Source organism: Xenorhabdus sp. SGI246, from assembly GCF_040838225.1.
GTDB lineage: Bacteria > Pseudomonadota > Gammaproteobacteria > Enterobacterales > Enterobacteriaceae > Xenorhabdus > Xenorhabdus indica.
Window position 1 is genome coordinate 57,672 of record NZ_JBFPEZ010000002.1, and the last position, 57,671, is coordinate 115,342.

General features: G+C 44.9%; 44 protein-coding genes and 1 pseudogene (2 of these 45 cut by a window edge). 22 read left to right on the forward strand and 23 right to left on the reverse strand.

Going from position 1 to position 57,671, the window contains the following annotated elements; all coding sequences use genetic code 11:
- Positions 1-616, forward strand: partial view of a trimeric intracellular cation channel family protein gene (locus tag ABLA85_RS00355; protein WP_340620126.1) — the 3' portion only. The gene continues 2 nt to the left of window position 1, outside the view; the window shows 616 of its 618 coding nt (coding positions 3-618); the start codon is cut by the window's left edge — 1 of its three bases falls inside, at position 1; the stop codon is at positions 614-616.
- A gap of 167 nt (positions 617-783) precedes the next feature.
- Here ABLA85_RS00355 and ligB read toward each other — a convergent pair whose 3' ends face one another.
- Positions 784-2,550 (reverse strand): NAD-dependent DNA ligase LigB, encoded by a 1,767-nt coding sequence (gene ligB, locus ABLA85_RS00360; protein WP_367960359.1) that lies wholly within the window; start codon positions 2,548-2,550, stop codon positions 784-786.
- Positions 2,551-2,857: 307 nt separating this feature from the next.
- Here ligB and gmk point away from each other — a divergent pair, with 307 nt between their 5' ends.
- Genes gmk through recG form a run of 5 tightly spaced genes read left to right on the forward strand, consistent with a single transcriptional unit; the run spans position 2,858 to position 8,758 of the window.
- Entirely contained in the window at positions 2,858-3,481 is a 624-nt protein-coding gene (gene gmk, locus ABLA85_RS00365; RefSeq protein ID WP_367960361.1) for a guanylate kinase, read from the forward strand.
- A 54-nt stretch (positions 3,482-3,535) separates the two neighbouring features.
- Positions 3,536-3,811, forward strand: a complete 276-nt coding sequence (gene rpoZ, locus ABLA85_RS00370) for a DNA-directed RNA polymerase subunit omega (RefSeq protein WP_047683454.1) — start codon at positions 3,536-3,538, stop codon at positions 3,809-3,811.
- Between the two features lie 18 nt (positions 3,812-3,829).
- Positions 3,830-5,941, forward strand: coding sequence for a bifunctional GTP diphosphokinase/guanosine-3',5'-bis pyrophosphate 3'-pyrophosphohydrolase (spoT, locus tag ABLA85_RS00375; RefSeq protein WP_367960363.1), 2,112 nt, complete (start codon positions 3,830-3,832; stop codon positions 5,939-5,941).
- 5 nt (positions 5,942-5,946) lie between these two features.
- Positions 5,947-6,654 carry a tRNA (guanosine(18)-2'-O)-methyltransferase TrmH gene (gene trmH, locus ABLA85_RS00380; protein WP_367960365.1) on the forward strand — a complete coding sequence of 236 codons (708 nt, stop codon included), beginning with the start codon at positions 5,947-5,949 and terminating at the stop codon, positions 6,652-6,654.
- A gap of 22 nt (positions 6,655-6,676) precedes the next feature.
- Positions 6,677-8,758: an ATP-dependent DNA helicase RecG gene (gene recG / locus ABLA85_RS00385; protein ID WP_367960367.1), complete on the forward strand. Its 2,082-nt coding sequence runs from the start codon at positions 6,677-6,679 to the stop codon at positions 8,756-8,758.
- 101 nt (positions 8,759-8,859) lie between these two features.
- Here recG and gltS read toward each other — a convergent pair whose 3' ends face one another.
- Entirely contained in the window at positions 8,860-10,071 is a 1,212-nt protein-coding gene (gltS, locus tag ABLA85_RS00390) for a sodium/glutamate symporter (RefSeq protein WP_367960368.1), read from the reverse strand.
- Positions 10,072-10,312: 241 nt separating this feature from the next.
- Between gltS and ABLA85_RS00395 the strand changes: the two genes are divergently transcribed.
- The gene (locus ABLA85_RS00395) at positions 10,313-11,704 is read left to right on the forward strand and encodes an NCS2 family protein (RefSeq protein ID WP_367960370.1); all 1,392 of its coding nucleotides are present in this window, start codon (positions 10,313-10,315) and stop codon (positions 11,702-11,704) included.
- A gap of 201 nt (positions 11,705-11,905) precedes the next feature.
- Positions 11,906-13,717 (forward strand): AsmA family protein, encoded by a 1,812-nt coding sequence (locus ABLA85_RS00400; protein ID WP_367960372.1) that lies wholly within the window; start codon positions 11,906-11,908, stop codon positions 13,715-13,717.
- A 20-nt stretch (positions 13,718-13,737) separates the two neighbouring features.
- Here ABLA85_RS00400 and fabY read toward each other — a convergent pair whose 3' ends face one another.
- From fabY to typA, 4 genes are all read right to left on the reverse strand, one after another.
- Positions 13,738-14,655: a fatty acid biosynthesis protein FabY gene (gene fabY / locus ABLA85_RS00405; protein ID WP_367960597.1), complete on the reverse strand. Its 918-nt coding sequence runs from the start codon at positions 14,653-14,655 to the stop codon at positions 13,738-13,740.
- 175 nt (positions 14,656-14,830) lie between these two features.
- The gene (gene dtd / locus ABLA85_RS00410; RefSeq protein ID WP_047683511.1) at positions 14,831-15,268 is read right to left on the reverse strand and encodes a D-aminoacyl-tRNA deacylase; all 438 of its coding nucleotides are present in this window, start codon (positions 15,266-15,268) and stop codon (positions 14,831-14,833) included.
- A gap of 133 nt (positions 15,269-15,401) precedes the next feature.
- Positions 15,402-16,019, reverse strand: coding sequence for a glucose-1-phosphatase (gene yihX, locus ABLA85_RS00415; protein WP_367960374.1), 618 nt, complete (start codon positions 16,017-16,019; stop codon positions 15,402-15,404).
- Between the two features lie 248 nt (positions 16,020-16,267).
- Positions 16,268-18,091, reverse strand: a complete 1,824-nt coding sequence (gene typA / locus ABLA85_RS00420; protein ID WP_367960376.1) for a ribosome-dependent GTPase TypA — start codon at positions 18,089-18,091, stop codon at positions 16,268-16,270.
- A gap of 502 nt (positions 18,092-18,593) precedes the next feature.
- Between typA and glnA the strand changes: the two genes are divergently transcribed.
- From glnA to glnG, 3 genes are all read left to right on the forward strand, one after another.
- The gene (glnA, locus tag ABLA85_RS00425) at positions 18,594-20,003 is read left to right on the forward strand and encodes a glutamate--ammonia ligase (RefSeq protein ID WP_367960377.1); all 1,410 of its coding nucleotides are present in this window, start codon (positions 18,594-18,596) and stop codon (positions 20,001-20,003) included.
- Between the two features lie 176 nt (positions 20,004-20,179).
- Positions 20,180-21,223: a nitrogen regulation protein NR(II) gene (glnL, locus tag ABLA85_RS00430; protein WP_367960379.1), complete on the forward strand. Its 1,044-nt coding sequence runs from the start codon at positions 20,180-20,182 to the stop codon at positions 21,221-21,223.
- A gap of 8 nt (positions 21,224-21,231) precedes the next feature.
- A complete protein-coding gene (glnG, locus tag ABLA85_RS00435) occupies positions 21,232-22,662 on the forward strand; it encodes a nitrogen regulation protein NR(I) (protein WP_367960381.1) in 1,431 nt (476 codons plus the stop codon).
- Positions 22,663-22,794: 132 nt separating this feature from the next.
- Here the strand turns inward: glnG and hemN are convergent, their stop codons facing one another.
- Both hemN and yihI read right to left on the reverse strand, forming a co-directional pair.
- On the reverse strand, positions 22,795-24,168 hold the full coding sequence (gene hemN / locus ABLA85_RS00440; protein WP_367960384.1) for an oxygen-independent coproporphyrinogen III oxidase: 1,374 nt from the start codon (positions 24,166-24,168) through the stop codon (positions 22,795-22,797).
- Between the two features lie 193 nt (positions 24,169-24,361).
- On the reverse strand, positions 24,362-24,898 hold the full coding sequence (gene yihI, locus ABLA85_RS00445) for a Der GTPase-activating protein YihI (protein WP_367960387.1): 537 nt from the start codon (positions 24,896-24,898) through the stop codon (positions 24,362-24,364).
- Positions 24,899-25,046: 148 nt separating this feature from the next.
- Between yihI and ABLA85_RS00450 the strand changes: the two genes are divergently transcribed.
- Entirely contained in the window at positions 25,047-26,522 is a 1,476-nt protein-coding gene (locus tag ABLA85_RS00450; RefSeq protein WP_367960390.1) for a glycosyltransferase family 39 protein, read from the forward strand.
- A gap of 88 nt (positions 26,523-26,610) precedes the next feature.
- Here ABLA85_RS00450 and ABLA85_RS00455 read toward each other — a convergent pair whose 3' ends face one another.
- Both ABLA85_RS00455 and ABLA85_RS00460 read right to left on the reverse strand, forming a co-directional pair.
- On the reverse strand, positions 26,611-27,948 hold the full coding sequence (locus tag ABLA85_RS00455; RefSeq protein ID WP_367960392.1) for an NCS2 family permease: 1,338 nt from the start codon (positions 27,946-27,948) through the stop codon (positions 26,611-26,613).
- Between the two features lie 162 nt (positions 27,949-28,110).
- Positions 28,111-28,662 carry a TetR/AcrR family transcriptional regulator gene (locus tag ABLA85_RS00460; RefSeq protein WP_367960394.1) on the reverse strand — a complete coding sequence of 184 codons (552 nt, stop codon included), beginning with the start codon at positions 28,660-28,662 and terminating at the stop codon, positions 28,111-28,113.
- A 106-nt stretch (positions 28,663-28,768) separates the two neighbouring features.
- On the opposite strand from ABLA85_RS00460, the gene ABLA85_RS00465 reads away from it, so the two are divergent.
- Positions 28,769-30,265, forward strand: coding sequence for an MFS transporter (locus ABLA85_RS00465; RefSeq protein WP_367960397.1), 1,497 nt, complete (start codon positions 28,769-28,771; stop codon positions 30,263-30,265).
- Between the two features lie 88 nt (positions 30,266-30,353).
- On the opposite strand, the gene ABLA85_RS00470 is transcribed toward ABLA85_RS00465, so the two are convergent.
- The 12 genes and pseudogenes from ABLA85_RS00470 to ABLA85_RS00525 form a co-directional block, all read right to left on the reverse strand.
- Entirely contained in the window at positions 30,354-31,559 is a 1,206-nt protein-coding gene (locus ABLA85_RS00470) for a hypothetical protein (RefSeq protein WP_367960398.1), read from the reverse strand.
- 130 nt (positions 31,560-31,689) lie between these two features.
- Entirely contained in the window at positions 31,690-32,118 is a 429-nt protein-coding gene (locus ABLA85_RS00475; RefSeq protein WP_367960400.1) for a hypothetical protein, read from the reverse strand.
- A gap of 167 nt (positions 32,119-32,285) precedes the next feature.
- The gene (locus ABLA85_RS00480) at positions 32,286-33,059 is read right to left on the reverse strand and encodes an amino acid ABC transporter permease (RefSeq protein ID WP_367960402.1); all 774 of its coding nucleotides are present in this window, start codon (positions 33,057-33,059) and stop codon (positions 32,286-32,288) included.
- A 1-nt stretch (position 33,060) separates the two neighbouring features.
- Positions 33,061-33,798 carry an amino acid ABC transporter permease gene (locus tag ABLA85_RS00485; RefSeq protein ID WP_367960403.1) on the reverse strand — a complete coding sequence of 246 codons (738 nt, stop codon included), beginning with the start codon at positions 33,796-33,798 and terminating at the stop codon, positions 33,061-33,063.
- 79 nt (positions 33,799-33,877) lie between these two features.
- The gene (locus ABLA85_RS00490) at positions 33,878-34,726 is read right to left on the reverse strand and encodes an ABC transporter substrate-binding protein (RefSeq protein WP_367960405.1); all 849 of its coding nucleotides are present in this window, start codon (positions 34,724-34,726) and stop codon (positions 33,878-33,880) included.
- Between the two features lie 176 nt (positions 34,727-34,902).
- The gene (phoU, locus tag ABLA85_RS00495; RefSeq protein WP_340620100.1) at positions 34,903-35,619 is read right to left on the reverse strand and encodes a phosphate signaling complex protein PhoU; all 717 of its coding nucleotides are present in this window, start codon (positions 35,617-35,619) and stop codon (positions 34,903-34,905) included.
- A 27-nt stretch (positions 35,620-35,646) separates the two neighbouring features.
- Positions 35,647-36,423: a phosphate ABC transporter ATP-binding protein PstB gene (gene pstB / locus ABLA85_RS00500; protein WP_367960407.1), complete on the reverse strand. Its 777-nt coding sequence runs from the start codon at positions 36,421-36,423 to the stop codon at positions 35,647-35,649.
- A 35-nt stretch (positions 36,424-36,458) separates the two neighbouring features.
- Positions 36,459-37,319: a phosphate ABC transporter permease PstA gene (pstA, locus tag ABLA85_RS00505; protein ID WP_367960408.1), complete on the reverse strand. Its 861-nt coding sequence runs from the start codon at positions 37,317-37,319 to the stop codon at positions 36,459-36,461.
- 1 nt (position 37,320) lies between these two features.
- On the reverse strand, positions 37,321-38,271 hold the full coding sequence (gene pstC / locus ABLA85_RS00510) for a phosphate ABC transporter permease PstC (RefSeq protein ID WP_367960598.1): 951 nt from the start codon (positions 38,269-38,271) through the stop codon (positions 37,321-37,323).
- 91 nt (positions 38,272-38,362) lie between these two features.
- Positions 38,363-39,421, reverse strand: a complete 1,059-nt coding sequence (pstS, locus tag ABLA85_RS00515; RefSeq protein ID WP_367960409.1) for a phosphate ABC transporter substrate-binding protein PstS — start codon at positions 39,419-39,421, stop codon at positions 38,363-38,365.
- 1,266 nt (positions 39,422-40,687) lie between these two features.
- Positions 40,688-40,798 (reverse strand): annotated as a pseudogene (locus ABLA85_RS00520) (IS1 family transposase); the annotation flags it as partial.
- Positions 40,799-40,821: 23 nt separating this feature from the next.
- Positions 40,822-40,944 (reverse strand): hypothetical protein, encoded by a 123-nt coding sequence (locus tag ABLA85_RS00525; RefSeq protein WP_367960410.1) that lies wholly within the window; start codon positions 40,942-40,944, stop codon positions 40,822-40,824.
- Between the two features lie 321 nt (positions 40,945-41,265).
- Here ABLA85_RS00525 and ABLA85_RS00530 point away from each other — a divergent pair, with 321 nt between their 5' ends.
- From ABLA85_RS00530 to ABLA85_RS00555, 6 genes are all read left to right on the forward strand, one after another.
- On the forward strand, positions 41,266-41,901 hold the full coding sequence (locus ABLA85_RS00530) for a TonB-dependent receptor plug domain-containing protein (RefSeq protein ID WP_367960412.1): 636 nt from the start codon (positions 41,266-41,268) through the stop codon (positions 41,899-41,901).
- Between the two features lie 2 nt (positions 41,902-41,903).
- Positions 41,904-43,073 (forward strand): isochorismate synthase, encoded by a 1,170-nt coding sequence (locus tag ABLA85_RS00535; RefSeq protein WP_367960414.1) that lies wholly within the window; start codon positions 41,904-41,906, stop codon positions 43,071-43,073.
- Positions 43,067-44,689: a (2,3-dihydroxybenzoyl)adenylate synthase gene (locus ABLA85_RS00540; RefSeq protein WP_367960600.1), complete on the forward strand. Its 1,623-nt coding sequence runs from the start codon at positions 43,067-43,069 to the stop codon at positions 44,687-44,689. Before ABLA85_RS00535 ends, ABLA85_RS00540 begins: the two co-directional genes overlap by 7 nt.
- 11 nt (positions 44,690-44,700) lie before the next feature.
- Positions 44,701-45,585 carry an isochorismatase family protein gene (locus tag ABLA85_RS00545; protein ID WP_367960415.1) on the forward strand — a complete coding sequence of 295 codons (885 nt, stop codon included), beginning with the start codon at positions 44,701-44,703 and terminating at the stop codon, positions 45,583-45,585.
- Positions 45,582-46,325 carry a 2,3-dihydro-2,3-dihydroxybenzoate dehydrogenase gene (dhbA, locus tag ABLA85_RS00550; RefSeq protein WP_367960418.1) on the forward strand — a complete coding sequence of 248 codons (744 nt, stop codon included), beginning with the start codon at positions 45,582-45,584 and terminating at the stop codon, positions 46,323-46,325. Before ABLA85_RS00545 ends, dhbA begins: the two co-directional genes overlap by 4 nt.
- Positions 46,326-46,449: 124 nt before the next feature.
- Positions 46,450-46,791 (forward strand): cupin domain-containing protein, encoded by a 342-nt coding sequence (locus tag ABLA85_RS00555; protein WP_367960420.1) that lies wholly within the window; start codon positions 46,450-46,452, stop codon positions 46,789-46,791.
- 135 nt (positions 46,792-46,926) lie between these two features.
- Here the strand turns inward: ABLA85_RS00555 and ABLA85_RS00560 are convergent, their stop codons facing one another.
- A complete protein-coding gene (locus ABLA85_RS00560; protein ID WP_367960422.1) occupies positions 46,927-49,056 on the reverse strand; it encodes a TonB-dependent receptor in 2,130 nt (709 codons plus the stop codon).
- Between the two features lie 227 nt (positions 49,057-49,283).
- Between ABLA85_RS00560 and ABLA85_RS00565 the strand changes: the two genes are divergently transcribed.
- From ABLA85_RS00565 to ABLA85_RS00575, 3 genes are all read left to right on the forward strand, one after another.
- Positions 49,284-52,151: a condensation domain-containing protein gene (locus tag ABLA85_RS00565; RefSeq protein ID WP_367960423.1), complete on the forward strand. Its 2,868-nt coding sequence runs from the start codon at positions 49,284-49,286 to the stop codon at positions 52,149-52,151.
- A 101-nt stretch (positions 52,152-52,252) separates the two neighbouring features.
- Positions 52,253-53,212, forward strand: a complete 960-nt coding sequence (locus ABLA85_RS00570; RefSeq protein ID WP_367960425.1) for an ABC transporter substrate-binding protein — start codon at positions 52,253-52,255, stop codon at positions 53,210-53,212.
- 107 nt (positions 53,213-53,319) lie between these two features.
- Positions 53,320-57,671: the 5' portion of an amino acid adenylation domain-containing protein gene (locus ABLA85_RS00575; protein WP_367960427.1), read on the forward strand. Its footprint extends 148 nt past the window's final position; the window shows 4,352 of its 4,500 coding nt (coding positions 1-4,352); its start codon is at positions 53,320-53,322; the stop codon falls past the right edge of the window.

Consider the following 57,671-nt stretch of genomic DNA (forward strand, 5'->3'; position numbering starts at 1 on the left):
GCTACTCAGTGTCCTTTATATCATTGGTATCACGGCTGAAGCCATGACAGGTGCTTTAGCCGCAGGTCGTCGAAAAATGGATGTGTTCGGCGTAATTATTATTGCCTCTGTAACAGCCATTGGTGGTGGTTCCGTTCGTGATATTATTCTGGGCCACTACCCACTTGGTTGGGTTAAAAACCCAGAATACATTGTGACTGTTGCCTGCGCCGCAGTAGTCACCATTTGGGTTGCCCCAATGATGAAACACCTTCGACGTTTATTTCTTATTCTTGATGCGATTGGTTTAATTGTTTTTTCAATTATTGGCGCACAAATCGCACTGGATATGCACTACAGCCCAGTCATTGCCGCCATTGCCGCTGTTATTACCGGTGTTTTTGGTGGAGTACTGCGCGATATGTTTTGTAACACCATTCCATTAGTGTTCCAAAAAGAGATTTACGCTGGTGTCTCTTTTGCGGCTGCTTGGTTATATATCGCGTTATTACAGACTCCACTGCATCCAAACAGCGTAATTATCATCACCCTTATCGCAGGCCTAACCGCCCGCTTGATTGCTATTCGCTATCGTCTTGGATTACCCATCTTCAATTATGATGGTGCTGACCATTGATATTCATCTGGGCGTTTGGAGCAAATGCTTGCTCCTTCGCTCTTGCATGTTTACCTGCCTACCGTTTTCTTTTCTGCATTTTCCTGTTCTACATTTCCCGACTTCCCTACAAAGAGAACTACGGCAAAAAAACCGCTTCCTGTGAAGGCACTGCATTTAAATCAACGTCATACACCAGCCATTCCATGCACATTAAGATTAATTCCCTGTAAAGTTAATGCTTCAACCAGTTCTTTAACTTCGGGGTATTGTAAAAACTCCTCAATTTTTGTTCTTTGTTTTGCGGTTAAAGTACTGCCGATTCTTATTTCTGATAATTGTACATCCCTGTACTGATTTACTTCATCCATAAATCTATTGGCATAAGGCATCCCTATCGCTTCACGCCATAATGAGACTGGCTGTCGTTGTGCCTGCTGGAATTGGGTGAAAATTAGCTCCGCACGTTTAGAACCAATATTAGGTATTTCAGCAAGTTGCTTCTTATTCAATGCCAACCAGCCTGCCAGATGTGTTACCCGTCCATCCCTTACTAAAGCAGCCCATATACCTTGTCCAACACCCTTCATTTTCAACTTTTTTCCCATCCATGTCAGACGAGCAATAAACTGTTGTTGGCAATCTTGGTTATTCAATACAAAACAACTGAGCGAATGAAACTGCTGCATATTAGGAGGCTGAATATTCTGACGTTCCGCAATGCGCCATACCACTTTATCGAGTTTTGGTATGCCATGCCCCGCCAGTGTTACGGTCACTTTATCTCCCGGATAAACATCCCATTGCTGCCAACGTCTTACTGAACCAATATGAACACGATTGATCTGTCTATCGTCTAATTGCACTTTTTCCAACTCTAGTAAAACAGATATTTTTCCTGTCCGACCTATCTTGAACTGAACCTCTTTTACTGTTGTAACTTGCTGTTGCAAAGGATACTTCCACGCAATCGACCAACTGTTTGAACCAGCCCGCCATTGTCTGCCGGCAGGCTCGGTTTCTTGCCTTAAAACAACACCGTCTGTGGCAAAAGGGAGAGGATGAGTAAAATACATTTTCCACTTTTCCTCCGCATTCTCTGCACTGAAAATTTGATGGCTATATTGCTGTGTAATGGGAAATCCCATTGATGTCAGTTTCTCTAGTTTAACAGCCATATCATCTGGCCCATCCGGCCAGCTCCATATAAATATCCCTATTTGGCTAAGTTCCGGTGAAGGAGTTTTACGCATCATCAACCCCGCTACCTTACTGCGTGCGTTCTGACTACCTGCAATAGATTGACGATGGTTATTCTGTTGCCAAAAGAGCTCTCCTTGTAACACCATATGATCTGGTGCATTTTCTATCTGTTTAGGAATACTGGAAATAAATTCACTTTTATCCAGCCAATCTGTTCCTTCTGCACCATTCCCCCTGCTGATTAATCCGACCAAGAGACCATTTTGATAAACCAACGTAACTGCAACTCCATCAATTTTGGGCTGTACCCAAACGGCTGAGCGTCCTTGTAACCATCGGCGAACTTCCTCTATTCCTTTTAATTTATGCAAGCCTGTATGCTGGATGGGGTGAAACTGCTTTTCGCTAGTTAGATCTACCTTATGTGGCACCACCAGCGAGAATGATTTATCTATCACAAAAGCATTGTCTGATACTGTCTTATTTGATAAAGCAGATACAGCAAGGGTATTGTCTTGTTTTTGCTTCAAACAATCCTGCCAGAACGTTAAGGTTTCCAATAGCTGATCATAAATCTCATCATCTATTTCACTGATTCCCTGCTGACGATAAAGGTGATCCCATTTCGCTATCTGTGGTGTCAAACGTTCTATTTCAAGCTGGAGTTTTTCCTTTGACCAAGCCGGGCAATCTGCTAATGCCATCGGCATTCCAAACAGCAATACCAAAATTATAATCAGAAAATTAAGCATCCTTGCTCCATATATGTCCTTAAACCCGAACAGAGAATAAAAAGAAATTCGGCTTGTGCCAAGATAGAAGAAAGGAGTTTGCGAAGTGTTTCGAAAAATAATGGTGCAATTTCTGCAACCGTTTATTTTTTCTGAAATTGTTTCGCAAAATATTGCTTGAATATCTGTTTGTTAAGAAAAAATTTTGTTGAAATGCCCGTTGACATGTATTGTAACGCTGCATGGATTAGCGTATCCGTGTATACTATGTGGGATTTATCTTCCTGCGCTTGCATTTATTAATACCCCAATCAGTCAAGAAATCAGCATGAGTCAAGGAACGTTATATATTGTTTCTGCCCCAAGTGGAGCAGGTAAATCAAGCCTTATTCAGGCTTTATTAAAAACTCAGCCTTTGTATGACACTCAGGTTTCTGTTTCACATACAACTCGTCCGACACGCCCTGGCGAAAATCATGGTGAACATTATTATTTCATCACAGTCGATGAATTCCAAAATATGATCAACCATGATGAATTCTTGGAGCATGCCTGTGTTTTTGGTAACTATTACGGTACTTCCCGCAAAATTATCGAAGATACTCTCGCTAGTGGTGTTGACGTTTTTCTTGATATTGACTGGCAGGGTGCGCAACAAATCCGTCAGAAAATGCCTGCGTCCCGTAGCATTTTCATTCTTCCTCCGTCAAAGGAAGAATTACTCCGCCGTCTGCGGGGGCGTGGTCAGGACAGCGAAGAAGTCATCGTCAAACGAATGTATCAGGCTGTTGCAGAAATGGAACATCATAGAGAGTATGACTATGTCATTATCAATGATGATTTCAATACAGCCCTGGCCGATTTACAATCGATTATTCGTTCCGAACGTCTGCGATTAGAAAGGCAGACTCAACGACATGATGCGTTAATCAGCAAATTATTGGCAGACTGAACTAAGTTTCAGTATTATGCCCAGTCACTTATTTATCTGTGGAGTAGCACACATATGGCACGCGTAACTGTTCAAGACGCAGTAGAAAAAATTGGTAACCGTTTTGACCTGGTGTTGGTCGCTGCTCGCCGAGCACGCCAACTGCAAGTCGGTGGAAAAGATCCTCTTGTTCCAGAAGAAAACGATAAGATGACTGTTATCGCTCTGCGTGAAATCGAGCAAGGTCTTATCAATAATAAAATTCTTGATGTTCGTGAACGTCAAGAGCAGCAGGAGCAAGAAGCTGCAGAAATCAAAGCTGTTTCTGCTATCGCCGACGGTCGTCGTTAATTTTACGGTAGGTCTGCCTTGTACCTGTTTGAAAGTCTGAACCAGCTTGTACTTAAATATTTGCCTGAAGATCAAATTGATCTATTAAAGCAGGCTTATGTCGTAGCACGGGATGCCCACGAAGGGCAAACCCGCTCCAGTGGTGAGCCATATATCACTCATCCCGTCGCTGTTGCTTGTATTCTGGCTGAAATGCGTCTTGACCATGAAACACTTATGGCCGCACTTCTGCATGACGTCATTGAAGATACACCAGCAACATTTCAGGATATTGAGCAATTATTCGGCACTATCGTCGCCGGATTAGTGGAAGGTGTCTCCAAACTGGACAAGCTGAACTTTCGTGATAAAAAGGAAGCTCAGGCCGAAAACTTCCGCAAGATGATCATGGCAATGGTACAGGATATCCGTGTCATTCTGATCAAACTGGCAGACCGAACTCATAACATGCGAACCCTTGGTTCTCTGCGCCCTGATAAACGGCGGCGCATCGCCAAGGAAACGTTGGAAATCTACAGTCCGTTGGCCCATCGATTGGGGATCCATCACCTGAAAACAGAACTGGAAGAGCTTGGTTTTGAAGCCTTGTATCCTAACCGCTATCGGGTGATTAAAGAGGTTGTTAAAGCTGCTCGTGGCAACCGTAAGGAAATGATACAGAAAATTCTGGCAGAAATTGAAGGTAGATTAACGGATGCGGGCATCCAATGTACCGTCAATGGACGGGAAAAACATCTCTACTCTATCTATCGCAAGATGCACCTGAAAGAACAGCGTTTTCATTCCATTATGGATATTTACGCATTCCGTGTCATCGTCGACAACCTTGATACCTGTTATCGTGTTTTAGGGCAAATGCACAGTCTGTATAAACCCCGTCCCGGTAGGGTGAAAGATTATATTGCCATTCCTAAAGCCAACGGCTATCAATCCTTGCATACCTCTCTAATCGGTCCACACGGAGTACCTGTTGAAGTCCAGATCCGGACAGAAGACATGGATCAAATGGCAGAGATGGGGGTTGCGGCACACTGGGCTTATAAAGAACAAGGGGAATCGGGCACTACAGCGCAAGTCCGAGCCCAACGCTGGATGCAAAGCCTGCTGGAACTCCAGCAGAGTGCTGGTAGCTCTTTTGAATTCATTGAAAGCGTTAAATCTGATCTATTCCCTGATGAGATTTACGTTTTTACTCCTGAAGGGCGTATTGTCGAATTACCGGCAGGTGCAACACCTGTTGACTTTGCTTATGCTGTCCATACAGATATTGGTCACGCTTGTGTCGGGGCTCGAGTTGATCGTCTGCCTTACCCGCTATCTCAGACCCTAAGCAGTGGGCAAACCGTCGAAATCATTACCGCCCCAAGCGCTCGCCCTAATGCAGCATGGCTGAATTTTGTCGTCAGCTCTAAAGCACGCGCTAAAATACGCCAGTTACTGAAAAACCTTAAACGGGATGATTCCGTTAGTCTGGGGCGGCGTCTGCTCAATCATGCACTTGGCAATGGACTGAAAATTAACGATATTCCACAGGAAAATATCGACAGAGAATTGGCAAGAGTGAAACTCGCTTCACTTGATGACCTGCTGGCAGAGATCGGATTAGGTAATGCGATGAGTGTCGTTGTTGCTCATAATCTATTGGGTGCTACAGAAAAAATTCCGAATGGTAATAGCAGTCAATCCCGTAAGCTGCCAATCAAAGGTGCCGATGGCATCCTGATTACCTTTGCTAAGTGTTGTCGACCGATTCCGGGTGATCCGATTATTTCCCATATCAGTCCGGGGAAAGGTTTAGTGATTCATCACGAATCTTGCCGTAATATCCGTGGTTATCAAAAAGAACCGGAAAAATTCATGCCTGTTGAGTGGGATAAAGATGTTAATAGTGATTTCATCGCTGAAATTAAAGTTGATATGTTTAACCATCAGGGAGCACTGGCAAATCTGACAGCAGCTATTAATGATGCAAATTCTAGCATCCAGAGCATGAATACCGAGGAAAAAGATGGCCGCGTTTATTGTGCTTTCATCAGGCTGACAGCCAAAGACCGTATCCAGTTGGCAAATATCATGCGTAAGATACGTGTTATGCCGGATGTACTGCGAGTCAGCCGTAACCGAAACTAGAGGTTATGAATCCTAAACGTTATGCACGTATTTGTCAGATGATGGCAATGCGTCAACCTGACCTGACGATTTGTTTAGAAGAAGTACACAAACCCCATAATGTATCCGCAGTTATTCGCTCTGCGGATGCAGTTGGCATTCATCAAATCCATGCGATTTGGTCTGCTCATCAGTTACGAACTCAGCTCTCCTCTGCGGCAGGTAGTAACAGTTGGGTTCAGGTAGAAACCCACTCATCTATTGAACATGCTATTAGCCAGTTTAAAACCGCCGGAATGCAGATATTAGCCACCAATCTTTCTGATAAAGCGGCTGATTTCCGTCAGATTGATTACACTAAACCTACCTGCATCATTATGGGGCAGGAAAAGAAAGGAATTTCCAAACAGGCTATCGCGTTGGCAGATCATGACATTATCATTCCAATGGCAGGTATGGTTCAGTCACTGAATGTCTCTGTTGCCTCTGCTCTGATCCTGTATGAAGCACAACGGCAACGCCAAATCGCTGGTATGTATCAACGGGAAGAAAGTACTCTCTCTGAAGAGGAGCAACAAAAGTTACTGTTTGAAGGTGGGTATCCTGTTTTAGCGGCGGTCGCACATCGTAAAGGGTTGGAACGACCGTTCATTGATAAACAAGGGCAAATTATCGCAAGTGAATCTTGGTGGGCAACAATGCAAGCAACGACAGCACCACCAACAGGGAAATAAATCACACTGACGGAGAATAGGTATGAAAGGCCGATTACTTGATGCCATCCCATTAACCACTTTACATGGTGTTGGAACCAATCAGGTGACTAAACTTGCCAAGTTGGGATTGGTCAATCTACAGGATTTATTATTGCATTTACCTCTCCGTTATGAAGATCAAACCCGCCTGTATGCCATTAACGATGTATTACCCGGTATTTATGCTACGGTGATGGGTGAAATATTGCGTACCAACGTGACGTTTGGGCGTCGGCGCATAATGACCTGTCAAATCAGCGACGGAACAGGCATATTAACTCTGCGTTTTTTTAATTTCACTGCTGCCATGAAGAACAGTCTGGCAGAAGGCAAACATGTCATTGCTTATGGTGAAATCCGCCGCGGCGCCCAAGGCGCCGAAATTATCCATCCAGAATACAAAATCCAGCAACACGCTGAACGTATTCAATTGCAAAATACATTAACACCTGTCTATCCCACGACAGAGGGAGTACGCCAAACCACACTACGTAAGTTGATCGAACAGGCTCTGGAATTGCTTGATACTTGCGCAATTAATGAATTATTGCCAGATCAGTTTAGTCAGCAGATCATCAGCCTTCCCAATGCCCTGCGTACTCTGCACCGTCCACCTCCAGATATTTCTCTGGCAGATTTGGAAAATGGTAAACATCCAGCACAACGCCGATTAATTCTGGAAGAACTACTGGCACATCATTTAAGTATGCTGGCGGTCAGAGCCGGAGCTCAGCGTTTCCATGCCCAACCGCTCACGGCAGATAATTCGTTAAAACAGCAATTACTGGATCAGCTCCCTTTTTCGCCAACACGGGCACAGGAACGTGTAGTAAGGGAAATAGAGCATGATCTGGAAAAAAATGTCCCGATGATGCGGCTGATACAAGGTGATGTCGGTTCCGGTAAAACGCTGGTGGCAGCACTCGCTGCAATACGAGCGATTGTACACGGTAAACAGGTTGCCTTAATGGCTCCGACTGAACTTCTTGCGGAGCAACATGCCAACACATTTCGCCAGTGGCTTGAGCCACTTGGCATTCAAGTAGGATGGCTTGCGGGTAAGCAAAAAGGCAAGGCGCGCCAAGCGCAACAAGAAGCCATTGCCAGTGGTCAGGTAAGTATGGTCGTCGGTACTCACGCAATGTTTCAGGAGCAAGTTAAATTTGCCGGGCTGGCATTGGTCATTATTGATGAACAACACCGATTCGGTGTTCATCAACGTCTGGCTCTTTGGGAAAAAGGACGTGAACAGGAGTTTCATCCTCATCAATTGATCATGACCGCAACACCTATTCCACGAACATTGGCAATGACCGCTTATGCCGATTTAGATACTTCCATTATTGATGAACTTCCCCCTGGACGGACACCTGTAACCACTGTCGCTATCCCTGATACTCGTCGGAATGAAATTATTCAGCGTATTAAAAGTGCTTGTTTAGATGAAGGCCGTCAGGCTTATTGGGTATGTACCCTGATTGAAGACTCCGACATACTAGAAGCACAAGCTGCTCAAGTTACCAGTGAAGAATTGACCCTGGCGCTACCTGAGCTGAAAATCGGCCTCGTGCATGGGCGGATGAAACCGGCGGAAAAGCAATCTATTATGGAGGCTTTCAAGCGAGGTGAATTACAGTTATTGGTTGCCACCACGGTGATTGAAGTCGGTGTGGATGTCCCTAACGCTAGCCTGATGATCATCGACAATCCTGAACGGCTAGGGCTGGCTCAGTTACATCAGCTCCGTGGCCGCGTCGGGCGTGGATCTGTCGCCTCCCACTGTGTCCTGCTCTATAAAACACCACTGACCAACACAGCCAAAATACGTCTGCAAGTCCTACGGGATAGTAATGATGGTTTTGTCATTGCCCAAAGAGATCTGGAGATTCGGGGACCTGGTGAACTGCTTGGTACACGTCAGACCGGTAACGTCGAATTTAGGATTGCCGATTTATTAAGAGATCAGGGAATGCTCCCCGAAGTGCAACGTATCGCCCATTATATCCATCAACACTATCCTGAACATGCCAAGGCACTGATTGAACGCTGGCTGTCCGACCGTTCGCAATACAGTCATGCTTAATCAATGAGCTATCATGCATATAAGATAATTAAAAAAATGCCGCTGATAATTTCAGCGGCATTTTTAGCCAAGATATCAGGCAAAAGCAAAGGTGAGTTAAGTTAGCCTGCTACAGATGGGAATACCGGTAATAACAGATAAATCTTGATAACGGCTGAGTTAACGATATCAATAAAGAACGCACCTACCATCGGTACAAGCAAAAACGCCACATGAGATGGCCCGAAGCGGTCAGTAATCGCCTGCATATTCGCAATCGCCGTTGGTGTGGCACCCAAACCAAAACCACAGTGACCGGCTGACAATATTGCCGCATCATAATTTTTACCCATTACTCTGTAAGTGACGAAAATAGCATACAGAGCCATAACCACTGTTTGTATAGCAAGTATCACCAACATCGGCAGCGCAAGGGACGCCAGTTGCCACAATTTAAGACTCATCAATGCCATTGCCAGGAAGAGAGACAAACTGACGTTACCTAGCACTGACACTGCCCGGTCAAATACCCGATAAAAACCAAGCAAAGACAAGCCATTACTGAGTATTACTCCGGTAAACAGAACACACACAAAAGTTGGCAAAAAGAGCGTACCTTCCAGAACCTTTTCAAGATAGCTCCCCGCTAATAAACAGATAGATATTAAAGCGATGGTTTCAAGCATCACTAGTGGTGTAATTAAACGGCCGGTATAGGGTTTTTCAAACGCAGTCGGAACTTCAGTATCTTCAGCTTCCAGGCCAGGTGTTTTGTTATTTCTTACCAACAGACGGGCAACCGGTCCACCAATCAGGCCGCCCAGTATTAAACCAAATGTTGCACATGCCATTGCGACTTCAGTGGCATTCTCAAAACCATAACGTTCAGTAAATACCTTACCCCAAGCAGCGCCCGTTCCGTGTCCTCCTGAAAGGGTGATTGAACCAGCCAACAGCCCCATCAATGGATCAAGCCCAAGTATTTTCGCCAATGCAATCCCTACTGTGTTTTGCACCAACAGTAAGCCCACAACGATAACGACAAAGATTGCCAAGGATCTCCCACCTGCTTTCAGGCTGGCAAGGTTAGCGTTTAAGCCTACAGTAGCGAAGAATGCCAACATAAGAGGATCTTTGAGGGATAAATCAAAGCCGACTTCCCAACCCGTGGACTGTTTAACTATCAGCAGAACAAAAGCAACCAGCAAGCCACCTGCGACCGGCTCCGGGATCGTATACTTTTCAAAAAATGAAATTGACTGTACGAGTTTTCTTCCCAATAGCAAAACAAGTGTGGCCGCAACGAGCGTGCCATAAATATCCAAATGATACATTTATGTACCCCATCTATTGTTAAAATTATGTGAATTTAATGCGACGTTATAATCATCCTATAAAAACGCCAAGAGCAGGTAAGGGTTGGATTAGAAAAAAAATTACTGATAAACACAAGATAAAACATTTAAAAATGTGACGAAATAAAGTTATACCTCCTAGGTAAAATCTCACGCAAACGATTGCTTTTATAAGCCAGATCAATAAAATATGTTTTTTGTTGACTCGAAACTCCACACCATGGTTACCTCAACCCACGAACATTCAGCATTAGAAACCCCCGAAAAATCGGGTAGTGAATTAATTTACCGTCTGGAAGATAAGCCACCTCTTCCACATGCTCTGTTTGCCGCCTGTCAGCATCTGCTGGCAATGTTTGTCGCTGTCATCACACCAGCGATATTGATCTGTCAGGCTCTTGGGCTTCCCGAACAAGATACACAACGCATTATCAGCATGTCTTTGTTTGCTTCAGGGTTAGCCTCGCTTATCCAAATCCGTTCCTGGGGGCCAATTGGCTCAGGTTTGCTTTCCATTCAAGGAACCAGTTTTAATTTTGTAGCTCCTCTTATCATGGGTGGCCTGGCCCTGAAAAATGGAGGAGCCGATATTCCAACAATGATGGCTGCCCTGTTTGGTACGTTGATGCTTGCAGCAACCACTGAGATATTTCTTTCCCGCATACTGCATCTGGCCAGAAAAATCATCACACCTCTAGTTTCCGGCATTGTTGTCATGATTATTGGTCTGTCACTGATTCAGGTTGGGTTAACTTCTATTGGCGGCGGTTATAGCGCTATTCAACAAGGTACGTTTGGTGCCCCTGAAAATCTTTTACTGGCAGGCACTGTTCTTGCCATTATCGTGCTGCTGAATCGCCAACATAATCCCTATTTACGGATTGCATCTCTGGTTATTGCCATGACAGTAGGGTATTTAGTCGCTTGGTATATGGAGATGCTACCCCATTCAACCACAACAGAAGACAAACCAATTATCACTGTTCCTTCTCCGCTGTATTACGGGCTCTCTTTTGACTGGAATTTGTTGATCCCGCTTGTCCTGATTTTTATGGTGACGTCACTGGAGACAATTGGTGATATTACAGCAACGTCAGATGTTTCTGAGCAACCTGTCAGCGGCCCGTTGTACATGAGGCGCATTAAGGGGGGTGTATTGGCAAATGGTCTCAATTCGATGGTTTCTGCCGTATTTAATACATTCCCGAATTCCTGCTTTGGTCAGAATAATGGAGTAATCCAACTGACTGGTGTTGCCAGCCGCTATGTCGGTTACATTATTGCTTCCATGCTGATTCTATTAGGGCTGTTCCCGGCAGTAGCAAGTTTTGTACAGCATATTCCTGAACCAGTATTAGGTGGCGCGACTATTGTGATGTTCGGTACGATTGCCGCATCTGGTGTCAGAATTGTTTCCCGTGAACCGTTAAATCGACGTGCCATTATAATCATCGCTTTGTCACTGGCTGTGGGGTTGGGTGTTTCTCAACAACCGTTGATCTTACAATATGCACCTGAATGGGTAAGAAACCTGCTTTCTTCTGGCATTGCCGCTGGCGGGCTTACAGCCATTCTCCTAAATCTGATTTTTCCTCAAGAAAAATCATCGTAATTTTCGCCTGGCTCTTCTTCTCCCGCTCATTATAGCGGGAGTTTTTTGGTGTAATTCTTCGCATATTCTTTTGCAATATTCTTCGCAATTTTCTTGCCAGCATGCCGGAATGCGTGCTTTTTCAGTGTTGACTATTGAGTAGCGATCCGTTTTACGGCATAAAAGAGATTCTTTTCAGGATGAGCGTATTGAGGTGAGATCATGAAGTGGTTAGGGAAATGCGTTGCTACTCTACTGTTATTACTGATTCTGGCAATTATCATTATTTATTTTGTTGCCCAAACACACTGGGGAGCCAAAAAAATAAGCCAGTGGATCAACAAGCAAGGCCATTATCAGGTCAATATTGAAAATATCGACCACAGTTGGCTCCGGCCTATGACCCTGATGCTTAATAATGTGAGTATCAGCGATAAACAGGGGTCTTTCTCGCTCAATGCTAATACGGTGGATCTGGATCTCAAATGGCAATTCCTACCCAAATTCACAGATCTCCATAAGCTGACATTACAACAAGGTAAGTTAGTACTGTCAGGCAATCAGTTTCCCCCGGTTTTGAAAGCCGATATTTTACAACTGAATCAGATAGATATTCAGTTAACAACCCCTCATTCGCAAATTCAGGGGAAAAATATTATCGGCGGCATCACCCCCTGGATACCTGATACCAACTCTCCTTTTGGTTCGGGGCAGTACCAGTTCAGTGCCAGTACAATCAGTATCAATGGGCTCCCGTTTAATAAGGTCGTCATGCAGGGGAGCTACCAGAATAACAGTCTGACCATCAGCTCCTTTGGTTCAGAGTTTCTGAAAGGTTTCATCTCTGGAAACGGACAACAATTACCTGATGGCAGTTGGAACTGGGATAATATCCTGATCAATGACATACGCTGGCAGTCCCCAATGTCACTGGCTGCTCTTGTAGAAAAAACGCATAAACTCCCGACCATCCGCATTAAAGATCTCAATCTCACTAACGCCAAGCTACAAGGGAAAGATTGGTCTGTCGATTATCTTGATACAACCATCAAAGGACTGGGGTTAGTCAATGGGCGTTGGCAGGCTGAAGATGGCTTGATTGATTTTAATGCCATGAATATGACCTTCAATGATGCTCAGTTCCGGGATGTATTGGGTAAGTTACGCTTTTCCGGTGATATTTTTACCATCGCCAATCTGACAACTCATTACCAGAAAGGTTTATTCAATGTTAAAGCTCAATGGGATCGCCAGAGCCGCCAGTTAACCCTCAACGACAGTTCAGTGACAGGCTTGATATACTTCCTGCCAGCAAAATGGCATGACTATATCAAAAATCCCGCACCAGAATGGATTTCAGCACTAAAATTAAACAATGTCAGTATTAACAATACACTCCTGATTGATGCGAATCCTGATTTTCCATTTCAGCTCACCACACTATCAGGCTATATCGATGCTATGGATATCCTGAAAAATGGTCACTGGGGACTATGGAATGGACAAGCATCATTACAAGCAGCCAGCGGAACATTCAATAAAGTAGAAATCGCTCGTCCCTATCTACAATTACATGCTACAGATAACAGGGTCGTGGTTGATAAAATAAATGCTTTTACGGGTGATGGATTACTACAATTTAACGGTACGGTTGAACAGTCAGCTTCTCAAAAACCTTTTCAGCTCAACTTCAAGGGAATGAATGTGGACTTGGGTATTCTGCCACAATGGGGTTGGATACCGCTCAATGTGCATGGCGATGGCAATTTTTCACTGGCTATCACTGGTGATCTCTCAACTGACAATATTAAAGATACCATTAGTGGCACATTGGTTACTGAAGGCAGGTCATCCAATAAAGAGTCACAATCGATTAAACAAGGGATAATTTCAACCAATAACTGCCCTGCCGGACAATCTTATGCAGACCAATCTAACGAAGCAGGGCAATCTCATACAGAGCAATTACAAAAAGACAGCACAAACAGTTCTACCTCAGAAACAGCTAAAACCTGTACTACTATTCGGTTATAGCGGTCCAGGTTATAGCAGACTCAGGTTGTAGAAGCCCGTTCAGCAGGCAATACAATGTAAGTACCGGTGAACACACTACCCACACCCAGTTCACCGCCTACTTGTACTTCCAGCTTAACACGCGCTTTATTGCCACGTGCAAGTCGGGCTAAATCACCACTCATATTGTTGAGGTCAGCAACAGCACTGGGGCGGCCAGTAATTGGTTTATGGTAACGAATATTCGCATCAACCAGAATGATATCTCCCCCCAATTGACGTTCCTGCAATAACAGCCAGATCAATCCCCACGCTGTTAATGTTGATTGGGAAAACAAGCTACCTGCAAAAATAGTATGGTGAGGGTTCTGGTTACCTGCTTCCGGCATTGTGGTAATAAAACGTTGCCCTGTGTATTGAGTAATACGCAGCCCCATTTTTTCACTCAAGGGAATGTGCTTGTACCACGCCTGTTGCAATTCCGCACACCAGTCCGGGCGGTGCAAAATATCATCAAGACTCATAATCGGCTTAATCATCAAAAAGTGATTAATAGGAGACGACTGAGCACCATTAATAAGGCCCCGGTTTTGAAAACCCAACTTACTAAAGAAATCAACGGCATCCTCACGTGCGCTGCAAACAATCCGCTTTACACCTTCTTGTCTGGCAACAGATTCCAATGCCATTGCAATCAGTGTGCCTAACCCTTTCTTCTGTTCATTAGGGTCAACAGCCAGAAAACGGATGGCACCTTCACTATCTGCATTGATATATAAACGCCCAACAGCAACTGGTTTGCCTATTTCATCCACCACCATTTGATGATGAGCCATCGAATCATAAGCATCTCTTTCTGAGCCAATCGGTTGATGAAGTGGCTTACGCAGCATCTCCCAACGAAATTGGTAATAAGTTTCCAGCTCTTGTTCGGTTTGAGGTACTCTGAGGTGATACATAGAAACAGCCCCTTCTTTGCGTGTTGTCATGTGTAGTCAAGGAAATGCATACAGAAAACGATGGTTATCTTATTTTGTTATGTTCATCGCTCCCGAATATAAAGTACGCACTTATACCCGGTGTCTTTCAAATTGCAGCTTTGTTTAGTGCATCCTGAAATCCATTGGGTAAACATCATACTTGCAACCAGAAAGTCACAGGCCCGTCATTTGTCAGACTCACTTTCATGTCCGCAGCAAATTGCCCCATTTCTGTTTTTATACCAGTTGCACGGCACTGTTCAACAAAATAGCGATAAAGTTGGTTAGCTTTTTGAGGTTCAGCGCCACCAGAAAAACTCGGTCTTAAACCTTTTTGAGTATCAGCAGCCAGGGTAAATTGGGAAATAACCAATAAGCTCCCATTAGCTTGCTGAACATTCAGATTCATTTTCCCATACTCATCGCTGAACACGCGATATCCCATTACTTTGTCACACAGACGCTGAGCTTTTTGTTGATCATCTTCTTTTTCAACCCCTAGAAAAACCAACAGCCCCTGCTCAATTTCTCCAACAGTTTTACCCTCAACAACAACTTCTGCCTGTGTTACACGTTGAATTAATGCAATCATTTTTCTTGTGAGTGATCCATAAAAGATAGAGTAACCTGTAGGGATAGAACCTTGCTTGCCAAGATGCCATCCCATTTAGAACCTGTTAACTGTTATGTGAAACAGTTACATGAGAACGGTTATGTGAAAGATACTATGTTGCTTTGGGAAGTGAGAAGTCATGTGTTTTAAAATAATCAGGAATGACTTTCCTGTCAGTCACATGAATGGCATTGATACCTAATTTTTTTGCTGCATCAATATGTTCCAAAACATCATCAAAAAAAACTGCCTGCTCAGCAGCTACACCTTCTTTTTCAAGCAAATATTTAAAAATATCCTGATTTGGTTTACGCATTCCCAAGTCTTGGGACAGATAAAGGAAATCTGCCGATGCAGTGATTTCAGGGTAGTGTTGTGACCAGTACTGGAGATGTAAAGAGTTCGTGTTGGATAATACAACAACTCTATGCCCCTGCTCCCTCAGTTTATTCATTAACTCAATGACTTCCTGCCTGACGCCAATGAAAATCGCATTCCAACCTTCAGAGAATTGTTCAAAGCTGAGTGAGATTTCCATTTCATCACACAGCACTTCAACAAATTCTGTATCCGTGATTTGCCCGCATTCATACTTTTCAAAAGCCTCTCCCATTGTAAATTTGGTCGTCAACGTTGCCAATGGTGTACCACTTAAGTTACTCCAGACAGCCAGTACTCTTTTAAAATCAATATCAATAATCACATTACCCATATCGAAAATGTACAGCATAATCCCTCCTGACTGGTGCTTATGGTTTTGTACTTTTATCATAATTTAATCAAGAAAAAAGGGTAAGACGACAAAGAACAGACAAATTACGCTATCGAGTAATCGTCATTGAAACAGTTAGCAATTTAACTAAATCGTAATACTAGCAGGCTAATGCAGGTAAGCGACAGGGAGAAGAGTTTGGTCAGGGTCAGAAGAGCACTGATAAAACTCAGGGTGCCAAAGCACCCTAAGCTATTCAAAAGAAATTAAACTTCTTTACTACGGCTTGCGCGACGACGATCATTTTCAGTCAGATGACGTTTACGCAGACGAATTGATTGTGGTGTAACTTCAACCAGTTCGTCATCATCAATGAACTCCAGCGCTTGCTCCAATGTTTTCTTGATGTGTGGAGTCAGCGTTGTCGCTTCATCTGTACCAGAAGCACGAACGTTAGTCAGTTTTTTACCTGTCAGGCAGTTTACGGTCAGGTCATTGGAACGGGAATGGATACCAATGATCTGACCTTCATAAACTTCTGTACCATGACCAAGGAACAATTTACCACGCTCCTGCAAGCCATACAGAGCATAAGCAACGGCTTTACCCTGACCATTGGAAATCAGTACCCCATTCTGGCGACGACCAATTTCACCTGGACGGATATCATCATAGTGGCTGAAGGTCGCGTACAGCAGACCAGTACCGGAAGTCATGGTCATAAATTCAGTACGGAAACCGATCAAACCACGGCTTGGGATCACGTAATCCAGACGCACGCGACCTTTGCCATCTGGCAACATATCACGCATTTCACCTTTACGTTCACCAAGCGCCTGCATCACATCCCCCTGATGCTGCTCTTCGATATCCAGTGTTACCTGCTCGAAAGGTTCCTGCTTACGGCCATCAATTTCACGGAAAATAACCTTTGGACGAGAAACCGCCAATTCGAAACCTTCACGACGCATATTCTCAATCAGGACGGAGAGATGCAACTCACCACGGCCAGATACACGGAAAGCGTCTGGATCTTCAGTTTCTTCAACACGCAGTGCGACGTTATGAACCAGCTCTTTTTTCAAACGATCTAGAATTTGGCGCGAGGTCACATATTTACCTTCACGTCCACAGAAAGGTGAGGTGTTAACACAGAAAAACATACTAACGGTAGGCTCATCAACTGCCAAAGCTGGCAAAGCTTCAACTGCATTAATCTCACACAGCGTATCAGAGATGTTCAGTTCACCCAGACCAGTAATCGCAATGATATCACCTGCTTCCGCTTTGTCAGATTCGATGCGATCTAATCCCAGGTGACTGAAAACTTTCCCCACTTTACCATTGCGCGCCTTACCTTCACTATCAATAATAGTGATGTTCTGGTTTGGTCTTACTGTTCCGCGCTTGATACGACCAATACCAATAACCCCAACGTAGTTGTTGTAATCCAACTGAGAAATCTGCATCTGGAATGGGCCATCAAGATCAACTTTAGGCGGCTCAACATGCTCAATGATTGCCTGATACAACGGAGTCATATCCTCTGCCATATCTGTGTGGTCGTTACCGGCAATCCCCATCAGTGCAGATGCGTAAACAATAGGGAAATCCAACTGTTCATCAGTTGCACCAAGGTTTACGAACAGGTCGAATACCTGATCGACTACCCAATCAGGGCGAGCACCAGGACGATCAACTTTGTTGATAACTACGATTGGCTTCAAACCGTGAGCGAAGGCTTTCTGAGTGACAAAGCGAGTCTGCGGCATCGGGCCATCCATCGCATCTACCAGCAGCAAAACACTGTCGACCATTGACATCACGCGCTCTACTTCACCACCGAAGTCAGCGTGGCCTGGGGTATCTACGATATTGATACGGTAGTCATTCCATTTAATAGCGGTGTTTTTTGCAAGAATGGTGATACCACGTTCTTTTTCCAGATCATTAGAATCCATCACGCGCTCGGTTGCCGCTGTACGCTCATCAAATGTACCGGATTGCTGTAGGAGTTTATCAACCAGCGTAGTTTTGCCATGGTCAACGTGAGCGATAATGGCAATATTTCTTAAGTTATTAATTGACAAGTATTTTTACCGTTTTAGCTATTTGAAGAAATATTAAATACAGACAGCGTGACAAGTCGCAACGCTACTCTCATTTAACACAAATATGGTGCTATTTTACACGTTATAGCTACAGAGTGAAATAAATGTGAAGTGCATCACTTTTGAAGTTTATCTATTTTCTGAATATAAACGTGTCACTTAAAGTGATAATAACAGTATCTGCAACGGCTTAACCTTATTTATTTTCACCAAAATAGTGCATTACTATCTTTTTTCTTCACCTATTTAGTGCAAATAGACTTAACTATCCCTGTGTGCTTTTATCCATTTGCTGAGTTTTATACCTGTTTGTAAATATACACATTTAGATTCAATGTTTTTTAAAAGTTGGCACGCTTTTCGCATTGTATTCTGGCATTGAAAATTGCAATAAAAATTGGCTGTATACAAAGACGCTATCAGCCACTTAAGATAAGGCAGCCTGCGCCTTGTCCAGCCTACGTAAACCAGGAGAACTCATATGTCCGTTGAACATGTTTTGTCCATGATTGAAGAACATCAGGTGAAGTTTATTGACTTACGTTTTACTGACACTAAAGGTAAAGAACAGCACATCACTATTCCTGCCCACCAGATTGATGAAGATTTCTTCGAAGATGGAAAAATGTTCGACGGTTCATCTATCAAAGGTTGGAAAGGTATCAATGAGTCCGACATGGTACTCATGCCAGATCCATCTACCGCAATGCTTGATCCTTTCTTTGACGATGCCACGCTCATTATACGTTGCGATATCCTGGAACCTGGCACAATGCAAGGCTATGGTCGTGACCCTCGCTCTATTGCAAAACGTGCAGAAGATTTCCTGCGTGCAAGCGATATTGCAGATACTGTTTTGTTTGGGCCAGAACCGGAATTCTTCCTGTTTGATGATATCCGTTTCGGCAATTCTATTTCAGGTTCTTATTATCATATTGATGATACTGAAGCAGCTTGGAATAGCGGCACTCGCTATGAAGGCGGTAACAAAGGCCACCGCCCAGGAGTTAAAGGTGGCTATTTCCCTGTACCTCCGGTGGACTCTTCTCAGGATCTACGTTCAGCAATGTGCCTGACTATGGAGGAAATGGGTTTGGTTGTGGAAGCCCACCACCACGAAGTGGCAACGGCGGGTCAGAACGAAGTCGCAACTCGTTTCAACACCATGACCAAAAAAGCGGATGAAACCCAAATTTATAAATATGTGGTACATAATGTCGCCCATGCTTTCGGCAAAACAGCGACATTTATGCCAAAGCCGCTGGTCGGAGATAACGGCTCAGGAATGCATTGTCACATGTCACTGGCTAAAGGCGGTGTCAACCTGTTCGCCGGCGACAAATATGGTGGGTTATCTGAACTGGCTCTTTACTATATCGGCGGCATCATCAAACATGCCCGTGCCCTGAATGCCTTTACTAATCCAACCACTAACTCGTATAAGCGTCTAGTACCTGGTTTTGAGGCTCCCGTGATGCTGGCATATTCTGCCCGTAACCGCTCTGCGTCTATCCGTATTCCGGTTGTAGCCAGCAGTAAAGCCCGTCGTATTGAAGTACGTTTTCCAGATCCGGCCGCCAATCCTTATCTCGCCTTCTCTGCTCTGCTTATGGCTGGCCTTGATGGTATCATCAACAAAATACATCCGGGCGATGCGATGGATAAAAACCTGTATGACCTGCCAGCCGAAGAAGCCCAAGAGATCCCAACTGTAGCCTCTTCTCTGGAAGAAGCATTGGCTGCACTGGATACAGATCGCGAATTCCTGACCCGCGGTGGTGTTTTCACTGATGATGCAATTGATGCTTATATTGGTGTCTTGAACAGTGAAATCGAACGCGTCCGTATGACTCCACATCCTCTGGAGTTTGAACTGTATTACAGCGTGTAGTACTTAAAAGTATTACCATTTTTCTTTTTTATTTTGTTGCCGTGAAACTTTTGGCCCATCTCCGGATGGGCTCTTTTCCCTCTGAACCTTCCTTCTCAATAGAGTGGGTGACTAATTCATGATCAAATAAGATACAATGCACCAAAAAAGTGCAAAGGCTGAAAGGTTGGATAGAAATGGCTGATTTTCCCAAAGCAGAACAGATTCTTGATTCACTGATAAACAGTGTATTGGTACTGGATAACGATTTCATTATCCACTATGCCAATCATTCCGCCATGCAACTTCTGGCACAAAGTACACATAAATTATTCGGCACTCCTCTTCCGGTATTGTTCAGCTATATCTCATTAGATACGGAATTTATGCGTTCCAGTCTGATACGTGGACATGGTTTTACGGATAACGAAGTCTTATTAGTGATCAACAATCACTCACATGTTATGTCGCTCAGTGCCCAACCAATTTCCGAACAGTTTATTCTGCTGGAACTCGCTCCTATGGATAGTCAGCGCCGTTTAAGCCAAGAGCAGATACAACAGGCACAGCAGGCGGCTGCGCGGGAATTGGTTCGGGGGCTGGCACATGAAATTAAAAACCCACTGGGGGGGTTACGGGGAGCCGCACAATTGTTGGCAAAAACACTGCCAGATCCCTCCCTACAAGAATATACTCAAGTCATTATCGAACAGGCAGACAGGCTTCGCACCCTTGTGGATCGATTATTGGGGCCACAACATCCCGGAGCCCAGATCCGCCAGAGCATTCACCATGTGGTAGAACGGGTTTATCAACTGGTGTCACTGGAAATGCCCGGCAATGTCACATTAATCAAGGACTATGATCCTAGCCTGCCGGAGCTGTCCCATGACCCTGATCAGATTGAACAGGTTTTATTAAATATTACCCGCAATGCTCTACAGGCATTAGGCAGTAAAGGTGGCATAATCACCTTACGAACCCGAACAGCGTTTCAAATCACCTTACATGGTAAGCGTTATCGCTTAGCTGCCAGAATTGATATTGAAGACAATGGGCCAGGTATTCCTCCCAATATTCAGGATACACTATTCTACCCAATGGTGAGTGGGCATGAGGGAGGAACCGGGCTAGGTTTATCTATTGCCCGCAGTCTTATTGATCAACATGCTGGAAAAATCGAATTTACCAGTTGGCCGGGGCATACGGAGTTTTCCATTTACCTGCCTATCAAGAAATAGGGGATACTATGCAACGAGGAAAAATCTGGATCGTTGATGATGACAGCGCTATCCGCTGGGTACTTGAACGAGCGTTGAGTGGCGCAGGTATGGAATGCACCAGTTTTGAAAACGCAGATTCCGTATTGGCAGCACTATCACAAAGTTGTCCCGAAGTTTTGCTGTCAGACATCCGTATGCCGGGTCTGGATGGATTAAGTTTACTCAATCAAATCAAACAGAACTATCCACAAATTCCGGTCATCATTATGACAGCCCATTCCGATTTGGATGCCGCTGTCAGCGCCTATCAACACGGTGCATTCGATTATCTGCCGAAGCCATTCGATATTGATGAAACTGTCGCGTTGGTTGAACGTGCATTAAGTCATTCCCAGGAACAACAACACTCATCCCGGAATTCTAAGATAACGTCATCAGTCTCTGAAATGATTGGAGAAGCGCCTGCCATGCAGGAGGTATACCGGATTATCGGACGGCTTTCTCGCTCCTCCATCAGCGTCTTAATCAATGGTGAATCAGGCACAGGGAAAGAATTGGTTGCCCATGCTCTTCACCGCCATAGTCCAAGAGCCGCAGCCCCTTTTATTGCCTTGAATATGGCTGCAATCCCAAAAGATTTAATTGAGTCAGAATTATTTGGTCATGAAAAAGGCGCTTTCACTGGTGCCAATCAGGTTCGCCACGGGCGTTTTGAGCAAGCTAATGGCGGCTCGTTGTTTTTGGATGAAATCGGCGATATGCCACTAGATATTCAAACACGTCTTTTGCGAGTGCTGGCAGAAGGGCAATTCTATCGTGTAGGTGGCTATGCACCCGTAAAAGTTGATGTACGAATTATTGCGGCAACCCACCAGAACCTTGAGCAACGGGTTAAAGAGGGTAAATTCCGTGAAGATCTCTACCATCGTCTGAACGTGATCCGCGTACAATTGCCACCTTTGCGAGATCGTGCAGAAGATATTCCTCGTCTGGCACAACATTTTCTGCAACAAACAGCCAAAGAGCTAGGCGTTGAAGCGAAAACACTACATTCTGATACCGAAACCGCGCTAATGCACCTGTCATGGTCTGGCAATGTCCGTCAGCTAGAGAACGTCTGTCGCTGGCTGACCGTGATGGCAGCCAGTAAAGAAATTCTGGTACAAGATTTACCGACTGATTTAATTGAAAGACAGTCCGCCAAGCCAACAAATAATCCTCCTGCTTCCCTTCCTTCATCATCAGGAGATTGGTCACAGCAATTGGCTATATGGGCAGAAAAAGCCTTACAGGAAGGCCAGGTTGATCTCCTTTCTGATATATTACCGCGGTTAGAACGTACCTTACTTAACTGTGCCCTGACACATACGAATGGACATAAACAGGAAGCCGCCCGCTTACTCGGTTGGGGAAGGAATACAATAACGCGGAAATTGAAGGAACTGGGGTTGGGATAAGTTAACAAATAGCTTTGCTATCCCAAGTGACTGTCAGGTTGGTATTAACTCCGTCGAAAGCCCAATTAGCATTTTGGGCATATCAGCGCTACAGGCAGTAGTATAAACCGTATACTCAACCCTGAGCTTTATTCAGATCACCCGCGAAAACTGTCTCTGACGCATCTGATTACGCCAATAGCGGTCAAAACACATGCAGATATTTCGGATTAACAAACGTCCTTGCGGTGATACCTGAATTTGGGTTTCAGTGACCTTGACCAGTCCGTCTTCCGCCAGCGGCACCAATAATTGCAGATCTTCAGCAAAATAATCCGTGAAATTCACTCCGTAGCACTGTTCAATATCAGCAAAATTCAGCCTAAAATTACAAATCAATGCCTTAATCACATCACGGCGGATACAATCATCTTGCATCAGATTCAAACCACGCCACAACGCATGTTCCTGCGTCTCCACTGCTGCATAGTAGGTTTTGAGATCTTTCTGGTTCTGTGCATAACTGTCACCTAGCATACTGATAGCAGAAACACCTATTCCCAGTAAGTCGCACTCTCCTTGTGTGGTATATCCCTGAAAATTGCGATGTAGTCCTCCTTCCCGCTGAGCAATAGCCAGCTCATCATCAGGACGGGCAAAGTGATCCATACCAATAAACTGATAGCCATTACCTGTCAGAGTAGTAATTGTTTGCTGCAAAATATCCAGTTTCTGTGCTGCATTCGGTAAATCAATCTCCTTAATTTTACGTTGTGCTGCAAACAAATTCGGCATGTGAGCATAATTGAATACACTTAGACGATCAGGAGATAGCGCCAACACTCGTTGCAGAGTGAAAGCGAAACTTTCCGCAGTCTGTTTCGGCAAACCATAAATTAAATCGATACTGGTGGAAGTAAAACCAGTTTCACGGGTACGACTAACCAATTCGAAAATAAAATCTTCATCCTGTTCCCGATTAACCAGACGCTGAACTTCCTTATTGAAATCCTGCACGCCCATACTCAGGCGGTTAAATCCTTCATGACGGAGATGGTCAATGATATCCAGTTCTATTTCACGTGGATCAATTTCAATGGAAAGTTCCGCATCAGGCAGAAAGTGGAAGTGACTACGCAATATTGCCATCAATCGGCTGATCTGTGTTTTGTTCAGATAAGTTGGCGTCCCTCCTCCCCAGTGCATCTGGCTGACTTTTCTCTGGGCAAACAATTTTGCCCGCGCCGTGATTTCCTTTTCCAAAACTTGCAGATACTCATCTGCTTTATGTTTCTGACGAGTCACCAGCTTATTGCAGCCACAGAAATAACAAAGTTTGTGACAGAATGGGATATGGACATAAAGGGAAAGAGAGCGATCAGGGTAACGCGCAGCGGCCTGTGCAAACGCGGTATTATCGTACTGTTGGTTAAACTCCAATGCTGTTGGGTATGAAGTATAACGAGGCCCTGAATAATTGTATTTTTGGATCAAAGGCAGATCCCAGACAATAGCTTGCTCTGACATGCTTACTCCTTCCGCTGTTTTAGCCCATCAAATAGCCATCGTAGTTTACCCAATTACTATAGCAAACACCATACAAATACTATGGTTATAGACTTTATCATTGGGTATATTCCGGGCTGTCCCCGCCTTTATGATCACAACAACTTATAACCGGAACGACTTAATTTCTCAGAAATTGCTGACTTCTCAGGAATTACTTCCCTTTCAGCAACTGCATGATATCTTCCTGCTGTTCTTCTTCACTGCCATCATCTTCCAGATCAATACCCAACTGTTCCATCAGGGTATCAATACGATCAAGCATATTATCGACATAGTCATTCTCTTCCTGAGAGAGTTTTTCATCCTGCTCAAGGCGTGCCAGCAAGCTATCCAGACGCTCATCATTTTCCAGCATTTCCAGCTCTTCCTGCGGAGATAAACGAAGTGTTGGCGTTGCTTTAGGCTTCTCTACTACTGGTTTTTTTACTATTGGTTTTTTTACTACTGCATTTTCACCGATGAGCAAAGGAATCGGCGCTTTACTGCCGATACGAGGATCTCGTTCCTGCTTTGTGCCAGACTGTTTGTTCTGATTACTGTTATCCTGGTGACGGCTACCGGCTGGATTACCACGCAGTTTTTTCTGGCGTTTACGCTCACGTCCTTCAGCGTTCAACTCTTCACGGCTTTTTCTTTTTTGCTTACCCACTGACGTTTTTACAGGGGATTTTTTCTTTAATTGACTCATAGCTTGTGACTCAACTCGTGTTATCAAGATATTTTCGGCGGAATCTAACAGAATCCACTTATAACATCCAACGTCATTTACTTATTCTTTCGAGTTCGACTAATATTTCAGGTTACCTTAACTTAAGTATTATGAGCATCAATTCTCTATGCGTTTCTTCGATACTTCTTATCGCATACCCCTGTATCTTTGGTGCATTGGTTATGCTGTCTTATGGATAGTAGCAAGTTATTCACTGGATCCGACTGTTCCATATGATGCTGTTGAAGCCTTAAACTGGGGCATGAATGGCGAATGGGGATCCCCGAAAAATCCGTGGCTGGTAGGCACTGTGATGTTACCAGCGATCTATATTAGTCATATTTCTCTCAGCTTTTACTGGTATTTCACCCATTTTGTTGCCATTGCCATAGGTATGCTTGGCGTCTGGCGTCTGGCCTTCCGGTTAACAGGCAAAGTTGAATTAGCCTGGCTTGCCATGCTGACACTCAATCTGTCTGGTATCATTAATTTCGATATCATTCCTTATAACGATAATTACCTGTTGGTGATGCTATGGCCGTGGTCACTGTTGTTCTTCCTGAAAGCCATTGATGACCATCCGAAATGGTGGCTAGCATTCGCATTAGCGACAGGGCTGGCTACAATGGGAAAATATTCTTCACTGGCGATTGTTGGTTCAATCTTTTTGCTCTCCCTGTTTGCTCCCAAAGTACGGCGTCATTATCGGGAACCCCTCTTTTATCTTGCCATTGCATTGTGGCTCATACTGATATTACCCAACGCTTGGTGGCTGGCACATAACGATTTTTCTGCATTTAAATGGGTAGACTCCCAAATCGAGCATAGATTTAATCTGCATACTACACGCGCGATACTTTCGGTGTTCTACCCTCTCATCATCGTAGGTGTGATTATTTATTTGTCAGGCGGAAAAATTGGCTGGCCAAAACAACAATCCAACAGGCTGGTTAATATTGTTATTCTGTTCCCCCTATTGATTATCTATGCCTGGTTTTCTTTTAATCAGGGTGGACGGATGACTGAATGGCTCCAGCCATTCATGGCGGTTGCACCTGCACTACTAGTAGGTTCGATAACTGTACCACCCCATAAATCTTTACTGGGAATATTGCGAGGTTTGGCCTTGCTTGGTGTGCTGGTTCTTATCGGCTATGTCAGTGTCATGCTGGCCAATGTCCGGGGCGCTGGCGAAAAATTTGAAGGGATAAAAACCTTTACCAGCCAACTTGATCAGCACTGGAATGAATTGTACCCAACACCACTGCATTATGTTGGAGGAGAATATCTGCACCAATGGCTGACGTTTTACAGTCACTATCGTCCTCAAACCATACAACCGTGGGAAATAGATAATGGTGCACCACCCAATATATACAACCGCCATATTAAACAGAGCGATATTGTGAAATATGGTGCTTTACTGGTAGGAAAAAGGGGGACAAATTGCTCACAGGAAAACTTTCAACAAACACTGACAACCTGGACTACATTAACGATCAGCCACAAAGAAGAATTTACGTTTCAAGCTCAGCCAAGCGCAGAACCTGAGATTGTCTGCATCGGTTTTGTTGCGCCCAAAAACAGTCAATTCCCTCAATAAGTTTCTAGTTACCGCAAAAAAGCCTGAAAGTGAGTATACCGTCAGGCTTTTTCTTCTCAACACAACATCAGGTTAGCCAGCATCGTGTTTAATGGGCATCCACAAACACCATTTTCAATATAAACAGTAAAGTAACGACAATAACGCAAGAGCCAATTTCACGCCATTTCCCTGTTCCCAGTTTCATAGTGCAATAGGCGATAAATCCTAATGCGATACCTTCGGTAATAGAAAAGCTGAATGGCATCATAACAGCGGTAATAAATGCCGGGACGGATTCAGTCAGGTCATTCCATTTCACCCGTGTCAAGCTGGATGTCATCAGAACCCCCACATAAACCAATGCACCTGCTGTAGCATAAGCAGGAACCATACTAACCAATGGAGAAATAAACATCACCAACAGGAATAAAATGCCGACAACAACAGCAGTTAATCCGGTACGCCCACCAACAGAGACACCAGAAGAACTCTCTATATAGGCGGTTACCGAAGAAGTTCCGATATAAGAGCCAGCCACTGAGCTAATGCTGTCAACATACAGAGCCTGACTCATCCGCGGGAATTTACCATTACTGTCAGCAATACCGACTTTATCGGTTACACCAATCAACGTACCGGACGAATCAAACAGGTTTACTAACATAAAAGAAAAAATAACCCCGGCTAACGCGATATCCAGAGCGCCTTTCACATCAACATTTCCAACAACACTCATTACACTGGGTGGCAGATCAAAAACACCCTGATATTCCACATACCCCATCATAAACCCGATCCCCGTCGTTATTACGATGGACAGCAATACTGCTGCATGAAAATTACGTGCTGCTAAGATCGCAATGATAAAAAAGCCTAATGTACCTAACAGTACATTGTGGGAAGCAAAATTGCCGATGGAGACGATAGTATCTGGATTCGGTACGATAATGCCGGCATTTTTTAGCCCCATCATGGCAATAAAAAGCCCGATACCACTGGTAATACCGACACGCAAACTTACAGGGATATTAGCTATCATCCAGTAACGAATGCGGAAAACAGTCAGGATTAACAACCCTACTGCGCCCCAGAAAATCGCCCCCATTGCGACCTGCCATGAAATCCCCATAGCACCGACTACGACAAAAGCAAAAAAAGCATTCAGCCCCATCGCGGGAGCAACAGCAACCGGTAAGTTTGCCATTATTCCCATCATAATACTGCCAAGTGCAGCGATGAGGCAGGTAGTAACAAATACGGCTTTGATATCCATTCCTGTAACAGACAAAATTTGTGGATTCACAAAGACGATATAAACCATAGTTAGAAAGGTCGTAAGCCCGGCGATCATTTCGGTACGAATTGTCGTACCATGTTCTTCTAATTTAAACACGCGCTGAAGTAAGCCCTGACGATTTGCAGAGCCAGAATTGAGTGTGCTCATTGATATTTTATTTCCTAAAAGATGAAGTTTTCGCCCTATCCTACCGGAAATCAGAACAAATCGTTATCCTCCAAGGTCAAAAAAGAAAACGATTGCGATGAGCACAATCAATAAGTTATATAACAAAGTTATTATTAACGTGCCTTATTAATTGACGCCGTTTTATTCGTTATTTTTGCATGGCATCATGTCAAGAATATCGGTGAAAATATCCGCCCACTCATCCTTACCAACTTCCATTAATCCAAAGAAACGTAGGACGAATGCCCCTTCTGTGGCCAGAAAAGCTAAGCGCGCCCGACGCCCTTCTTCCGTCGTTGTATCCAGACCAGCTATGCGCTGACTATACCAGGCACGACTTGACTCAAGATGTTCAGGTGTTTGAAGTAAAGCAGCCAGTAAACCTGCTGCTTTTGCAGATGACACTTCATCAGAATGCTGGCTGGCCTCAACATGCGCACGTACTGCTGTCAGCGGATCAGGATCTTCCCCGGCTATTGTGTAAAACTGCTCTTGGTAACTCAGCTCCCAACGTTCAAACATCGCATCAATGAGTGCGTCCTTCGTATTGAAACTGTACTGAACCCCACCCTTAGTGATCCCCACCGATTTTGCCACTGCATCAATAGTCAGAGCCGCAGCGCCATGTGTTGTCACGATTTGTTCCGCTGCATCCAACAAAACTTCCCGGTCAATTGTTTTACGTCGTCCCATGGAAGACTCCTTTTAATTCAATACGTATGTATTTATAATGGTAGGATATTGTACCGTCAAGACTTGAACGACACAGTATCCCTCAACCATTTTGATGAGTTCTCGCATGAAATCGAATATTCGCTGGCTCGTGCTGGCTGTCATTTCCAGCGCACTTTTTCTAATCGTTATCGACATGACTGTTCTCTATACAGCCTTGCCTCGCCTGACACATGACCTGCGCGCTTCTTCCACCGAAAAACTATGGATAATGAACGCCTATTCATTGACGATTGCCGGCCTGCTTCCCGGTACAGGAGCGTTAAGTGACCGTTTCGGTGCCAAGAAACTATTTACTTCCGGGCTGGTTGTATTCGGCATAGCATCACTTATCGCCGCGTTTGCTCCCAATTCCGGTACTTTGATCAGTGCACGAGTGGTACTGGCCATTGGTGCAGCAATGATGATGCCCGCAACGCTGGCAATAGTCCGTCAGGCTTTTGAAGATCCGGATGAACGTGCTCTTGCCATCGGCATCTGGTCAGCGGTTGCTTCAGGTGGAGCGGCGCTTGGCCCCGTTATCGGCGGGATACTGCTCGAATATTACTGGTGGGGTTCTGTTTTCCTGATCAACGTTCCTATCGTCATCATCGCGTTTATCTTTGCTCTGATCACCATTAACAAAAGTCAAAGTAATCCGAGTCGCTCATTTGACCTGCTTGCTTCCATTCAAATCATGATCGGTCTGATTGGTATTACCTTGGCGATCAAGGAAATGAGTAAACAAGTACCATCACTGGAAACTGCCATGATAACCAGCGCCATCGGGATTGTTTTCATGGTTATGTTCGTTCGTCGGCAACGCCGTTCATCCACACCAATTATCGACTTTAATCTGTTACGTTCTTACGGCTTCGCCACCGGAGTCGCGACGGCTTTTGTTACCACAGCAGCCCTTGTGGGAGTGGAACTTGTAATCAGTCAACGGCTTCAACTGGTGGTAGGTTTATCACCTTTACAGGCAGGGTTGTTTATCCTGCCTATTCCCATAGCTTCTTTTGTTGCCGGGCCTTTGGCTGGCATTGCTATCCCCAGATTTGGCGCAGGAAGAATTATGTGGCTCTCACTCATCTTTGCCGGACTTGGTATTTTTGGCTATCTCATCGGTTTCCAATCCGGCGTGTTAGTACAGATCACTACGTTTGCCATGATCGGATTTGGCATCGGTGCCGCTATGACAGCAGCTTCTACATCCATCATGTTCAATGCTCCTGAGCACAGTGTAGGTACAGCCGCTTCAATTGAAGAAATCGCTTATGAATTTGGTGGCCTGATTGGGATAGCCGTTCTCGGTAGCCTGATGGTAGCGATCTATACGGCCTCATTCACCCTACCGACCGAGGTTGTCATACCAGAGTCTGTACAAAGTGGCTCGATACAAAATAGTATTGATGAAGCAATTATCGTTGCAGAAAATTTAAAAGGTGATGCGGCCTTGTCACTGCTCCGTGCAGCAAAACACGCTTTTGACAGCTCATTCCTATCAGTGTTAACCGTGGCAGGTGTATTGTTGCTGTTAAGCGCTGCGGTGATCGCGCTGTTTGCAAGAAGGCAGCACAATTAACTATTTTATTAGAACCAGCCAAATTATTCGCTTCTTTCAGTCGAATAGTTTGGCATCAAAAAGCATTTCAATATTGAATGACTTTCTTCTATTGACTATTTTTTCTGATCATTTTATGCCATGCCCGAAAGCAATGTAGTTCCTTAAGGTAGTGACTGTAATATTGGGTATTTAGCATAAAGAATGTCAGTAAAAAATCCACGGCAATAATACACAAAGAGACATTGCTATAATCCAATATGCCAGCAATGAATTTTAAACTTATCAGAGAGATAAAAAGTACCAGGAAGAGATAACGTGCTACAGTTAACATCCTGAACCCCAACGTTATTCCCCTATGAGTTAATGAAATGGATAAGAAAGCAAATACTAAAACCAAAGCAACAATAAAAAATAAAATTGGCAGATCATTTTTGTTATCCAAATGAGATAACAATATGAATGTAGTCATTACATAAGATTTAATTAGTAAAATAGTAGAAAATAATGTTATCAGTAATGCTTTTTTCGGAATACCAAAGTCCAATAAATACCGATATTTATTTAATCTCTTTTCTGCCAGTAGACTAGCATCATTTTTTTCTACTCTTTGGTTAAGCGCATAACTTTCTCTAAGTGTATTAGAGAGATTGGTATTTAATACACAATATTGCCAAAACATACTGAAGACATTTATTTTTCTCGAACTGTTATGCAACCCAACAATATCTTCTTCTGCAATTTCAACTATATTTTTTTTCAGAATAGAATTCTTTATTTTAAACCATAGAATTTCTCTCATAGCTTGAGAAAATGTTTCACTGTTAATGATTATCCTATTCGAGAGGAAATTGAAGAAAACAATGGTCAACAAATACCATTCGTGGTGCATATAATAGGCAAAGTAATCAAGCAGAATAAGAGTAATTGCCAAAATAATACTGAATGTGTTCAACCCATTCAGTGTTTTTAACGCAAAGAGATTTCCTCTGTAAGCATAAAGCGTCGATAACGAGATTATAGAAATAATAAATATATTGGCAGAACGTTGAAAACGCGCAGCATCAGAAGAAGAATAAAAATCATAAAATACAAAAAGTAATATTACATAAGAAACAGAAATTAGTATCGGAAACAAGGCCATCAATACACTTTCTTCTGAGGAGCGACTGATGGTTATTTTATCTTTAAGCCTAACAATATTTAGCTCATCCAATAGAGAAGAATCACTATTCTCAATTCTATCATCTGTATTTTTATACAAATGTATAATACTTCTGAGTTGCCTGTTTGTTAATATATTTTTTAAGTTCATATTATTTTTCCAAATTTATTAAATCTTAATATTATTTTTCTCTTTTTTTACTCCTTATTTCTGTAATCATCTTATAATAAGTTGAATATTCAAAATCTTCATACAAATTTCAGTAAAAAACACTTTTCTATTAATAACCATTTTGAAGATAACCTGCTGGTTTTTCATCCACAATAGAAAAAATTGCACCAATAGCATAATTGGCTGATTTAGCTATATTTTCAGGATTCCTAATGCTGCCGGTCATTCCACTTCCCAAAAATCCACCAGCAGCAGAAAGAGAATTTATCAAGTGGTTTCGCAAAGTCCTGCGAATTTCTTCTGTTGGATAATGTTTAGGATATTTTCCTCTTCTTATTGCATCTTTTATAGCCTGATTAGAAATGCCGGGATTGTTATATCGTATAATCTCCTCTGTTAACCGTTTTCTTTCATGTCTTGGCATGTTTTTCAACCATTCTGATGCATTACGGGAAGATGTAGACTTCATTATTCTGTAAGTATGATACGCTTCCTTTAAAGCTGCTGAACCAGAAGCGAGAGAGGTTATATCCAGCATTGTAGTCGTTGCGACATACCAGTCCTGTGAATCTAACCAAGCAACATGCTCTATCCCTTCCTCACCATTACTATTTAGTTGGGATACATTTATTTCATTCTTTAAACCGGCTCTTGTCTCTTTATTACCTTCGCTTTGTTCCAGATATCGTGGTCACAAACATAGCACTAACAGGTTTCTGAAGAGCCATTCACTTGCCGTCTAAATACCATTCGAAGCCTGTCGGGTATACCCCAAAACCGCAAGAATGCTGTTTTCTCACGTCTTACCGAAAAATGGCGAGCGACATAGTTAGCGGCTAATTCCAGTGACAAACACATCACAAAATAAACTAACGCAACAAATAAAAAGACTTCCATCGGATAAACCATACTACGGTTATTAACCTGTGTCGCCAAAAATGACAGTTCTGCTACGCCAACAATATAGGCCAATGAAGTGTCTTTGATTAACGCAATCCATTGGTTTATGAACGAAGGCACCATCATACGCAATGCCTGTGGCAGAACGATATACCACAATACTTCCCAACGATTGAAACCCAAAGACAGTCCTGCACGCCATTGACCTTCACCAATCGCCAGAATGCCCGCCTTAACACCATGGGCCAAATAAGCAGACGTTATCAATGCCAGTGCACAAACTACAGTGGTGATTTCAGGTATTTCCATACCCAAAACCACTGGCAACAAGAAATAAGTCCAAAAAATCAGCATAATAACTGGAATAGCACGAAAGAACCCCAATACCGCAGCCAGCAAATTTACCCAAAAACCACGCAACATCGCCAATGCGATTCCTGCCACTGTCCCCAAGGCAATCGAGATCACTCCGGCCATAATACTTATCATCAGTGTCAAAGCTGCGCCTTCCAACGGCCCGTCAGGAAAGGTTCCCAACAGCAAATAGCGCCAGTTTTCTGCTATAACAGTAAAGTCCATATCAGTACCCTCTTGCCAGTATTCTCTGCTGACGCCATTGCCCCCATCCTTCCATCACTGCAATAATGGCGATGTAGAGCATTGTCGCCACGCCAAACGCTTCAAATGTTTGCAGAGACTGTGTTTCTACCTGACGGGAAGCATAGGAAAGTTCAGCGACACCAATCGCCATTGTTAATGATGAATTCTTGACGATAGTCATGTACTGCCCCAAAAGTGGTGGCATGGCAATCTTCAATGCCTGTGGCAGTACGACATGGCGCATGGCCTGCCAGCCAGTTAAACCCAATGCGTGGGCAGCATATTTTTGGCCACGTCCAACACCCTGCATTCCAGCTCTTAGTTCTTCTGCCACAAAAGGTGTAGAGTAAAGTGTCAGGCCGATAAATCCAGCCAGAAACTCAAATGAAGGCCATTCCAGAGTGAAACCTGCAATCTCAGTCTCATGGGGGGTGTTAAGCCAGGTCATAGCATCTTGAGGCAAAATCTGTCCGGAAGCGAAATACCAGAAAAACAGTTGTACCAGCAATGGGGTATTGCGGAATACCGAAGTGTACAGCGTAATCAACCAACGCAATGGTTTGATCTGGCTGTCCCGCGCTGCCGCAATGACAAAACCCAGTAAGGTGGAAGAAACAATGGTACAGGCAGAGATCCATAATGTAATCAAGAACCCTTGCCAGAGCCATTGCAGATATTCAGGAGCCAATAAGTGCTCATCAATAAATTGCTCAAACATATTATTCACCACATCAACAAATGGCAAAGCCCCGCACAAAGACGGGGCTGGTTTCCGATATCATTTTCCCAGACGTATGTTAGTTCGCTGCCTGACTATTTAATGGAGCAAACTTAAAATTACCACGTGGCTGAGCAGATTTTGTATCAGGACCAAACCAACGGTTATAAATTTTCTCTGCTTCACCTTCTTTCTCCAGTTTCAACAATGTCTGGTTAACCGCTTCAACCAACCGGGCTTCTCCTTTGGAAGCCGCTACAGCCTGATATTCACGAGTAATACTGAAAGGTGATATTTCAAAATCTACTTTTTGCGCTTCTGGAACATTTGCCAATAAGCCTACCAGCTTTGCATCATCCTGAGTGATCGCCTGAACATTACCATTTCTCAACGCCGCGAATGCCAGCGGAGTATCGTCATAAGAGATAACTTTCGCAGTTGGGTAACGCTCACGCAGTGTAATTTCCTGTACCGTTCCCTTATCCGCACCGATACGCAATTTAGCGATATCATCCGGATTAGTCAGGACACCTTTACGGGCAATGAATTTTTGCCCTGTGGCAAAATAAGGAATGGAAAAATCGACCTGTTTTGCCCGTTCATCGGTGATCGTGAAGTTAGCAGCAATTAAGTCAATTTTCTTAGAAGAGAGTAGTGGAATACGATTTGCGGGATTAGTTGGGCGCAATTGCAGTTTCACGCCCAAATCACTGGCGATTGCATTGGCGATATCCACATCATAACCAGCAAGTTTTTTCGTTTTAGGATCGATAAAACCAAAAGGGGGATTACTGTCGAATACCGCAATACGAACCGTACCCGCTTTTTTTATATCATCAAGTTTGTCTGCTTTCGCTACGCCAGAAACTAATACCAGACTGGTTAGTAACACAGTCACTGCTATCCGAGATTGATTGCGGAATTTCATTGGACACCCCTATTATTAATTTGTTAATAATTATTTATTGTCCAATAAAAACTATCAATTTCATCATAGCACTTGAAATAATATAAAACACTATATTTATACCTTTTGGGAATAAATCTTTAAAGTGAGCCCCTAAACGCACTTAAGAGAATACCCATGTTTCATAGTCATAAAAATTATTCATCTTTAGTAAGCAATTCTTCCAGTTTATCGCCCCCAACATGGCGAAAATCCTGCCCTTTAACGTAATAGAAGATAAATTCACAAATGTTCTGACAGCGATCGCCGATACGTTCAATAGAACGGGCACATAAAAGTGCGGTCATGATGCTCGGAATAGTACGTGGATCTTCCATCATGTAAGTCATTAACTGGCGCACAATGCCTTCATATTCCTGATCTACTTTTTTATCTTCACGATAGATACGGATGGCTTCTTGCAAATCCATACGGGCAAAAGCATCCAATACATCATGCAGCATCCGGATGGTATTCCGGCCCAAAGATTCCAGACTGACCAGCAATGGTTGCTGTTGATGAGAAAATTTCTCCAGCGCCGTCTGACAAATTTTATTCGCAACATCACCAATACGCTCCAGCTCGGCAATGGTCTTTGAGATAACCATTATCAGGCGCAAATCACTTGCTGCGGGTTGACGTTTGGCAATGATACGAACACAGGCCTCATCTATCGCCACTTCCATCATGTTGACCTTCTGGTCGTCTTCAATGACTTGTTGGGCTAACTGTTTATCCTGATTGTGCATTGCCAGAATCGCTTTACTGAGCTGCTCTTCTACCAATCCCCCCATTGCCATTAATTCAGTACGGATATGTTCCAGTTCAGCATTGAACTGACCAGAAATGTGCTTACCGAAATTCAGATTGTCCATCTTTACGCTACCTCGTATCTGCCCATATCAACCATAACGACCAGTAATATAATCTTCGGTCTGCTTCATTTTCGGTGTGGTGAACAAAATGTCAGTGTCACTGAACTCAATCAACTCACCGAGGTACATAAAAGCCGTATAATCAGAACAACGTGCCGCCTGCTGCATATTGTGTGTAACGATCACTACGGTATATTCCGATTTCAGTTCACTGATCAGTTCCTCAATACGTCCTGTAGAAATCGGGTCGAGAGCAGAGCAAGGTTCATCCAGCAACAAAACTTCCGGGCGGATAGCGATAGCACGGGCAATACACAAACGCTGTTGCTGACCGCCAGACAGGCTGTAACCACTCTGGTGTAACTTGTCTTTGGTTTCGTTCCACAATGCGGCTTTTGTCAGCGCCCATCGGACTCGCTCATCCATCTCAGCCCTTGAAAGTTTTTCAAACAAACGCACGCCAAAAGCGATATTGTCGTAAATCGACATCGGAAAAGGCGTCGGCTTTTGAAAAACCATGCCTACTTTGGCTCGTAATAAGGCAATATCCTGTTTATCGGTCAGAATATTCGTTTTATCCAGCAAGATCTCGCCTTCAGCCTTCTGTTCTCCATACAGTTCATACATTTTGTTAAAAGTACGCAGTAATGTTGATTTGCCACATCCCGATGGGCCAATGAAAGCAGTCACTTTATTCTGTGCAATATCCAACGTGATATTTTTCAGTGCATGGAATTTGCCGTAATAGAAATTCAGATTGCGTACCTGAATCTTATTTCCTGCAACATCATTGGCTTTACTCATCAACGCTTCTCTCTTCAATATCAGTTCCTCTAATATCAGAATTTTTTCTTAGCAAATAACAACCGCGCCAAGATATTAATCAACAGTACACATAAGGTAATCAGTAAAACCCCGGCCCATGCCAGTTGTTGCCAGTCAGAGAATGGACTCATAGCAAACTTGAATATGGTGACAGGCAGATTGGCAATTGGCTGACTGAGGTTAGTGCTCCAGAACTGGTTAGAAAGCGAAGTGAATAACAATGGGGCGGTTTCCCCTGCAATACGGGCAATGGCCAGTAATACACCCGTAATAATACCTGATATTGAGGCTTTCAACGTAATAGCAGAGATCATTTTCCATTTCGGTGTTCCCAGTGCATAAGCTGCTTCACGCAGGCTATCCGGCACCAGTTTCAACATATTTTCCGTCGTGCGGATAACAATTGGGATTTGTAACAGAGCCAGCGCAATTACCCCTGCCCAACCGGAGAAATGCTGCATTTTCGTCACAACTACCGTGTAAACAAACAGCCCTACAACAATGGAAGGAGCAGAAAGCAGAATGTCATTGATAAAGCGGATCACCTCAGCCAGCGGAGAACGACGTCCATACTCAGCAAGATAAATACCCGCCATAATTCCCAATGGCGTACCGCACACCGTTGCCCAGAAGATCAGGAGTCCACTACCAACAATAGCGTTTGCCAGCCCGCCTCCTGCTGTGTTGGGCGGTGGCGTCATTTCGGTAAATAACGCCAGAGACATACCATCAATACCTTTAGTGATTGTGGAGATTAAAATCCAAATCAGCCAGAACAAACCGAATGCCATTGTTGCCATAGACAGAAACAGGGCGAGATGATTTTTCCGACGCCGCCAGGCTTGTAACCTATGGCGTTTATCAATTCTTATCATTTCAACGCCCCTCGTTCCTGGACAGACGCATGATCATCAATTTTGATAACGCGAGAACAATAAAAGTGATCACAAATAAAATCAGCCCCAGTTCCATCAATGCAGAGGTATGCAGACCCGATGCCGCTTCGGCAAATTCATTTGCCAATGCCGAAGTAATGCTGTTTCCGGGCATATAGAGGGAAAAACTGTCCAATTGATAGGTATTGCCGATAATAAAAGTCACTGCCATGGTTTCTCCCAGTGCACGCCCCAGGCCTAACATCACACCGCCGATTACCCCATTTTTGGTGTAAGGCAGGACGATATGCCAAATCACTTCCCATGTTGTACAGCCAATTCCATAAGCCGATTCTTTCATCATAACGGGAGTTTGTTCAAAAACATCGCGCATCACAGAAGCAATATAGGGAATAATCATAATGGCAAGAATAATACCCGCGGCCAGAATACCAATGCCGAAAGCCGGGCCGGAAAACAGTTCTCCTACGACAGGAATACTCGACAACACATCACCGACAGGTTGTTGGAAATAGGTGGCAAAAAGCGGGGCAAAGACAAATAGCCCCCACATGCCATAAACGATACTGGGGATTGCCGCTAATAATTCAATTGCTACACCAAGCGGCCGTTTCAGCCAGTTTGGCGCCAGCTCTGTCAAAAACAGAGCGATGCCAAAACTAACCGGAACGGCAATAATCAGAGCAATCAATGAAGTCACTAATGTGCCATAAATCGGAACTAGTGCACCGAAAATCTCCGCAGGTGCATCCCAATCGTTATTCCATAGAAAAGCAAAACCAAACGTCTGCATACTCGGCCAGGCAGCAATAAGCAGCGAGATGATAATGCCTCCCAGTAGAAATAACGTCATCAGAGCCGCCAGCCTGACCAGCGTACTGAAAATAATATCACCGTGCTTACCAGGTGCTTTCTGTACGGTCTTATGCATGGTTTTTCTATGTATAGTCTTATGTTCGGCCATGCGCTCAATTCCCATTTGGGTTATTTCCCTTCAATAGCATCGCTAATACAATGAATTGTTAATACAAGGCATTGCCGTGCTTATCTTTTATGTCATTTTTCCAGGCTGCACGTACCTGTTCAATGACAGCTTTTGGCAACACAGCATAATCCAGCGCTTTCGCTTGCTCGCCACCTTTCTCATAGGCCCAGTCAAAGAATTTCAGGATTTCTGTCCCATGTATGGCATTTTTCTGCTGTTTATGGATTAGGATGAATGTCGTTGACGTGATCGGCCAGGCATTTTCGCCGGGCTGATTAGTCAAATCCTGTGCAAAACTTTTGTTCCAGTCCGCCCCTTTTGCTGCCGCACTGAAATTAGTTTCGGTAGGCGCGATAACGTTTCCATCAGCGGTTACCAACTTGGTATAGGCGAGATTATTTTGCTTCGCATAAGCATATTCAACATAACCAATGGAGCCGGGCAAACGCTGGACGAACGCAGCAATGCCATCATTTCCTTTGCCGCCCAGTCCGATTGGCCATTTCACTGTAGAACCTGCCCCGACTTTTGCTTTCCAGTCACTGTTTACTTTGGACAGGTAGCTAGTGAAAACAAAAGAAGTACCGGAACCATCCGCACGGCGCACCACCGCAATATTTTGATCAGGGAGTTGGAGATTCGGATTCAATTTCGCAATGATGGGATCATTCCATTTTTTGATGGTTCCCAAATAGATGTCACCGAGAGTTTTGCCATCTAACACCAACTGGCCGGATTTGATACCTGGAAGGTTCACCACCAGTACAATGCCACCAATCACGGTCGGAAACTGGAACAAACCTTCAGAAGCCAGTTTGTCATCAGCAAGTGGGGCATCTGATGCACCAAAATCAACTGTGTTGGCAATAATCTGTTTTACACCACCAGAAGAACCAATCCCCTGATAATTGATTTTATTACCCGTTTCTTTTTGATAAGAATCGGCCCACTTGGTATATACCGGTGCCGGGAATGTCGCACCAGCTCCTGTCAAGCTGGTAGTTGCAACAAATGTAGTTGCAGCAAATGAAGACAAAGACGTCATAGCAAATACTGTTGCCATGATGCCTGCCACGGTGATACGTATTGATTTCATACACCCTCCTGCTGAGATACACATCATTCATTAAAAACAACTTTCAACAACATCAACAGCCTAGTTTTTAGGTAAAAATTGATTCAGGAGGGAAAAATAAGTCAACTTAATGACAGTAAAATGTATAAATTATGACATTTTTATGACAGTCATTCCTAAATTCCCGCGATTATCGTACTCATACTCATATCTCATAGCCTGAATTTCATCAATTCAATGTCATACTTGTCATCTACGGGTCTGTTCATAATATCGACCAAATCGGCAAATATGACAGTATTAAGGACTGAGCGCTGTAGCCTGCTTCTGTCTAAGTTTGCAACTTACGATGCATAATGGCATGAGCTATGATATCCGTGTATCTAACCTGCTTATGACAATGGCTGATGCTATCACTATGATAGACAAGATTGATCCAGAATGACTTAAGAGAGAAGGGTTAAACCTATTCTCTTCTTTTGGATAGCAGCCTTATTACCTTTCAAAGCAATAAAGATCCGTGTTTAATCCTGTTTTGAATATTTATTTTCGATTGAAAATAAATATTCAGGAGTTATATTAAAATAAGTGGGTTCTGCTAATAAAAATTCTTCCATTGATATGATTGATGATAAAATAACAGTAACTATTTTTTATTATAGATATATGAAATAGAGACTTCTATTGTTTGAGTGTACAATTGCCCCAGTCATTTAATATAATTGGCTTCTTTCCTTTTACTCATTGAGCTCTGTTACATAGCATTGCGAGTAAAATGAAATTTGCCATACTTATTCGACGATTAATTCTCTATATGCAGAGCGGATTATTTTTCTTCCTGTATCTGGCTCGACAATGATACAGACCTCTGATGCTTCCCCCGGATTATCTTTGCTATCACCATGAATTATAAAATATATATTGCATACATCTTGTTACAATCACACGGTTCCAAAATGGTAGCTATTGGTCCCTTACTGCTTGTATATTCGCCCCGACAAACTAATTTGTCGTTATGATATAAGTCACCTGAATATTGATGATAAATCCAAGCCATTTAAAACTCCTTTTTAGATTTCCATGTATATAAAATAGATACGAAATATATTGAATGAAAATCTTTACATGTATTTATACTCACTTTATCATTCATTTATCTTGGTGTTCATACGACAAATTAATTATTAAAAAATAATATTAACTCATATTAAAAATTCCATTTTATTTTTTTAATTTAAGTTAAACTAATAGAAATTGGGTCATGTATTAAATATTTAGATTAAACATTTAAAAATAATGCTCACGTTCAATAAAAGTCCCTATCACCTTATTGTGCATTTCTTCGGATTTTGAATAACCGATAGTTTTTCTATTCAGTCTTTTTAATCGAGTACACAGAATAAAGAGGGCAAGTAGCTTGTCTATTTCACAGATAAGCGGAACGTTATTCCATCAAGGGGAAGTGTTGTTACGTTTCGGAGCGTAAGTTTTTTAACGTTTTCATGACGGTGGCTGTTGCGGCTTTCAGGACTCGAACGGTTCACGAATTCCCCCTGTTATTCATCGCCATGTCGATAATCGGCTCTTTAACATCGGGTTTGCTGGAAGGTGTATTCCAACTATTTATAGAAATTTTTACAAGAAAACGCCATTAATTAGTAATGTAAATTATATTGATAATCATTTCTATTTAAAATATTGTAATGGCGTTTTCCTTCTCAGGATCTCATACCTCTTCCTGATGAATTTTTTGCCAAATTGGATTTCCGGCGCCGCCTGTAAGCAGCACAAATTAATTGGTATTAAATATTTTTATAAGGCAAATCAGACGGTGTTTGATTATGTTTAAAATAAGAAAAAAACTTGTGGTGAAAATCATCGCCAGACGCACAGGGTTTGGGTTTCAGGCGGCACTGTTTTCAACACCCACGTTATCTGACGGGGCATATGCAGCTAGCGATGGGGAAAAAAACATGAGGGATGCAGCCGCGGAGCTGAAAAGCGTAACGCTACCAATGAAAGGGATTGTAACGAAAGGTCGCGTATCAGTCACCAAAACGGCGATTCTACTTCTCAAAACACAACAGACAATCTCCGTGATTACTCGTGACCAGATGGATCGTCAAACAACGACTTTCGTATCCAACGCACTAAATTACACCAAAAGTGCCTTCACCCATTATCCAGGTTCATCTAACCGCAACGATGAAGTCGTAATCCGCCACTTTTGCTACATGACACGCAATGATCTAAGAGAAAATGCTTCCAGCCTGAAAGGCGCATCGGTGCAGTTTAACGTCAACAACCTCACCATGTCGCCTCCTGCTGCGGAAAAGAGGCGTGTTTCTACAGCTACGAACGCAGCATGTTATCCACGGTCAGCTATAGCTGATAACACCTGGTTTTCGGCACCACTGGCGGCTCACTCTCACGTTGCCGTCGGTATTTTCCCTTTCGGAAGGGGGGAAAAACTAGCCCCTACACCAACAAGAGGAACCTGATTTTGTCTGGTATCGCCAACAATCTTCTTTCACTAACATTGCAAGAGGATGATTTTATCTTTCTGTCGCCCCACAAAAGCTTACTCGCCCGTGGATGCCTCGCCACCTTGACACATCCCGCCGCATCAGGACATCACGTCGAGGGCGAGTTCCAGCAGAAGGTACAACAGTTGCTTCGTCAAACTCAGCAGACCGGAGTAGAAAATCCCATTGTCGTGGGGGCTATTCCGTTTGATAAGCGCCAACCCTGTTCACTGTTTATTCCACAGACCTGCTACTGGTTCGATCGCTACGCCTTTAACCTCTCCGATTCTCCGGTGCAAGTAGAGGGCCAAGCTCACTACATTCCAGATCATGATGCGTTTTGCACCATGGTGGAAAGCGCCCTGAATCCGCTACGTATCGGTGCACTGAATAAAGTGGTGCTGTCGCGCCTGCTACAGATTGAAAGCACCTCCCCGCTTAGCGCTCTGAGCCTATGGCTGCAACTCAACAAACAGAATCCGGAGAGCTACAATTTTCACTTACCGCTGGCGGATGGCATTCTGATTGGTGCCAGCCCTGAACTACTGCTACGTAAAGAGGGCAATATCCTGCGCTCCTGTCCTCTTGCCGGCTCAGCGCGGCGAGGCGACGATGACGCCAGTGACAGAAATGCCAGGGAAAAGCTGTTGGCTTCCGGAAAGGATCGCCATGAGCATCTGGTGGTCACGGAGGCTATCCGTCGCCAATTGGCGGATCTCTGTTGGTCTCTGACGATCCCAGAACCCTCGTTGCTCAGTACGCCTACGCTCTGGCATCTCGCTACTGAGATTCAGGGTATAGTGGCCAATGATCGCGATAGCGCGCTGTCTCTTGCCTGCCTGCTTCATCCCACGCCCGCATTATGCGGCACTCCTTATACCTCATCCCGCAGCCTGATCGGCGAGCTGGAGCCATTCGACCGCGGCTGGTTTGGCGGTATTGTCGGCTGGTGTGATGCCCGAGGAGACGGGGAATGGGTTGTGGCGATCCGCTGCGGCAAAGTTCGTCCTCATCAGATTGAGCTATTCGCCGGTGCCGGCATCGTTCCAGACTCTGTTCCGGAAAATGAATGGCTGGAAACCTGCACCAAATTTAACACCATGCTGAGTGCACTTGGTTTTGCAACGCAAAAGGAGCTGACATTATGATTGAATTCAACCGCTGGCCTCAGGATCTGGCTGAACGTTATCGCTTGAAAGGGTACTGGATTGATCGCCCGTTGAGCGATATTCTCGATATTCACCGCGAGAACGATGCCGTGGCACTATTTTGCGGGGAGCGGTGCTGGAGCTATCGAGAGCTTAATGAAGCAGTAAACAGGCTCGCCGCTTCCTTGCACCAACGCGGCGTGCGTCAGAGACAAACCGCGCTGGTGCAGCTTGGCAACGAGGCTGAATTTTATATCGTCTTTTTTGCCTTACTGCGCTTGGGCGTCACGCCGGTTAACGCACTTTATAGCCACCAGAGCAGCGAATTAACTGCATATGCGCACCAGATTACGCCGGAGATACTCATTGCCGATCGCCAGCATCGCCAGTTTCATGATGATGCTCTTATTGATCTTCTAGTCGCCAAATGCCCGAAACTGAATACAGTGGTGCTTCACCATGAGGATTCAGATTCGAACCGTTCACTTTCACGCTTGATATCGGAAGAGCCGGGAGACTTTACGCCCACGCCAACGCCAGCGGATGAGGTTGCATTTTTCCAGCTTTCCGGCGGCAGCACTGGCACCCCCAAGCTGATTCCTCGCACCCACAACGACTACTATTACAGCATCCGCGCCAGCAATCCGATCTGCGACATCAGCAGTAAAACCCGATATCTCTGCGCACTGCCGGCCGCACATAACTATCCTATGAGTTCACCAGGTGCGCTGGGTGTATTTTATGCAGGTGGTCAGGTCATCCTCGTCCCCGATCCAAGCCCGGACAAATGTTTTCCGGTCATAGCCCGTCATCAGATCAATATTACCGCTCTAGTGCCACCTGCGGTCAGCATCTGGCTGGAATATGCCAATATCAGAGGTCACGTTAATGAACTCTCCAGTTTGAAAGTGATGCAGGTCGGTGGTGCTCCTCTGGGAGAAACGCTGGCCAGACGCATTCCAGAGGAACTGGGCTGCCAGCTCCAACAGGTATTTGGTATGGCAGAAGGTCTGGTGAACTACACCCGACTAGACGATGACGACACGCATATCTTCACAACTCAGGGCTGCCCTATCAGTGAGGATGATGAGGTATGGGTCGCAAACCGAGAAGGTCTCCCGGTGCCGCACGGAGAGCCTGGATTGCTGATGACCCGAGGCCCATACACCTTTCGAGGCTATTACCGAAGCCCAGAACATAACCAGACGGTGTTCGACAGTAACGGGTTTTATTGTTCTGGCGACGTAGTCATTCAGCTTCCCGACGGATATCTGAAAGTAGTTGGACGTGAGAAGGATCAAATAAATCGTGGTGGCGAAAAAATTGCCGCTGAAGAGGTCGAACACCTGTTGCTGCGCCACCCAACGGTGGTGCACGCCGCATTGGTCGCTATTCCTGACTGTCTAATGGGCGAGAAAACCTGCGCCTATGTGGTAACGCGCGAACGCGAATCCGTGAAACCAGCCGTGCTGCGCCGTTGGCTACGCGAGCAGGGTATAGCCGACTATAAGATCCCTGATCGTTTTGAAAGTCTACCTGAGCTGCCGCTCACTCCAGTAGGAAAAATCAACAAACAGGCGTTACGTGCACTTGCCAGCGCCGCCTTAGAAAATTGAGGAAATACGCCATGAGCATTCCTAAACTTCAGGATTATACCCTGCCCGATGAAACTGTCTTACCTGCCAATAAAGTCGAGTGGAGATTGGAGCCGCAACGCGCCGCTTTGCTGATTCACGATATGCAGGAATATTTCCTCAACTTCTGGGGAGAGGAGAGCAAGATGATTCAGCAGGTTATCGGCAACATAGCTACTCTGCGCGCACGTTGCCATGAGCTCGGCATCCCCGTGTTTTACACAGCGCAGCCGAACCAACAGAACGACGTCGATCGAGCGCTACTGAATGATATGTGGGGGCCTGGACTAAGCCGCTATCCAGAACAACAAAAAATCACGGCAGCACTGTCCCCCGAACTGGTGGACACTGTATTGGTGAAGTGGCGCTACAGCGCGTTTCAGCGTTCTGACTTGGAAAACCATCTGCAAGAACACAAGCGTGACCAGCTTATGATCTGCGGCGTGTACGCCCATATCGGCTGCCTAACCACTGCCACTGATGCCTTTATGCGCGATATACAGGCTTTTATGATAAGCGATGCGCTGGCAGACTTCAGCCGGGAAGATCATATGATGGCGCTCCGCTATACTGCGGGCCGTTCCGGACGGGTATTGAGTACCTCTATGGCACTGTCGGCGCTCGCCCCGCCCGCATCAGAAAATAGATGGGATCGCGAACGTCTGCTTGCCATACTGCAACCCGCACTGGATGAAGATGCACACGACATTGATGATGACGAAAACCTGCTTGATTACGGCTTAGACTCGCTACGCACAATGTCTTTCGTCTCAAAGTGCCGCCATGAAGGGTACGAAATTGATTTCATCACGCTGATGAAACAACCAACGTTGCGAAACTGGCTCGCACTACTGAACAACGATCTGGAAGAGAAATGAACGGATTCAAGGGAAAAACCGTCTGGGTGACGGGAGCAGGGAGCGGTATCGGCTCCCGAACAGCCCTCCGTTTTCACGAGGCAGGAGCCAGGGTTTTTGGATTCGATCTAAAGTTTCCTGACTCAATGCCGTTTGAGACGCTCATTCTGGATGTCAGCGATGCTCATGCGGTGCAAAAAACCTGCCCTCCACTGCTGAAAGCAAATGGGCTGGATGTGCTGGTTAACGGTGCGGGAATTCTGCGCCTCGGCTCCGCAGAAACGTTAAGCCGTGAAGACTGGGAAAGCTCAATCAACGTTAATGCAGGCGCCGCATTCAATCTGTTTAAAATCCTCATTCCACACTTCCAGCATCAGCGCAGCGGCAATATCGTCTCGATAGCCTCCAACGCAGCCCACGTGCCACGCGTTAATATGGCAGTTTACTGTGCTTCTAAGGCTGCGATGCGTAGCTTGTGCCTGAGCGTGGGGCTGGAACTAGCACCTTTTGGGGTACGATGTAACATTGTTTCACCCGGTTCCACACTGACTCCAATGCTGGAGGGAATGCTCAACGATGATACAGCACATCAGCGTTTAATCAACGGCCTTACCGAACAATTTAAACTCGGCATTCCACTCGGGAAAATCGCACAGCCCGACGAAATAGCCAACGTCATTTTGTTTTTGGCCTCCGACCAAGCAAGCCACATAACATTGCAGGATATTGTCATTGATGGAGGCGCTACGCTCGGTGCCTGATAAACCGAATGTTTAAATCTGTTTACCTGTATGCCACTATAAAAAACGGAAAGACTATAATTTCATAGAATGGGTAAGTATTAAAAATTTAAACTAAAAACTAGTTAAAGGAAAGGAATATAATATGAGCCATATTGCGGCATTGAGAAAAGTCAATAACTTAAAACAAGAATTTGATTTAATAGAAGAAATCTGGTCACCGAAGGTGATAGCTCAAACAAACGAATATAAGATAATCATATTGCTCGCTAAGGGTGACTTTATCTGGCACACACATGAAGATGAAGACAAGGTGTTTATGGTTATTGAAGGTGAACTTCGTATAGATTTTAAAAATGATCACGTAATAATAAAGCAAGGTGAGTTTTTTGTGGTACCTAAAGGGGAAGAAAGTAAGCCTTCGTCTAATGAATTAACTAAGCTGCTATTAATAGAACCCTATATAGTTGCGAATTCAGGCCAATAAATTTTTAATAAAAATTGTCAGGTTGTGAATTCAGATAATAAATACCACGTGTGATTTGAGATAACACAAGGGGGGAGCTGAATAGCTCCCCCCTTGTTTCTACCACCGATGAACCGGCGTAGTCGATGCTAATTTTTAGAAGCGTACTTTCATACCGATACCCACTTCACGCGGCTCCAGCATGTATCCTGAAGTCCCAGCCGTACGATCACGGTATTTGTTTGTCGGCACACGTCTGTCAAAGACGTTATTTCCGTAAGCAAAGAGTTCCAGATTTTTGGTCGGGTTATAGGATAAACGGAGATTGGACACTAAATAGGAACTGACTCGCAACTCGGGATCATTCTGATCATTTGAGAAGTAACGATCCACGTAACGAAGATCGCTACTCAGGCGAATTTTTTCGGTGATGTTCCAGTCAGCACCGACGTTAAACATATAGCCGGGTGCTTTAGCAAATTGTTTTCCCTCAAACGAGTTGCCTCGATAATCGGCGAATTTTTTGATTTCGGTATGAAGCAATCCAAGCCCACCGCGTAGGCGAAGATTGTCCAGCGCCCGATAATCTGCCCCCAGCTCAAGTCCGTAGGTTACCGCCTTGTCGGCGTTGACAAGGATAGAACCGTTCGGTCTGTCTTTCGTGTAATCCGTTACAGCACTCTGGAACCCCTTATAATCTGTATAAAAGATATTACCGGTTACCAGCAAGCGGTTATTGAGCGCGCTACCACGCGCAAACAACTCGTAATTCCAAGCCTTTTCCGGAGCGAAAGTGTAATAGGAATGCCCAGAGAAATTCACACCTGTACCACCCGGCGCATAGCCTTTGCTTATCAGAGTACCGACGGTTATATCGTTAGTAACGTCATAGGCGAGAGAAACTTTCGGCAGAACAGCATGGAACCCTTTACTATATGCATGATAGACGCCAGGCACATAGCTGGTAACCCCTTCATGCTTGACTTGGTCATACTGATAACGCAAACCGCCAGTCAGAGACCATTTTTCCGCAAAACGCCTCGTCGCCTCTGAGAAAAGACCGACACTAGTATTAGTCAGATCGGCGTCAGCCTTGCCCAGCGAATTATCAAGCACATTCCTGGCCTTATCACGCGAGTAATAGAGACCTGTCACTCCACTCCAGGTTGAATATTCATCACCGAAGTTCAAACGTATTTCATTGGAAACATTGTTCGAATCACGATTGGCAATACCTGGCAACTGATTTGTGAAAGTGTAGCGGTACTTCGATACAGAATATTGGAGCTGATTGGAGAGCACCATATCGTTTTCGAAAGTATATTGAAGATCTAAGATACCGACATCACTGTTGGTCTTGACTCTGTTGATGCCTAAAGTCGAGTTTTTCAAATCACTGTAGGGCAATGACGCCGACTCACTGTCAGGATTTTTTGCTGTCATATGGGAGTAAGTCAGTTTGGCCAACCAAGGGCTATCCAGCGGTTGCCAAAGTGCCTTAACACGGACATCCAGATTTTCGAAATCTTTGTTCATATCAGAATCGAAGAAACCGGGATTGGTATATTTAATGAACGTATTTCTGCCGCTGTAATCCATGGCGAGGCGTACTGCGAGATCTTCTGTCAATGGGCTATTGACAGTAAAAGAAGCACGTTTCTTTTGGTGGCTTCCGTACAAAATCTGCCCATCGAATTCGGGGGTAAAAGTAGGATCGTTAGTCTTGACAATCACCGCACCGGCAATGCTATTTGCCCCCTGTGTCGTCGTTTGTGGGCCACGGAATACTTCTACTGAATTCACGTCCCAAACAGGCCCTCTCCCCAAACTAAATTCTGCGGAGCTGATATAACGTCCATCAACACTGATAGTCGCTCGTGGTATAGGTTTAGAAAGAAAGGTATTTCCTCCTACGAGAGGCCCGTTTGTCTCAATACCACGAATACTCGGCGCACTTGTATTGCTGGTATAAAGCACATTGGGTGTACCCTGCAAAATATCAACGATGGTTGTCGCCTCAGGCTTACTCTGTACCTCCTGCCCGGAGATAACCGTGACTGAACTTGATGTTCTCTGCAGAGATCTTTCTGTTTTTTCACCCGTTACCGTGATGACATCGGTATCATCGCTCCCCGTTTTGCTTTTCTCTGCTTGAGTCAAAGCGGTAGCTTGGCCCCCTAAGGATGATAAGGAAAACAAAATTGCACTACTAAGTAATACTTTTCTGCGTGAAAAAAGCAGATTCCCCATCTTTATACCAATAGGCGTGCCTGTCTTTATAGACATGATTATCATTATCATTATCACTATCATTAATATTCACAGAACGCCAAATATTATGTTAATCTCCCTATTTGTCAATTGCATATTTGTCAGTTCGCTCCAAATACAACAGCCACTGCAACGCACATCCTGCGGGCAGCATTAGTCCCCCTATGTGGCATTTAATGGATATTGGCTCGTATTAATGCATTGTAAAAAAGACTGTTCAGTTTGATAAAACGAGAAAATCCATGTTGAATATTGATTCAGGAAAATTATCGCACATATCCGTATCCCGTTATGAAGAACATATCTGGCTGCTACAGCAACAGAATCCTGGCCGAATTCTCAAGCAGCTCTCAGCCTGGCGGCTTCATGACAATGTTAATATTTCAATGATGGTACATGCTATTCAGACTGTTATTGAGGCAATACCGGATCTGAACGTACGCTATGAGTTAAATGATGACGGTGAGTTGCATAAAACCCGAATCGTGGGCTGGCAGGCATGCCTTGAGTTTTTCCATGCCAGCTCACATACAGACATGATCAATCAGATGCTAGCTGTGCAAGCAGATGCTTGGGTTCCTGAACAACATCCACCCTTTAAGATTTTAATAATACAAAAAAATAATGAAGTTGTTTTATCTCTTATTTTGCACGAGATATTGGCACAAACTTGTCATGAAAACGAGATACTCGAAATACTGATCCGCGCCTATGCCGGTCACCGGGTAGAACCCCCATCCCTAAAACGTGTCTCCTTACTACCTTTCGACGGAAAGCCGACTTCTCTCATATCCTGGCTGCGCTGTTGCAACAGTGAGAACAGCATCATACATTCCTCTTTTGGTATAACAGCCGGTTTTGGTGTAACAGCCGGCCTGAGTAAAGATCGGCTTGCACTGCGTTGGAAAACAGGACTTAAAATTAGTGAACTGAAAACGTCTCTTCCTCGCGACAAACTGACTCACTGTGTGTCGGCTGTAATTTCAACCAGATTCGCCCAATTCATTGGCCTGCTCGGCGGTCAAGAAAAGATTGCACTTTGTCTGCTACAGTCGGACGGTTTCCGCCGCATGATTATCGAGTGTGGCATGGCGGAAGCACAGATCATCAAATCCATCATGGATAAGCTTCAGGCGCAACCAGACGAAGACAATCTTCTCTCCGGTGCTCCCGTAACAGGGAGTGATGAGTCCTGGGTATATGTTCGGTTGCTATCACGTCCGAACGGCCTGGTTGGACAACAGAGCTTACTGAGTCAGCCTATCCTGTTGCCAACCTATGAAATGCGGCCCGATTTTGAACTAGCAACAGAGAGTGAAGGTACAGAGGACATTAGCCTTATATTAACAACCGGCCAGGCGATTTCTGGTCATACCGGCGAGTTTCTGCTAAGTCGTTTTGTGTCATTTCTTAAAGGTGATGAAGATGCCATTGCGGGTTTAGTCGCGAACTCTGTGTCTGGCACTGCTGTGCATTCCGCTCACAATGCCCCCGGCAAGGAGATCTCCACTGACACTGATGAAATAGCAGCAATCATATTGTCAGAGTTCCGTGAAACTTTAGCCGTTACAGATATGACACTGGATGATGATTTTTTTGACTGTGGCGGCCATTCTCTGCTGGCAACGCGCATTATCGGTAAACTGCTTGGCACGCACGGGCTGGAAGTACACTTCGGTGATTTCTTCAGCCACCCTTCTGCTGCCGCCTTGGCATCACGCGCAGTGATAACAAATCAGAGCAAGGATGCGGAGCCTCTGGCGCAGACACAAAACGATCGTTTGATGGCTCCCTTGGCACTCGCACAAGCCTCTCTTTGGAATGCCTATAACGCTTATGAATTCGGCACCATCTTCAACCTGCCATTCGCGCTGGATTTTCTTGATGAGGTTGACGAAACGCTTCTTGAGCAGGCTTTTTCTGATCTTATCGCGCGTCATCCCAGCTTGCGCACCCGATTCCATGTTCAAAATGGTGAAGCTTGTCAGCAGATTGTCGCCATGTCGGACGTGACCAATGATAAGTGGTTCTGGCGCAGTCACGAAAGCAACGGTGTACATCTTGATGACGAAGCTGCTTATAAGTTCGATCTTTCCCGCGAATTGCCGATCAGAATACGGCTGATCCGCAATCCAGAAACCGGACGTCAAATATTGTCATTCCTCGTCCATCATATGGTTATTGATGAATGGTCGTTGAACGTCCTGATGGAAGAGCTTGCCCAGGCTTATTTAGCGCGTTCTGTAGGTATGGCTCCTGTGTGGAAAAAAACCGCATTGTCATTCCATAAGTTTGCTCTGCAACAGCGGGCAGACGGCTTTAATCAAAAGCATCTCGATTACTGGACTCACATGTTACGTGATGCAACGCGCGGGTTAGAACTTGGCTTATCTGACAACCGGAAGACTATCGCTGCGCATGAAAGTTCGTCAGAAGCTGGCTGGATTGAGTACAAACCTAAACCTGAAATCACTCATCGTCTTTATTCCTTTGCTCGGCAAAATAATGCATCTCTGTTCAGTGTCGTCTACGCTGCCATTGCGCTTTCGCTGCACAAGCTTGGCAATCTGAAGGATATCGTGATAGGTACCTCTGCGTCGGGTCGTACCGATCCCAATACCTATGAAACAGTAGGCTATTTTACCACTATGGTTGCTCATCGGATGCAGTTCTATCCAGAAAAACCCGTCGTCGCACTGATCGAAGACACCAGAGACACTATCAATAATTCAATGCCGTATGCGGATGTACCGCTCGATCTTATTCAACAATCGCTGGGAATGACACCTGAGGATGGTCTAATCTTCGATGTTTATATTCAAATTCATGCCAATAATGCGCTGAATGGCGCCCTTAAAACCCCGTCTGGCAACGACATACGCTATCGGCAAATCGATCCCGATAAAAAAGAATCCATGTTCGGTCTTCAATTCGAGATCATGGAAGATGTCATTGATGGAGAAAGAATAATGCGACTGGTGATAACTTATCGTGCGGATCGTTATCCTGAAGAACATGTCCAACGCATCCGTGAAACAATAGATAAAGTTTTCGCATTCTTCACAACACCTGAGGTCTCAAGCCTTCCCCTTGCTCAAGTTCCTGTGTGATGTCTATAGGGGTGATGAACCAACCATTATGGGTGCGGTCAGGGGCGGTTTGTGCCTGACCGAACCATATAATCCTACTCCGATTTGAAAGAGAAAACGTTATGCGATCTGCTATTACTGTCATATTACTGTGCTTGATAGGGGCATCGGCCTTTGCCGCAACGCGGCAGGTCACGGATACCACGGGACGGGAAGTCGTTATTCCTGAGGAGCCACAACGTATTGTGGTGATGAGCGAGCCAGCTATCGGTCTGCCCCTAATGGAGCTGGGCGTTCAACCGGTCGGCAGTTATGGTCGTTCGGAAGATGGCACCTATCAGTTTGGTACAGATTTTGTCGATACTGTGCTCGGTGAAGGGTACACAAAACCACAAGGTATCAGTGCTGGTCAGGAAATCGATCTGGAAAAACTTTACGCGCTTAAACCCGACCTCATTATTGGAACAGAATTCGATATCGGCAAGGTAAAACAGCTTTCAACGGTCGCCCCTGTCTATCTGCAAAATTTCCTTTCTGGAAAATTCCATAATTTCAATATTGAAGAAAATCTGGCCAAACTGACCGGACGTGAACAGAATTTTCAAGAACGGCGGGATATGTATTTACAACGCGTAGCGGCAACGCGTGCCCTTTTGCCGGAAAATCCGGCTAATAAGACCTATCTACCGATCCTTGTAACAGATCAGATCAATGTCGTCGGCGAAGCAACTGGCTTCACTCAAGCGTTGGAAGATCTTGGTTTCACTCGCCTGAATCTCTCAGCACAAGGCGGTCTTTCTGTCACCTCATCTCAACTGCTTTTACAGTTGAGTGCCGACAAATTAGGCGAACTCAATCCGGACGTTCTGGTAGTACTCAACAGTTGGGGCAGCAAGGAGCACGATGAGAACGCTATTCGCTCCGCACTTGATCGTATCGTGCCTGGGTGGGCTCACTATATGAAACCCGCTCGTGAAAAACGGATTATTTTTCTTAATGCAGGCAAAGTTTTTACCCCCACGTTTGCCAGCGCGGAACATACTCTCAAAGCTGTGGGAGAATGGGCTAAGACAAAGCAATAAAATGATCTCGTCCGCCAGTGGCTGTGTGAATTCAACATATTTTTATACTTGCTCCATTAATCAAGATTTTTCAACCACGTGAATAAACTATGAGAGAATTAACGTCAATGCAGGCAGCCTGCTGGGTCGGACGTAACGTTCAGACCGATTTGGGAGGCGTTGCCGCGCACCTTTATGCTGAATTCGACGGCTATGACATTAAGATAGAAAAATTTAAACAGGCTTTGGAACGCGTTTGTTCTCTGCACCCCATGCTAAGACTCTGTGTCAACGCTGAAGGGCTTCAGTCTGTTATTCCATCCGATGAGTCGTTGTTGCTGGAGATTGAGGATTTTAGGGGATTACCAGAACAGGAGGAGGCAAGGTTACTTCTTGTTAAACGCGTGGAGTGGACTCATCAGAAGCTTGATCTTTCTTCTGGTCAGGCATCCCGTTTTTCGCTCAGTCTGCGAGATGGCGGGAAATTTCGCCTGCATGTCGATACAGATATGATAGCTATCGATCCTTCGAGTTTCAGGGTATTAATGGAGGATCTGGCGATATTTTATGATAACCCGGATCAGCCGGCTCCGGTAATCGCGTCCTATTTCGACTGGTGCGACCAGGTACGCACCGATCCCTATTTAAAAGCGGCCCGTGAAAGGGACAGAATCTGGTGGCGCTCACGTATTCCACACATTCCGCCTGCCCCTGTGTTGCCTATTAACAAAACTTTGACCAATCAGGCTCGCAGCCATCGTCTGGCAGCCTGGCTCCAGCCAGACGAGCGTCAGGCGTTGAAAAAACTTGCTCGAACACACAGGATAACCATGTCGAGCTTGATGCTGGGACTTTTCTCTATTGTTCTTGGAAGGCATACCGGAGATAAATGCTTTAGGCTCAATGTGCCGATGTTCTGGCGTTCCCCCCTTGTGGATAACGTGGAGAGGATCGTTGGCGATTTCTCTAATGTGCTCATTCTCGGCGTGGGTATCAATGAAGCAGAAAGCCCTGCTGATCTTTGTAAACGACTTGGCGGGCAACTGACAGATTTGCTCGCCCATTCGGCTTATCCAGGTGTGAATCTGATGCGCGATCTTTCCCGACATCATGGTGCGACGCAATTGACTCCTGTCGTCTTCACCGCGGCACTGGATATACCAAGGGGAGAACTCCTCTCAGATCGCGTCAGGCACGCATTTGGTCCCATGAACTGGGTTATCTCACAAGGTCCTCAAGTTGCGCTCGACGCACAAGTTGCTTCCGCCGACGGTGGTATTCTCATCAACTGGGATATTCGTCTGGATATGCTGCCAGAAGAATGGATAACCCCAATGTTCGACAGTTTTGTCAATTTCGTCCGTGAAATCGCCACATATCCGCAACGCTTCAATGAGGCAATACATTCACCTGATGAAATACATTTACCCGATGAAATACATTCACCCGATGAAGTAGCAGCCCCATCACCGACAGCCAGAATCAGCGCCACTGACTCTACTGTAAAAATCGACCAGAAGAACAGCATGGAAAAACCATTAACCTCCCTGCAACTGGCATATCTGCTGGGGCGGCGAGCAGAATTACCGCTTAGTGGCGTTGCGATGCAAGAATTTCGCGAATACCGCGGACGCATGGAATTGGCACATCTGCGAAATCACCTAACGGATATGGTTCAGCGACATGAAAGTTTGCGCACCCGAATAGATGCAAAACGACTCGTTCAATATGTTAGCGCAGAAGCGGATATCCATTTACAGCAAATTGACCTCAGCACCATGTCACGGGAAGAGGCACTCCGTCATGTGGAAAACTACCGTGAAGAATTTGCGCATGCGCTTTTCGATTTGGATCGCTCTCCGTGGGGCATCACGCTGTTCTGTTTGCCGGAAAATAAACCGGAAGAGGATAATCTGATCGCGTTTGTTCGTTTCGACGCCCTGATCCTTGATGGACGGTCTATAGCCGCCCTGATGGTAGAGCTTTTCGAGGGTAAGGTATCAATCGTGGCGGATACTGATGCCCCCTTGGATGGGGAAGATATCTCTGAAAGACGCAAGATGGATGAAGCATATTGGAAAACAAAGCTTGAGGCAGTCAGCAGTCCACTACGGTTTCCGTGGACAAAACCACTGGCACAAATAGGCACTTCCCTCTATGCACGGCAAAGCCTGATTGTAGCACGGGAAGATTATATCGCAGTGTCGAAAGCCGGCGCCAAGCAAATGCTTTTCAAGAATTCTACCATCATGACACTGGTACTTGAGGTTATGTCCCATTGGATCGAAGAGAAGAGTTTGTTCATCGGTGTTCCCGTCGCGCCGCAGGTATCCGGTGTTTTGTGCAATCGTTCAAGTTTTATTGTAGTCAACTGGCATGCTGAACAGGGCAACCTTTCTGAGCGAGCCAACACCTTACAGAACGATGTGCTGGAAGGGCTCGAACATCTTGCATTTTCAGGTATAGACATTACCCGGCTTCTGGTTGAAAAGCATGGTGCTGGCCCTGTTTTACCGGTGGTGATTACCAACGGGCTTTCGTGGCCGGTATCAGGTCAGGACAGTTGTATGCGGTTGCACAGTGGGCTGACACAGACACCACAAGTTGCGATGGATATTCGTTTTTCGATCAATGCAGACAAAGCGCTTGTCTTTGACATCGATTATGCCACTGCGGCGATTGAATCGGCTCTCGTTCAAGATATTTTAAGAGCTATAGGCAAGGCAATACAGGCCATCGCAGCTTCAGGCGTATTCGCAATTTCGGCGCAGGATATTATCGATACGAACCACTATCGATTGAATGGCATTGAAGCTGATTTTCACTGCGGGCGTTTTCTCAGCCGGATAGCCACCAATATCTTCGATAGCAAAAACACCAAAACGGCACTTATCAGTGGCGACAGGCATGTCAGCTACGCCGAACTGGGGCGTAATGTACGTCGAATAATGGGAGCTTTCATGGAGAAAGGGCTTTCCAAGGGCAGTGTCGTTGCCCTCTGTATGCACCGTGGGCCTGAGCACACGGCCGTGACCCTAGCCTGTGCGTTGACGGGGGTAATCTGGGTTCCGATAGACGCAGATTCTCCCTCAGAGCGACTGCATTATCTCCTTGAAAACTGCCATCCAGATCTTGTGGTAACAACAAAAAGAGAAGAGATTGAACATCCAGCAGAAACACCTGAAAAACTCTTGTCTGCCGAGCCCTTGGCGGAACTTCCGCTTATGCTTGACGCCCTCTCATCAAGCGAAGCGCCCGCCTACTACCTCTACACATCCGGAACAACCGGAAGGCCGAAATGCGTTGTTTTATCCAATAAATCAACATCGAATGTCATCACCAGTACCCTTGACGAATGGTCCGTAACAAACCGGGATGTCTTCATTTCTGTCACGCCTTTGCATCATGATATGTCGGTCTTCGACGTTTTTGGCTGCCTGACTGTAGGTGCGACCCTTGTTCTTCCCGCTATCGGTGAAGAAAAGGATGCACTACGCTGGAACCAGTTGGTTGCCAAGCACAAGGTGACATTATGGTGCTCTGTACCCGCTATTCTGGAAATGCTTCTCGCGTGCCGCCAGGGGAATGAATTGAAAAGCCTGCGGCTGATTGCTCAGGGTGGCGATTACATCAAACCGACTGTTATTGGTAGCCTGCGTACGCTCCTGCCGTCAGTACGGTTGATTTCGTTGGGGGGACCAACAGAGACGACTATATGGAGTATATGGCATGAAATAGGGTTGGACGATGTTAATCTGATCCCTTATGGAAAGCCCTTACCGGCTAACAGCTATTTTCTGCTAAACAGACATGGCGATCATTGCCCGGTGGGTGTTACTGGCCTTATTCATACGGCAGGCGTCAATGTCGCATTGGGTTATCTGGAAAACGGAAGCCTCACCCAGACCAATTTTGTGACCATCAAGGATACAAACGGAGAAGAGATCCGCGCGTTCCGGACCGGTGATCATGGGCACTATCGTCGTGATGGCATCATTGTCTTCGATAGCCGTGTCAACGGTTACGTCAAAGTACGTGGAGTACGTATTTCGTTGCCGGACATCGAGAATGAACTGGTTCGCCATCCATCGGTTAAGCATGTTCTTGTGGTGGACTATGGCGAGGAAATGCACGGTGAGACTTCCATCGGCGTACTTTATGTGCCGCTACAAGAGGATACTTTGTCAGGAGCAGAATTGCGCAAATATGCCTGCCAATGTCTGCCACCATCGCATATCCCAACAAGGATCCTGCCTGTCACCGAATTACCGCTCTCACCAAATGGCAAACCTGATCGCTCTAAAGCACGTAGCCTGCTGATGGAATCGGTGCATGAACAACCGCCTATTCGGCACGACTCTTTTTCTACGCGAGAAACAGCGATGAAAAAGAAGGTGCTGGAAATTTATCTGGACGTACTCGGCCAATCGCACGCTAGCCACATTGATGGAGCCAGCGACTTCATCAGCATGGGGCTGCG

Bases quoted from the DNA above. Each gene is read 5' to 3' on its own strand.
- ligB (WP_367960359.1), bottom strand. From the start codon at position 2,550: ATGCTTAATTTTCTGATTATAATTTTGGTATTGCTGTTTGGAATGCCG.
- gmk (WP_367960361.1), top strand. From the start codon at position 2,858: ATGAGTCAAGGAACGTTATATATTGTTTCTGCCCCAAGTGGAGCAGGT.
- rpoZ (WP_047683454.1), top strand. From the start codon at position 3,536: ATGGCACGCGTAACTGTTCAAGACGCAGTAGAAAAAATTGGTAACCGT.
- trmH (WP_367960365.1), top strand. From the start codon at position 5,947: ATGAATCCTAAACGTTATGCACGTATTTGTCAGATGATGGCAATGCGT.
- recG (WP_367960367.1), top strand. From the start codon at position 6,677: ATGAAAGGCCGATTACTTGATGCCATCCCATTAACCACTTTACATGGT.
- gltS (WP_367960368.1), bottom strand. From the start codon at position 10,071: ATGTATCATTTGGATATTTATGGCACGCTCGTTGCGGCCACACTTGTT.
- ABLA85_RS00395 (WP_367960370.1), top strand. From the start codon at position 10,313: ATGGTTACCTCAACCCACGAACATTCAGCATTAGAAACCCCCGAAAAA.
- ABLA85_RS00400 (WP_367960372.1), top strand. From the start codon at position 11,906: ATGAAGTGGTTAGGGAAATGCGTTGCTACTCTACTGTTATTACTGATT.
- fabY (WP_367960597.1), bottom strand. From the start codon at position 14,655: ATGTATCACCTCAGAGTACCTCAAACCGAACAAGAGCTGGAAACTTAT.
- dtd (WP_047683511.1), bottom strand. From the start codon at position 15,268: ATGATTGCATTAATTCAACGTGTAACACAGGCAGAAGTTGTTGTTGAG.
- yihX (WP_367960374.1), bottom strand. From the start codon at position 16,019: ATGCTGTACATTTTCGATATGGGTAATGTGATTATTGATATTGATTTT.
- glnA (WP_367960377.1), top strand. From the start codon at position 18,594: ATGTCCGTTGAACATGTTTTGTCCATGATTGAAGAACATCAGGTGAAG.
- glnL (WP_367960379.1), top strand. From the start codon at position 20,180: ATGGCTGATTTTCCCAAAGCAGAACAGATTCTTGATTCACTGATAAAC.
- glnG (WP_367960381.1), top strand. From the start codon at position 21,232: ATGCAACGAGGAAAAATCTGGATCGTTGATGATGACAGCGCTATCCGC.
- hemN (WP_367960384.1), bottom strand. From the start codon at position 24,168: ATGTCAGAGCAAGCTATTGTCTGGGATCTGCCTTTGATCCAAAAATAC.
- yihI (WP_367960387.1), bottom strand. From the start codon at position 24,898: ATGAGTCAATTAAAGAAAAAATCCCCTGTAAAAACGTCAGTGGGTAAG.
- ABLA85_RS00450 (WP_367960390.1), top strand. From the start codon at position 25,047: ATGCGTTTCTTCGATACTTCTTATCGCATACCCCTGTATCTTTGGTGC.
- ABLA85_RS00455 (WP_367960392.1), bottom strand. From the start codon at position 27,948: ATGAGCACACTCAATTCTGGCTCTGCAAATCGTCAGGGCTTACTTCAG.
- ABLA85_RS00460 (WP_367960394.1), bottom strand. From the start codon at position 28,662: ATGGGACGACGTAAAACAATTGACCGGGAAGTTTTGTTGGATGCAGCG.
- ABLA85_RS00465 (WP_367960397.1), top strand. From the start codon at position 28,769: ATGAAATCGAATATTCGCTGGCTCGTGCTGGCTGTCATTTCCAGCGCA.
- ABLA85_RS00470 (WP_367960398.1), bottom strand. From the start codon at position 31,559: ATGAACTTAAAAAATATATTAACAAACAGGCAACTCAGAAGTATTATA.
- ABLA85_RS00475 (WP_367960400.1), bottom strand. From the start codon at position 32,118: ATGCTGGATATAACCTCTCTCGCTTCTGGTTCAGCAGCTTTAAAGGAA.
- ABLA85_RS00480 (WP_367960402.1), bottom strand. From the start codon at position 33,059: ATGGACTTTACTGTTATAGCAGAAAACTGGCGCTATTTGCTGTTGGGA.
- ABLA85_RS00485 (WP_367960403.1), bottom strand. From the start codon at position 33,798: ATGTTTGAGCAATTTATTGATGAGCACTTATTGGCTCCTGAATATCTG.
- ABLA85_RS00490 (WP_367960405.1), bottom strand. From the start codon at position 34,726: ATGAAATTCCGCAATCAATCTCGGATAGCAGTGACTGTGTTACTAACC.
- phoU (WP_340620100.1), bottom strand. From the start codon at position 35,619: ATGGACAATCTGAATTTCGGTAAGCACATTTCTGGTCAGTTCAATGCT.
- pstB (WP_367960407.1), bottom strand. From the start codon at position 36,423: ATGAGTAAAGCCAATGATGTTGCAGGAAATAAGATTCAGGTACGCAAT.
- pstA (WP_367960408.1), bottom strand. From the start codon at position 37,319: ATGATAAGAATTGATAAACGCCATAGGTTACAAGCCTGGCGGCGTCGG.
- pstC (WP_367960598.1), bottom strand. From the start codon at position 38,271: ATGCATAAGACCGTACAGAAAGCACCTGGTAAGCACGGTGATATTATT.
- pstS (WP_367960409.1), bottom strand. From the start codon at position 39,421: ATGAAATCAATACGTATCACCGTGGCAGGCATCATGGCAACAGTATTT.
- ABLA85_RS00545 (WP_367960415.1), top strand. From the start codon at position 44,701: ATGAGCATTCCTAAACTTCAGGATTATACCCTGCCCGATGAAACTGTC.
- dhbA (WP_367960418.1), top strand. From the start codon at position 45,582: ATGAACGGATTCAAGGGAAAAACCGTCTGGGTGACGGGAGCAGGGAGC.
- ABLA85_RS00555 (WP_367960420.1), top strand. From the start codon at position 46,450: ATGAGCCATATTGCGGCATTGAGAAAAGTCAATAACTTAAAACAAGAA.
- ABLA85_RS00560 (WP_367960422.1), bottom strand. From the start codon at position 49,056: ATGTCTATAAAGACAGGCACGCCTATTGGTATAAAGATGGGGAATCTG.
- ABLA85_RS00565 (WP_367960423.1), top strand. From the start codon at position 49,284: ATGTTGAATATTGATTCAGGAAAATTATCGCACATATCCGTATCCCGT.
- ABLA85_RS00570 (WP_367960425.1), top strand. From the start codon at position 52,253: ATGCGATCTGCTATTACTGTCATATTACTGTGCTTGATAGGGGCATCG.